This is a genomic window from Mesorhizobium sp. YR577 (assembly GCF_900116595.1).
In the GTDB taxonomy this organism is placed as follows: Bacteria; Pseudomonadota; Alphaproteobacteria; order Rhizobiales; family Rhizobiaceae; genus Mesorhizobium_M.
The window spans coordinates 1-56,233 of record NZ_FPBI01000027.1; the positions used below are offsets into that span (position 1 = coordinate 1).

At 58.9% G+C, this 56,233-nt stretch carries 55 protein-coding genes and 5 pseudogenes (1 of these 60 cut by a window edge); 31 read left to right on the forward strand and 29 right to left on the reverse strand.

Annotation, left to right across the window (positions count from 1 at the left end):
• The first annotated feature begins 84 nt into the window (after positions 1-84).
• Positions 85-831 (forward strand): universal stress protein, encoded by a 747-nt coding sequence (locus BM413_RS27260; protein ID WP_175544464.1) that lies wholly within the window; start codon positions 85-87, stop codon positions 829-831.
• A 173-nt stretch (positions 832-1,004) separates the two neighbouring features.
• Positions 1,005-1,394, forward strand: coding sequence for a phasin family protein (locus tag BM413_RS27265; RefSeq protein WP_210188987.1), 390 nt, complete (start codon positions 1,005-1,007; stop codon positions 1,392-1,394).
• Positions 1,395-1,623: 229 nt separating this feature from the next.
• Here BM413_RS27265 and BM413_RS27270 read toward each other — a convergent pair whose 3' ends face one another.
• The 5 genes from BM413_RS27270 to BM413_RS27285 all read right to left on the reverse strand — a co-directional run bounded on the left by BM413_RS27270 (position 1,624) and on the right by BM413_RS27285 (position 4,345).
• Positions 1,624-2,460, reverse strand: a complete 837-nt coding sequence (locus BM413_RS27270; RefSeq protein WP_091918011.1) for a universal stress protein — start codon at positions 2,458-2,460, stop codon at positions 1,624-1,626.
• A 140-nt stretch (positions 2,461-2,600) separates the two neighbouring features.
• Entirely contained in the window at positions 2,601-3,470 is an 870-nt protein-coding gene (locus BM413_RS27275; protein ID WP_244538046.1) for a universal stress protein, read from the reverse strand.
• Positions 3,467-3,820, reverse strand: a complete 354-nt coding sequence (locus tag BM413_RS27280; RefSeq protein ID WP_091918012.1) for a c-type cytochrome — start codon at positions 3,818-3,820, stop codon at positions 3,467-3,469. The genes BM413_RS27275 and BM413_RS27280 overlap by 4 nt, the downstream gene beginning before the upstream one ends.
• A gap of 69 nt (positions 3,821-3,889) precedes the next feature.
• Positions 3,890-4,072 carry a hypothetical protein gene (locus BM413_RS32785; protein ID WP_139238671.1) on the reverse strand — a complete coding sequence of 61 codons (183 nt, stop codon included), beginning with the start codon at positions 4,070-4,072 and terminating at the stop codon, positions 3,890-3,892.
• 75 nt (positions 4,073-4,147) lie between these two features.
• Positions 4,148-4,345, reverse strand: a complete 198-nt coding sequence (locus BM413_RS27285; RefSeq protein WP_091918013.1) for a hypothetical protein — start codon at positions 4,343-4,345, stop codon at positions 4,148-4,150.
• A 324-nt stretch (positions 4,346-4,669) separates the two neighbouring features.
• Here BM413_RS27285 and BM413_RS27290 point away from each other — a divergent pair, with 324 nt between their 5' ends.
• Entirely contained in the window at positions 4,670-5,398 is a 729-nt protein-coding gene (locus tag BM413_RS27290) for a Crp/Fnr family transcriptional regulator (RefSeq protein WP_091918014.1), read from the forward strand.
• 5 nt (positions 5,399-5,403) lie between these two features.
• On the opposite strand, the gene BM413_RS27295 is transcribed toward BM413_RS27290, so the two are convergent.
• The gene (locus BM413_RS27295) at positions 5,404-5,904 is read right to left on the reverse strand and encodes a hemerythrin domain-containing protein (protein ID WP_348272941.1); all 501 of its coding nucleotides are present in this window, start codon (positions 5,902-5,904) and stop codon (positions 5,404-5,406) included.
• 161 nt (positions 5,905-6,065) lie between these two features.
• On the opposite strand from BM413_RS27295, the gene ccoN reads away from it, so the two are divergent.
• The 8 genes from ccoN (at position 6,066) to ccoS (ending at position 14,048) form a co-directional block, all read left to right on the forward strand.
• Positions 6,066-7,682, forward strand: a complete 1,617-nt coding sequence (ccoN, locus tag BM413_RS27300; protein ID WP_091918015.1) for a cytochrome-c oxidase, cbb3-type subunit I — start codon at positions 6,066-6,068, stop codon at positions 7,680-7,682.
• A gap of 9 nt (positions 7,683-7,691) precedes the next feature.
• The gene (gene ccoO, locus BM413_RS27305; RefSeq protein ID WP_091918016.1) at positions 7,692-8,423 is read left to right on the forward strand and encodes a cytochrome-c oxidase, cbb3-type subunit II; all 732 of its coding nucleotides are present in this window, start codon (positions 7,692-7,694) and stop codon (positions 8,421-8,423) included.
• Positions 8,424-8,434: 11 nt separating this feature from the next.
• Positions 8,435-8,587, forward strand: coding sequence for a cbb3-type cytochrome c oxidase subunit 3 (locus BM413_RS27310; protein WP_091918017.1), 153 nt, complete (start codon positions 8,435-8,437; stop codon positions 8,585-8,587).
• A gap of 2 nt (positions 8,588-8,589) precedes the next feature.
• On the forward strand, positions 8,590-9,453 hold the full coding sequence (gene ccoP, locus BM413_RS27315) for a cytochrome-c oxidase, cbb3-type subunit III (RefSeq protein WP_091918018.1): 864 nt from the start codon (positions 8,590-8,592) through the stop codon (positions 9,451-9,453).
• A gap of 122 nt (positions 9,454-9,575) precedes the next feature.
• Entirely contained in the window at positions 9,576-11,135 is a 1,560-nt protein-coding gene (gene ccoG / locus BM413_RS27320; RefSeq protein ID WP_091918064.1) for a cytochrome c oxidase accessory protein CcoG, read from the forward strand.
• The gene (locus BM413_RS27325) at positions 11,132-11,629 is read left to right on the forward strand and encodes a FixH family protein (RefSeq protein WP_091918019.1); all 498 of its coding nucleotides are present in this window, start codon (positions 11,132-11,134) and stop codon (positions 11,627-11,629) included. Before ccoG ends, BM413_RS27325 begins: the two co-directional genes overlap by 4 nt.
• Positions 11,626-13,908 (forward strand): cation-translocating P-type ATPase, encoded by a 2,283-nt coding sequence (locus tag BM413_RS27330; RefSeq protein ID WP_091918020.1) that lies wholly within the window; start codon positions 11,626-11,628, stop codon positions 13,906-13,908. The genes BM413_RS27325 and BM413_RS27330 overlap by 4 nt, the downstream gene beginning before the upstream one ends.
• Entirely contained in the window at positions 13,905-14,048 is a 144-nt protein-coding gene (gene ccoS, locus BM413_RS27335; protein WP_091918021.1) for a cbb3-type cytochrome oxidase assembly protein CcoS, read from the forward strand. Before BM413_RS27330 ends, ccoS begins: the two co-directional genes overlap by 4 nt.
• Positions 14,049-14,132: 84 nt before the next feature.
• Here ccoS and BM413_RS27340 read toward each other — a convergent pair whose 3' ends face one another.
• Positions 14,133-14,384: a DUF6894 family protein gene (locus tag BM413_RS27340; RefSeq protein ID WP_091918022.1), complete on the reverse strand. Its 252-nt coding sequence runs from the start codon at positions 14,382-14,384 to the stop codon at positions 14,133-14,135.
• A gap of 273 nt (positions 14,385-14,657) precedes the next feature.
• Positions 14,658-14,993: an ArsR/SmtB family transcription factor gene (locus BM413_RS27345; protein WP_091918023.1), complete on the reverse strand. Its 336-nt coding sequence runs from the start codon at positions 14,991-14,993 to the stop codon at positions 14,658-14,660.
• 219 nt (positions 14,994-15,212) lie between these two features.
• Between BM413_RS27345 and BM413_RS27350 the strand changes: the two genes are divergently transcribed.
• The 4 genes from BM413_RS27350 (at position 15,213) to BM413_RS27365 (ending at position 21,025) form a co-directional block, all read left to right on the forward strand.
• A complete protein-coding gene (locus BM413_RS27350) occupies positions 15,213-16,511 on the forward strand; it encodes an NAD(P)/FAD-dependent oxidoreductase (protein WP_091918024.1) in 1,299 nt (432 codons plus the stop codon).
• 146 nt (positions 16,512-16,657) lie between these two features.
• The gene (locus BM413_RS27355; protein WP_091918065.1) at positions 16,658-16,858 is read left to right on the forward strand and encodes a YgaP family membrane protein; all 201 of its coding nucleotides are present in this window, start codon (positions 16,658-16,660) and stop codon (positions 16,856-16,858) included.
• Positions 16,859-16,868: 10 nt separating this feature from the next.
• On the forward strand, positions 16,869-17,831 hold the full coding sequence (locus tag BM413_RS27360) for an efflux RND transporter periplasmic adaptor subunit (protein ID WP_091918025.1): 963 nt from the start codon (positions 16,869-16,871) through the stop codon (positions 17,829-17,831).
• On the forward strand, positions 17,828-21,025 hold the full coding sequence (locus BM413_RS27365) for an efflux RND transporter permease subunit (protein ID WP_091918026.1): 3,198 nt from the start codon (positions 17,828-17,830) through the stop codon (positions 21,023-21,025). Before BM413_RS27360 ends, BM413_RS27365 begins: the two co-directional genes overlap by 4 nt.
• A gap of 135 nt (positions 21,026-21,160) precedes the next feature.
• Here the strand turns inward: BM413_RS27365 and BM413_RS27370 are convergent, their stop codons facing one another.
• Positions 21,161-21,559 carry a c-type cytochrome gene (locus BM413_RS27370; protein ID WP_091918027.1) on the reverse strand — a complete coding sequence of 133 codons (399 nt, stop codon included), beginning with the start codon at positions 21,557-21,559 and terminating at the stop codon, positions 21,161-21,163.
• A 176-nt stretch (positions 21,560-21,735) separates the two neighbouring features.
• Between BM413_RS27370 and BM413_RS27375 the strand changes: the two genes are divergently transcribed.
• Positions 21,736-22,572, forward strand: a complete 837-nt coding sequence (locus BM413_RS27375) for a universal stress protein (protein WP_091918028.1) — start codon at positions 21,736-21,738, stop codon at positions 22,570-22,572.
• A gap of 250 nt (positions 22,573-22,822) precedes the next feature.
• Here the strand turns inward: BM413_RS27375 and BM413_RS27380 are convergent, their stop codons facing one another.
• From BM413_RS27380 to BM413_RS27415, 8 genes are all read right to left on the reverse strand, one after another.
• The gene (locus tag BM413_RS27380) at positions 22,823-24,415 is read right to left on the reverse strand and encodes an MBL fold metallo-hydrolase (protein ID WP_091918029.1); all 1,593 of its coding nucleotides are present in this window, start codon (positions 24,413-24,415) and stop codon (positions 22,823-22,825) included.
• A 191-nt stretch (positions 24,416-24,606) separates the two neighbouring features.
• Positions 24,607-25,860, reverse strand: coding sequence for an MgtC/SapB family protein (locus BM413_RS27385; RefSeq protein ID WP_091918030.1), 1,254 nt, complete (start codon positions 25,858-25,860; stop codon positions 24,607-24,609).
• Between the two features lie 6 nt (positions 25,861-25,866).
• Positions 25,867-26,313 (reverse strand): thioredoxin TrxC, encoded by a 447-nt coding sequence (trxC, locus tag BM413_RS27390; protein ID WP_091918066.1) that lies wholly within the window; start codon positions 26,311-26,313, stop codon positions 25,867-25,869.
• Positions 26,314-26,320: 7 nt separating this feature from the next.
• The gene (locus BM413_RS27395; protein WP_091918031.1) at positions 26,321-28,231 is read right to left on the reverse strand and encodes a heavy metal translocating P-type ATPase; all 1,911 of its coding nucleotides are present in this window, start codon (positions 28,229-28,231) and stop codon (positions 26,321-26,323) included.
• Between the two features lie 245 nt (positions 28,232-28,476).
• On the reverse strand, positions 28,477-30,000 hold the full coding sequence (locus BM413_RS27400; RefSeq protein ID WP_091918032.1) for a bifunctional aminoglycoside phosphotransferase/ATP-binding protein: 1,524 nt from the start codon (positions 29,998-30,000) through the stop codon (positions 28,477-28,479).
• 149 nt (positions 30,001-30,149) lie between these two features.
• Positions 30,150-30,596, reverse strand: a complete 447-nt coding sequence (locus BM413_RS27405; RefSeq protein WP_091918033.1) for a pyridoxamine 5'-phosphate oxidase family protein — start codon at positions 30,594-30,596, stop codon at positions 30,150-30,152.
• Between the two features lie 128 nt (positions 30,597-30,724).
• A complete protein-coding gene (locus tag BM413_RS27410) occupies positions 30,725-31,261 on the reverse strand; it encodes an Hsp20/alpha crystallin family protein (RefSeq protein WP_091918034.1) in 537 nt (178 codons plus the stop codon).
• 232 nt (positions 31,262-31,493) lie between these two features.
• On the reverse strand, positions 31,494-32,690 hold the full coding sequence (locus BM413_RS27415; protein ID WP_091918067.1) for an acetate/propionate family kinase: 1,197 nt from the start codon (positions 32,688-32,690) through the stop codon (positions 31,494-31,496).
• 185 nt (positions 32,691-32,875) lie between these two features.
• On the opposite strand from BM413_RS27415, the gene BM413_RS27420 reads away from it, so the two are divergent.
• From BM413_RS27420 to BM413_RS27430, 3 genes and pseudogenes are all read left to right on the forward strand, one after another.
• Entirely contained in the window at positions 32,876-35,269 is a 2,394-nt protein-coding gene (locus tag BM413_RS27420) for a phosphoketolase family protein (protein ID WP_091918035.1), read from the forward strand.
• 39 nt (positions 35,270-35,308) lie between these two features.
• Positions 35,309-35,713 carry a baeRF12 domain-containing protein gene (locus BM413_RS27425; RefSeq protein ID WP_091918036.1) on the forward strand — a complete coding sequence of 135 codons (405 nt, stop codon included), beginning with the start codon at positions 35,309-35,311 and terminating at the stop codon, positions 35,711-35,713.
• An 81-nt stretch (positions 35,714-35,794) separates the two neighbouring features.
• A pseudogene (locus BM413_RS27430) lies at positions 35,795-35,899 on the forward strand (transposase domain-containing protein); the annotation flags it as partial.
• A gap of 54 nt (positions 35,900-35,953) precedes the next feature.
• Here BM413_RS27430 and BM413_RS27435 read toward each other — a convergent pair.
• Positions 35,954-36,958 (reverse strand): NADP-dependent oxidoreductase, encoded by a 1,005-nt coding sequence (locus tag BM413_RS27435; RefSeq protein ID WP_091918037.1) that lies wholly within the window; start codon positions 36,956-36,958, stop codon positions 35,954-35,956.
• A 106-nt stretch (positions 36,959-37,064) separates the two neighbouring features.
• Between BM413_RS27435 and BM413_RS27440 the strand changes: the two genes are divergently transcribed.
• Positions 37,065-37,961, forward strand: coding sequence for a LysR family transcriptional regulator (locus BM413_RS27440; RefSeq protein WP_091918038.1), 897 nt, complete (start codon positions 37,065-37,067; stop codon positions 37,959-37,961).
• A gap of 380 nt (positions 37,962-38,341) precedes the next feature.
• On the opposite strand, the pseudogene BM413_RS27445 reads toward BM413_RS27440, so the two are convergent.
• Positions 38,342-39,431 (reverse strand): annotated as a pseudogene (locus BM413_RS27445) (IS110 family transposase).
• Positions 39,432-39,660: 229 nt separating this feature from the next.
• Here BM413_RS27445 and BM413_RS34055 point away from each other — a divergent pair.
• The gene (locus BM413_RS34055; protein ID WP_280141863.1) at positions 39,661-39,783 is read left to right on the forward strand and encodes a hypothetical protein; all 123 of its coding nucleotides are present in this window, start codon (positions 39,661-39,663) and stop codon (positions 39,781-39,783) included.
• A gap of 186 nt (positions 39,784-39,969) precedes the next feature.
• On the opposite strand, the gene BM413_RS27450 is transcribed toward BM413_RS34055, so the two are convergent.
• The 6 genes from BM413_RS27450 to BM413_RS27470 all read right to left on the reverse strand — a co-directional run bounded on the left by BM413_RS27450 (position 39,970) and on the right by BM413_RS27470 (position 45,069).
• Entirely contained in the window at positions 39,970-40,626 is a 657-nt protein-coding gene (locus BM413_RS27450) for a helix-turn-helix domain-containing protein (RefSeq protein WP_091918039.1), read from the reverse strand.
• Between the two features lie 63 nt (positions 40,627-40,689).
• Positions 40,690-41,073 (reverse strand): response regulator transcription factor, encoded by a 384-nt coding sequence (locus tag BM413_RS32790; protein ID WP_139238672.1) that lies wholly within the window; start codon positions 41,071-41,073, stop codon positions 40,690-40,692.
• A gap of 100 nt (positions 41,074-41,173) precedes the next feature.
• Entirely contained in the window at positions 41,174-41,788 is a 615-nt protein-coding gene (fixJ, locus tag BM413_RS27455; RefSeq protein WP_175544467.1) for a response regulator FixJ, read from the reverse strand.
• Complete coding sequence (locus tag BM413_RS27460) at positions 41,784-43,268, reverse strand: PAS domain S-box protein (protein WP_244538047.1); 1,485 nt, start codon at positions 43,266-43,268, stop codon at positions 41,784-41,786. Before BM413_RS27460 ends, fixJ begins: the two co-directional genes overlap by 5 nt.
• A gap of 235 nt (positions 43,269-43,503) precedes the next feature.
• Positions 43,504-44,187 carry an ABC transporter ATP-binding protein gene (locus BM413_RS27465; RefSeq protein ID WP_091918042.1) on the reverse strand — a complete coding sequence of 228 codons (684 nt, stop codon included), beginning with the start codon at positions 44,185-44,187 and terminating at the stop codon, positions 43,504-43,506.
• A 486-nt stretch (positions 44,188-44,673) separates the two neighbouring features.
• On the reverse strand, positions 44,674-45,069 hold the full coding sequence (locus BM413_RS27470; protein WP_175544465.1) for a cation-transporting P-type ATPase: 396 nt from the start codon (positions 45,067-45,069) through the stop codon (positions 44,674-44,676).
• 150 nt (positions 45,070-45,219) lie between these two features.
• Here BM413_RS27470 and BM413_RS33790 point away from each other — a divergent pair.
• A pseudogene (locus tag BM413_RS33790) lies at positions 45,220-45,405 on the forward strand (hypothetical protein); the annotation flags it as partial.
• Positions 45,402-45,854 (forward strand): GNAT family N-acetyltransferase, encoded by a 453-nt coding sequence (locus BM413_RS27480; protein WP_091918045.1) that lies wholly within the window; start codon positions 45,402-45,404, stop codon positions 45,852-45,854. The pseudogene BM413_RS33790 and the gene BM413_RS27480, both read left to right, overlap by 4 nt.
• Before the next feature lie 81 nt (positions 45,855-45,935).
• Here BM413_RS27480 and BM413_RS27485 read toward each other — a convergent pair.
• The 4 genes and pseudogenes from BM413_RS27485 to BM413_RS32795 form a co-directional block, all read right to left on the reverse strand.
• Positions 45,936-46,580: pseudogene (locus BM413_RS27485) on the reverse strand (ABC transporter permease); the annotation flags it as partial.
• Positions 46,580-47,515: pseudogene (locus tag BM413_RS27490) on the reverse strand (ABC transporter permease); the annotation flags it as partial. The pseudogenes BM413_RS27485 and BM413_RS27490, both read right to left, overlap by 1 nt.
• A 72-nt stretch (positions 47,516-47,587) precedes the next feature.
• Entirely contained in the window at positions 47,588-47,968 is a 381-nt protein-coding gene (locus tag BM413_RS27495; protein ID WP_244538048.1) for a Spy/CpxP family protein refolding chaperone, read from the reverse strand.
• 217 nt (positions 47,969-48,185) lie between these two features.
• A complete protein-coding gene (locus tag BM413_RS32795; protein ID WP_175544463.1) occupies positions 48,186-48,515 on the reverse strand; it encodes a hypothetical protein in 330 nt (109 codons plus the stop codon).
• Between BM413_RS32795 and BM413_RS27500 the strand changes: the two genes are divergently transcribed.
• The 8 genes from BM413_RS27500 to BM413_RS27535 all read left to right on the forward strand — a co-directional run.
• The gene (locus BM413_RS27500; RefSeq protein WP_091918046.1) at positions 48,427-49,464 is read left to right on the forward strand and encodes an ABC transporter substrate-binding protein; all 1,038 of its coding nucleotides are present in this window, start codon (positions 48,427-48,429) and stop codon (positions 49,462-49,464) included. The two genes, BM413_RS32795 and BM413_RS27500, sit on opposite strands and share 89 nt — an antisense overlap.
• 5 nt (positions 49,465-49,469) lie before the next feature.
• Positions 49,470-50,285: an ABC transporter ATP-binding protein gene (locus BM413_RS27505; RefSeq protein WP_091918047.1), complete on the forward strand. Its 816-nt coding sequence runs from the start codon at positions 49,470-49,472 to the stop codon at positions 50,283-50,285.
• The gene (locus BM413_RS27510; RefSeq protein WP_091918068.1) at positions 50,285-51,121 is read left to right on the forward strand and encodes an ABC transporter permease; all 837 of its coding nucleotides are present in this window, start codon (positions 50,285-50,287) and stop codon (positions 51,119-51,121) included. The genes BM413_RS27505 and BM413_RS27510 overlap by 1 nt, the downstream gene beginning before the upstream one ends.
• A gap of 79 nt (positions 51,122-51,200) precedes the next feature.
• Entirely contained in the window at positions 51,201-52,559 is a 1,359-nt protein-coding gene (locus tag BM413_RS27515; RefSeq protein WP_091918048.1) for an FAD-dependent oxidoreductase, read from the forward strand.
• On the forward strand, positions 52,556-53,713 hold the full coding sequence (locus tag BM413_RS27520) for a CaiB/BaiF CoA transferase family protein (RefSeq protein WP_091918049.1): 1,158 nt from the start codon (positions 52,556-52,558) through the stop codon (positions 53,711-53,713). The genes BM413_RS27515 and BM413_RS27520 overlap by 4 nt, the downstream gene beginning before the upstream one ends.
• On the forward strand, positions 53,710-54,483 hold the full coding sequence (locus BM413_RS27525) for an enoyl-CoA hydratase-related protein (protein ID WP_091918050.1): 774 nt from the start codon (positions 53,710-53,712) through the stop codon (positions 54,481-54,483). The genes BM413_RS27520 and BM413_RS27525 overlap by 4 nt, the downstream gene beginning before the upstream one ends.
• 36 nt (positions 54,484-54,519) lie before the next feature.
• Complete coding sequence (locus BM413_RS27530) at positions 54,520-55,443, forward strand: LysR family transcriptional regulator (RefSeq protein WP_091918051.1); 924 nt, start codon at positions 54,520-54,522, stop codon at positions 55,441-55,443.
• Positions 55,424-56,233, forward strand: partial view of an amidohydrolase family protein gene (locus BM413_RS27535; RefSeq protein ID WP_091918052.1) — the 5' portion only. 591 nt of this gene lie beyond the right edge of the window; 810 of the gene's 1,401 nt are visible here — the first part of the coding sequence; its start codon is at positions 55,424-55,426; the stop codon falls past the right edge of the window. The genes BM413_RS27530 and BM413_RS27535 overlap by 20 nt, the downstream gene beginning before the upstream one ends.

A 56,233-nucleotide genomic window follows, 5' to 3' on the forward strand; every position in this document is an offset into this window, starting at 1 on the left:
ACAACCGACCCATCCAAGCCTCCAATCCGTTGATCGGAAATCCTGAATCTGATTTGCTACGCCAAATCAACGCGATAAATGGGTTTGAACCCTAGTGTCCTGGTGGTCGCCTTGGTCCCGCCAGTTCCAATCGGCGGCTATGCAGCAGTACTGTCAGCGCCATGGCTCCAGGAACGGCAGCATGACATCGCGGCGCTCAAAGCGAGGGTCAAGACGGTGAATGTGCGGACATCCGGCGCATCGTTATCGAGCGATGTGGACAGTGAATATTCGGAGATGGCCTGGGTCGATGAGGTGATCGGAGAGCGCGCGCGTTATGCAGACCTGACGATAATCGGCCCGGCGCTCCTGAACGATGGTGAACTTAAGAAGCGTGCCATAGACGGCGCACTTTTCGAGTCAGGCAAGCCGCTGCTGCTCCTTCCCGCGGAAGCAAAGCCGACATTGCGGCCGAAGACCATTCTGCTCGCCTGGGATTCCGGCTTTGAAGCCATGCGCGCTGCCCGCGAGGCGCTGGAATTGATGGTGGCAGCGGATAGTGTCCACATCACACTGATCGATCCGGAGGCAACGCTGGGGCGCAATGGTCCGGAGCCGGGTGCTGACATAGCAACCTATCTGGTGCGCCATGGCATCAAGGTAACGGTCGATCGGCTTCCCAGCGCCGGCGCACAAGTCGCGGACGTCTTGCGCCAACATGCCAACGATATCTCCGCGGATATGATTGTGATGGGTGCTTATGGCCATTCGCGCATGAGAGAGAGGATTTTCGGTGGCGTCACGAGATCGCTGATCGACGAGCCCAGCCTGCCCGTGCTTCTCGCGCATTAGATTGATGCCACGCATCGCTGCGAATTGCTCCCCTATCGCCTGCACCAGGTCTGCCCGCGCGGAATGATGTGTTGATCCAGATCAAGGAACCCATGCTCATCGCCCCATACGGTTTTTGGAGGTTAGGGGTTTTACGATCCGATTTGCAATTCTGCGAAGAAAGGAATCACTTCATGCCGAACCAGACCGCAACGCCTCTCAATAACTTGCTCGGGCCCGCCGCGCCGTCGATCGCGACAAGCCAGAAAGCGCTTCTCGCAATGGGTCGCCTTCATGCGCAGAACGTGAAGACGATGTTACACTTTCAATCCGAAGGCCTTGCTTTCCTTAAGCATCGCTATGAGGAGGAGATGAAACTGGTCGACGACCTGATGACAACGGATGGATTGATCGATGCGTTCGTTGTTTACGCCGGGTTCTTCCAGAATGCGGTAGCGGAATACTCCAGGGAGGCCGCCAAGCTGAACACGATCGGATCGCGCGCAGCATCCGAGACCGCAAAGCGGGTTCGCAGAGAAGCCGAGATCGTCACCGAAGACATGGCGGCAAGAACGGCGGCTTGACTGGCAGCAAACCGATACGTCAGGATTTCTCTACAAAGTGCGAACCTCGCCAACAATGTCAACTATCGCAGACATGCCATAGAATTTCCGCGGAAGTTTCGTCGCATCAGCTTTTTTCGATAGTTGAACATCGAGGGCGAGTTCGCCGGTCCGGTTGCCAACGCCGATTCCTAAGCTTCCGACCAGCCCCTTCTTGCTGCAGAACTGGCCTTCAAACGCTTTCTGAATCTCAATGCGACAGAAGCACGGGCAACCGGAGATCATTGAGGATGCCCTCAGTGGCCCCGCCGAGAACGAAATCGCGGATACGAGAATGGCCATAGCCACCCATGACGAGAAGGGCGGCTCCCGATTCGATCGCGTGATCCTGCAAGGTCACGCCAATCGGGCAATCTGCTGTTCGAATTGCCACCGCCTCCGCCGGCAATCCGCGCTTCCGCAGACCTTCAGCCAGTCGTTCTCCCATTTCTCCTTCATCGAGTGGCTTTTCGTCTACCACTGTCAGAACTGAAATCCTGGTGGCGCGTTCAAGCAGCAGGCGAGAGTCTGCGACAGCGCGGGCGGCAACCCGGCTACCGTCCCATGCAATTGCGATGTGGTCGAGAGCGCCTATCGTTGAAAGTTCCGGAAGCAGGATCGTCGGGCGACCTGACCCGAAGATGACCGCTTCAGCCGTCATTTGCGATGTCGCATTGTTCGCTTCCCAACCGACAAGCGCGAAGTCGAAGTAGCGCGCTTGCTTTGCCGCGACGTCTCCGAGCAATGCGGGGGCTGCGACAAGCGTTTTTGTCGTCACATCCATGTCGAACTGCTTGGCCTGTTTGGCTACGGCCGTGAGCATTTCCATTCCGCGCTTTCCGCTCTTGATTTCCGCTTGGCGAATAAGCTCCGGGGTGTTTAGGAGAAAGCGTGACAGCGCATTCGAAACGGGTGGAATGTCGACATTGACTGCCAGCGCATGCAAGTCGGCGTCAAGTTTGGCAGCCATTGCGACAGCGTTTATCGTAACGGCGTCGGTGACCGCCTCGGGATAGGTGACAAAGGGAACAAGCGCCTGGCGTCTCATGTTGGTTTCCTTTCATTAGAATCCGCGCTGTTCGTCGATGAGAAGCGCTTGAAGCACTCGATCATACATTGCCTTTCTGCGCCTTGATTTGCCTCAAAGTTGATCAGCTCCCAACGTGACGATTACAAAGGTAATTGCCGCTAGTGCGCCAGGAGCAGGGGTACGGGGCTTGCATCGAGCAGGGAACGTGTAACGCCGCCAAGGATGGCCTCACGGAATCGCGAATGAACGAAAGCGCCCATCACAATCATTTGAATGTCTTCTTCCGCTACAAACAGGCGGATGCATGTGGCAACATCTCCGCCTGCGCCGGCGAGCGTGGCAAGTTTACAGTCCTTCACACCATGCCTTACCAGATAGGCGGCAAGTTCAGCTCCCGGCGCCATGCGTGAGAGGTCCTTTTCGCCGGTGATCGTGACAAGGACAACGAGCTCGGAGGTTGCAAGAAATGGCAACCCCTCTTTGACCGCGCGCGCTGCCCGCGCGCTTCCGTCCCATGCTACTGCGATACGGTGTGGCACGGCGGTTCCACCATTTCGTGGAACCACGACCACCGCCCGACCGCTGTCAAACAACGTATCTTCGATCAAAGCGTGGCCTTCTAGGTCTGTGTCGAGAGCTGCATCCAGAATCGCGAGGTCGTGGGTTCTCGCTAGATGAACAAATCGCTCGCCGCGCGGTTCGAAGGGTGAGTTGGCTTGTTCCGTGATAAGGTCAATTCGCTCCCCCGATACAAGTTCGCTTGCGGCAAGTGTGGTGGCAGACGTTGCGCGCCGGCATTTTTCTATCTCGTGCTCAGCCCAGGCCGAAGGCGCTACAGTGGCGCCTAGCCATGCAATTGAACGTGGGGCAAACACGTAAAGCGTCAAGCTCGCACCGCAATTGGCCGCGAGGTCGATGGCGTATTTCAGCGCCGGCGTTTCCGTGAAATCGGCCCTAGCTGTAACGCCCACCAGAACGGATCGCACGTAGCCGGCCTCCAGGACTATCTTGTTGGCCTTTTTGCTCATGGTTTCTGCAAGCTCCCGATATAATCGAGGATAGCCGAGATCTGGTCTGGAGTTGCGGTGAATTCGGGCATATCCGGATGTCCGGTCGAGATACCCTCTGCCAGCGCTTCTTCCAGTGAATCGAGCGGGTAACGTTGCGAAAGGGTGCGAAAGGGTGGTGCGTCAGGATGCGTGCTTTTGCCGGTTCTTCCGATCGCATGGCAGCGGGCGCAATTGTCCTCCACCAGTGCCTTGCCACGGTTTGTCAGGTTGGCGGCTGTCGCTGGGGCGAAGGCGATAGCCCACGCCGCCGCAACGCAAACAATCCACAGCGGTTGGGGGTATAGAGGCTTCAGGGCGCTGGCGGTCATCAGGGAAATATACGCCTCTGCCCGCCATCGGCTTTGATCCTTGTCAATTCCAGGCCGAGGTGAAGATCTTCATTCGTCAGGGCCGGAAAGAAGGAATTCTCTTCGATCGGCATTCCAGACCGCATTGAAGGTTGCTTCTGGATTTTGTTTCCAGATTTCAACGGCTTTCCGGTCTATTCTCACCTTTCGCCCGTCAACCATGACGTACCGTGCCACTTTGGTGTTCCCCACATCGTCGTGTGTGACTTTCATTGCTCCCTCACTTATCGATAGCTGGCAGCTTTGCGCCCTCCCGATTGCAAAGGACAGGCATTTCACTGATTGCGGTCAATCTATTGCCTTCTGGCGAGACAAGGCTTCCGTAAGCGAGATCGCGGAACCGCTTGATGACTTGGCATGCGCGCAACTTTTCGAGAAATTGCTTATCGCTGCGATCAGATCGCCGTCACTGCCGAAATATCGTCTGATTTCCGCATCCGACATTCCCAGGTCATCGAGTACCTTGATCACGATCTGCAAATCCAACTGGAGCGAAGTTCCTCTTGGTTCTCGTTCATTCTTGCGATGGTTTCTTTTAACCACAGCGTCACTCCCAAGGTTCCAGAACTCCGATCTCCCGACCTTTCACTCAAAAACAAATCAAGTTGGGGAGTCCCGTTGCACAAGCAATTGCCCACCGGCTCCTAAAAAAAGCGCTCTGAACGCTGCCCACATTGATCTTGGTCAAACAGTTTTCTGAAAACTGAGCGTCGCGATGAATAAACACACGGCGCGAGACAAACTGACGCGAGATTTGCTTCTCGTGATCAGGTAAAACCAAGGGATTGCAAGGATCGCTCGGTGTTCGCCATGAACTTGCGGCAAGATATTCACAATTCGGATATTCCAGCACTCTGCCAGGCTTGCGAAGCCCGCCATCGAGGCGTGTGCGGCGCATTGGATACCGACCAATTGACTTTGCTCGCCAAGTCATCGTCGAGACACCAGGTCGATGCCGGAAAGGAGCTCATCGGCGATGCGGAAGCGATCAGCGGCTATTCCAACATTCTTTCGGGCGTGGTGAAGCTCACCAAGACGCTCTCCGACGGTCGCCAGCAGATTGTCGGGTTGCAGTTCGCCCCTGATTTCCTTGGGCGTCCGTTCAAAACGGAGAGTGCGATCAATGCCGAGGCAGCGACCGGGGTGACGCTTTGTTCCTTTCCCAAGACGGCCATCGAACGGATGATGAAGGACTCCGCCGGTCTCGAAAGTCGGCTTCTGCGCCAGACGCTGAAGGAACTCGATGAGGCTAGGGACTGGATGGTTATGCTCGGACGCAAGACTGCTTCGGAAAAGGTGGCGAGCTTTCTTGTGATGATCGCCAGATTCATCGATCCCGCCACAGATCCGAAAGCCGGTCCGGTAACTTTCGATCTACCGCTCACGCGAGCTGATATCGCGGATTTCCTCGGCCTCACAATCGAGACGGTCAGCCGCCAACTCACCAAGCTCCGGTCGGATGGTGTCATCCGCATAGAGAACCATCGACATGTCACAGTCGAGCGGTTCAGCCGGCTTGAGGCTCGTTCCGGTTCCTAGGAAATCTACAAGACGCTGATCGCTGGCAGGACATGCTCGCATTCGAACGCGACATGCCGCCTTATGGTTTCGAACAATCCGCGCAGCATAAAGCCCAGGGCTTCGGGATTTTCTATCGCTTCCCCATGGCCAATCGCCAGGAGGATTTCCGTTACATCATCTGCAAAGCATTCATCTTCCACATGTTCGGCGCGCAGGCGCTGTATCGTCTGGGCTTTACCAACCCTGCCAAGCGCTGTTTCGAAAGCCGGAAAGACAACGGTTTCCTCATAGCGGTGGACACTACGTAGAAGCGGTATCAGTGCATTTGCAACACTCAGGCATTGCAACCGGTCGATATGCCCCGGCAGTGAGTCGGCGATATCTTCCAGGCTCGTGCAAAGCCGCAGTTTTTCGAGATGTGCTCGCTTCATCATCGCGGCGGGAAGAAGTTCCATGGCATGCCGGGCATCGCCGTTCCACTGCATATCGAACGCATACGGCTGCACCGCTTTATGATCTGACATCCGGCAACCTCCGAACCTGTGCCGGAACGAGAATCTCCAAGGATAGATCGCAAGGCTTTGATCTGGATCAAGGCACAGCTGCGCGCATCGCGGAATTGATGATCGCGCGGGCCGCTTCGCAAGGACGATCGGCGCCGGGTCAGTGCAGACGGGGACAATCAATGAAGTACGGAGCGGAAATTGTGGGGCTGGGGTTTGCAACCTTCCTTGCCTTGCTTGCAGCCGCATTTGCGGCAGACGAACCGTTTGCAAAGCACATGTGGGTTCTCTTCTTCGTGCTGGGCGTTGCAACCATCGTGCTCATGCGCAACACAACTTTCACGCCAGCGCCGGTCCGGAGCGACCGCAGTTCAGCGTATATGGACGAGCCAATCCGCTACGGATCGATCGCAACCATGTTCTGGGCGGTTGTTGGGCTGTTGGTTGGTGTGGTGATCGCCCTTCAACTGGCTTACCCCGATCTCAATATCGAACCCTGGTTCAATTTTGGCAGGCTGCGGCCGCTGCACACCTCGGCCGTCGTCTTCGCCTTTGGTGGCAATGCACTCATCGCCACGTCTTTCTATGTCGTGCAGCGCACGTGCCATGCGCGGCTTTTCGGCGGCAATCTCGTATGGTTCGTCTTCTGGGGCTATCAGCTCTTTATCGTCATGGCCGCGACGGGATACCTGCTCGGCATCACCCAGAGCCGCGAATACGCGGAACCCGAATGGTACGTCGATCTATGGCTGACGGTCGTCTGGGTCGCCTATCTCATCGTATTCCTCGGCACGATCCTGAAGCGTAAAGAACCTCATATCTACGTCGCCAACTGGTTCTACCTGTCCTTCATCGTGACGATCGCGATGCTGCATGTGGTGAACAATCTGGCGATGCCGGTGTCCTTCCTCGGATCGAAAAGCTACTCGGTCTTCTCCGGCGTGCAGGATGCCCTGACGCAGTGGTGGTACGGCCACAATGCAGTCGGCTTCTTCCTGACTGCCGGCTTTCTGGGCATGATGTATTACTTCATCCCCAAGCAGGCCAATCGGCCGGTCTATTCCTACCGCCTGTCGATCATCCATTTTTGGGCGCTGATCTTCCTCTACATTTGGGCCGGTCCGCATCATCTTCACTACACCGCCTTGCCTGATTGGGCGCAGACGCTAGGCATGGTCTTTTCCATCATGCTGTGGATGCCTTCCTGGGGCGGGATGATCAACGGGCTGATGACACTGTCGGGGGCTTGGGACAAGCTGCGTACGGATCCCATCATTCGCATGATGGTCATGGCCGTCGCCTTCTACGGGATGTCGACCTTCGAAGGGCCGATGATGTCGATCAAGGCGGTCAATTCGCTATCGCACTACACCGACTGGACCATCGGGCACGTCCATTCCGGCGCGCTCGGCTGGGTTGGCATGATCTCCTTTGGCGCGCTCTACTTCATGGTGCCGCGATTGTGGAACCGCGAGCGGCTTTATTCCCTGCGTCTCGTCACCTGGCATTTCTGGCTCGCGACGCTCGGCATAGTCGTCTACGCAGCCGTGATGTGGGTATCCGGCATACAGCAGGGGCTGATGTGGCGTGAGTACGACGAGCAGGGCTTCCTGGTCTATTCCTTCGCAGAAACCGTCGCGGCCATGCACCCCTATTACGTCATGCGCGCCATCGGCGGCGCCCTCTATCTCGCCGGTGCGCTGATCATGGCCTGGAACGTCACCATGACCATCCTTGGCTACCAGCGCGAGGAGGAACCGATGTCGGGCTCCGTCCCCGTTCTCCAGCCTGCCGAATAGGAGACCCAAATGGCCTTGATGGATAAACACGCGATCATCGAGAAGAACGCCACACTTCTTCTCGTCGGGTCTTTTCTGGTGGTCACGATCGGCGGCATCGTCGAGATCGCTCCGTTATTCTACCTGCAGAACACGATCGAGAAAGTGGAGGGGATGCGTCCCTATTCGCCGCTCGAACTGGTCGGGCGCAATATCTATATCCGCGAAGGTTGCTACACCTGCCATAGCCAGATGATCCGGCCTTTCCGCGACGAGGTCGAACGCTACGGCCATTACAGCCTTGCTGCGGAGTCGATGTACGATCATCCGTTCCAGTGGGGGTCGAAGAGGACAGGCCCCGATCTCGCGCGCGTCGGTGACCGCTATTCGAACGAATGGCATGTGCAGCATCTGAGTGCGCCGCGCTCCGTGGTACCCGAGACGGTCATGCCGAGCTATGCCTTCCTCAAAAGCGAATTGCTGCCAGTCAAAGGGTTCTCGACTCAACTCGCGGCCAATGCCGATGTGGGCGTGCCGTATACGCCTGAGATGATCGCGAGTGCGGAGGCGGATCTTGCGGCGCAGGCAAATCCTAATGCCGATACGTCGGGTCTACTGGCGCGGTATCCGAAAGCGAAGATCGGCGACTTCGATGGCAATCCACAGGCATTGACTGAGATGGATGCGCTGGTCGCCTATCTGCAGATGCTGGGCACCTTGGTCGATTTCTCGACCTATGACGAAGCTGCCGGCTACCGGTAACGGGGGAAGACATGGAAACCTACACCGCCATGCGTCATTTCGCGGACAGTTGGGGATTGCTGTTCATGACCCTGTTCTTTGTCGGGGCCGTTATTTTCGCGCTTCGTCCTGGCAGCCGAAAACAAGCCGAAGAGGCCGCCAAGATTCCGCTTAAGGACGACTGACCATGAGTGAAAAACACATAGACCATGCGTCGGGAGTCGAGACAACCGGTCATGACTGGGATGGCATCAGGGAACTCAACAATCCGCTGCCGCGGTGGTGGGTATGGACGTTCTACGCGACGATCGTCTGGGCACTCGGCTATACGATCGCTTATCCCGCATGGCCGATGCTGCGTTCGGCCACGACCGGCCTGCTTGGCTATTCGAGCCGGGACGCACTGAAGAATGAGCTCACAGTCGCCGAGACGGCAAAGGCCCAGTATGTGACTGCAGTACAGTCCAAAACCGTAGCCGAAATAGCATCTGACGACGCCTTGCGGGAATTTGCCGTGGCCGCCGGCGGTGCTGCCTTCAAGGTCAATTGCGTGCAGTGTCACGGTTCTGGCGCACAAGGTTCACCCGGGTTTCCCAATCTCAACGACGATGAGTGGCTGTGGGGCGGAAGCGTCGACCAAGTCTATCAGACGATTACGCACGGCGTGCGTTTCTCGGCCGACCCCAATACGCGGTTTTCCGAGATGCCGGCATTTCGCGACATCCTCGACCGCGAACAGATCGCTCAGGTCAGCGCTTTTGTAGCGAGCCTGTCGGGGAAGGGTGAGGCTGCAGCTCTGGTAGAACCCGGCCGCAAGGTCTTTGCTGAAAACTGCGCCGCCTGCCATGGCGACAGCGCCAAGGGCAATCCCGAACTTGGTGCACCAGATCTGACGGACGCCATCTGGCTATACGGTTCGAGCCAAAGTGCGATTGCGGCTCAGGTAGGCTCCCCAAAGCATGGCGCGATGCCGGCCTGGGGTGCCCGTCTGGGGGATGCGAAGGTCAAGGAACTTGCCGTCTACATCCATTCGCTCGGTGGTGGGGAATAGAGCTGTCTTGCAGAGTTTGCGCCCGGTCATGACGGTTTCATTTTCGGTGGCTTGACCTGGATCAACGCGCCTTTTGCGGGCGTGGCGCATCGAGAACAGTGATGGCTACGCGGGAATTCAAAATGCTGGACAGGGTGGAACGGGAAAAGCTGCACGCAGAGGTGGTTGAAGCTGGCCAGGTCAGCCAGCCGCTTTATGCGCCGCGCAAGAAGATATTTCCCAAGCGCGCCTCGGGGCGGTTCCGCCGCTTCAAGTGGATCGTCATGGCGATCACGCTTGGCATATATTACCTGACCCCGTGGATTCGCTGGGATCGCGGTCCCTACGCGCCGGACCAGGCCGTGTTGGTCGATCTCGCCGGCCGGCGCTTCTATTTCTTCTTCATCGAGATATGGCCGCAGGAATTTTTCTTTGTCGCCGGCCTGCTGATGATGGCCGGCATCGGCCTGTTTCTTGTCACCTCGACGGTCGGGCGTGCCTGGTGCGGCTATACCTGTCCGCAGACCGTATGGGTGGACCTTTTCCTTGTTGTAGAGCGTGCGATCGAAGGCGACCGCAACGCGCGGATGAAGCTCGACGCCGGTCCCTGGAATGCACGCAAGCTGGTGCTCCGGATATCCAAGCATGCCATCTGGCTGGTCATAGCAGCGGCGACAGGCGGTGCATGGATCTTCTACTTTGCCGATGCGCCGACCCTGCTGTTCAGCGTGTCTGCCGGTACAGCCGCGCCTGTCGCCTATATCACCATCGCGATCCTGACCGCGACCACTTACGTCTTCGGCGGCCTCATGCGCGAGCAGGTCTGCACCTATATGTGCCCCTGGCCGCGTATTCAGGGGGCGATGCTCGATGAGAACTCGCTGACGGTCACCTATAATGACTGGCGCGGCGAGCCGCGTTCGCGTCATGCCAAGAAGATGGCGGCCGCAGGCCAAAGCGTTGGAGATTGCGTGGATTGCGATGCCTGCGTCACGGTCTGCCCGATGGGCATCGACATTCGCGACGGCCAGCAACTCGAATGCATCACCTGCGCGCTTTGCATCGACGCCTGCGACGGTGTCATGGAAAAGATCGGCAAGGAACGCGGTCTGATCTCCTATGCCACGCTTAGCGATTACAACGCCAATATGATGCTCGCCACTTCAGGCGGCAGCCAAACCATCAGCCCAGCACTGGTGCGAGGAACCGACGGCAGGCTCGTGGACAAAGTCGCGCATTTTCGCCTCGGCAACATCTTTCGCCTACGAACATTCATATACATGGGCGCGTGGTCGTTCGTCGGGATAGCATTGCTTTATGCCCTGCTTGTCAGGGATCGGCTTGAGGTGAACGTACTGCATGACCGCAATCCGCAGTTTGTCACATTGTCCGATGGTTCGATAAGAAATGGCTACACGGTCAAACTGCTGAATATGGTCCCGCGGCCGCGGACGGTTCTTCTGACCATCGATGGACTGCCGGGCGCGACCTTGTCAGTTGTCGGCATCGATCACCCGCAAGACGGACCGTTGGAGATATCCCTGGAGCCGGACAGGCTCAAGGCCATCAAGGTCTATGTCCGTCAGCCCCGCGATCTTGTTCAGGACGTAAGCCGGAATTTCCGCATTACCATTCAGGACGCGGCGGGCTCAGAGGCAGCAAACTATGTCGCCAGCTTCAACGCTCCGGAGTTGTCAAGATGAACGTGCCTATCCGCAAATCTTCAGAATTCACCGGCAGGCACATGCTCTATGTGATGCTAACCTTTTTCGGCACTGTCATCGCCGTGAATCTGACTATGGCGAGGTTTGCGCGAACCAGCTGGACCGGGCTCGTCGTCGAAAACACCTATGTCGCCAGCCAGGAATTCAATCGCAAGGCGGAGGAGGGCAGGGAACAGGCAGCCCTTGGCTGGACGGGAACACTCACGATTGCAGGCGGCGCTGTCCACTACAGCCTTTCCGATGCCTCCGGTGGGTTACTCGCTCTGCGCTCGGTTACGGCAACGTTCCGCCACCCTGCCTATGAACAGGAAGACCGGGTGATTTCGTTGGCGCGGATGGCGGACGGGACTTTCGGAAGCAAAAAGACCGTTGTTGACGGGGTCTGGATCGTCGAGATCGACGCCGATGTGGGCAGGCAAAAGCCTTATCGGCAGGTACGCCGCGTCGTCGTCGCGGATGGGGCGATCCGATGAGCTGTTGTGCCCCGGGAGCTGAACTGGCGCTCGACCTTGAGCCTTCACGCCGCGATCTGCCGTCGACGGACGAAATCAGGCTGGCAAGCCGCCAGCTCGGGAACGGCCTCGTTCAGGTCGAATTGTCAGTTCCCGGCGTGCACTGTGCCGCGTGCATTCACGCGATAGAATCCTCGTTGAAGAACCTCACGGGCGTGGCGAGCGCGCGGGTCAATCTTTCGACCAGGCGCCTGTCGGTGTGCTGGCGCGAGGGCGAGACACCGCCGGTCATGACCGTGCTGGATCAACTCGGCTACGAGGCGCATCTCTTCGATGTCGACAATGAACCGGGCAGGGACGAAACGCTTGCCGAACTCATCCGTGCCGTCGCGGTGGCAGGTTTCGCCGCCGGCAACATCATGCTGCTGTCCGTCTCGATCTGGTCGGGCGCGGAAGATGCCACGCGGGACCTGTTTCACTGGATTTCAGCCCTGATCGCCATCCCGGCACTGGCATTTGCCGGCCGCATCTATTTCCGCTCTGCGTGGAATGCGCTCAGCCATGGCCGCATGAACATGGACGTTCCGATCGCTCTGGGCGTCAGTCTTGCCTATGGCATGAGCCTCTACGAAACGATCAATCACGGCGAGCACGCTTATTTCGACGCTTCCGTGTCGTTGCTCTTCTTCTTGTTGATCGGCCGTACGCTCGATCATGTCATGCGCGAACGCGCCCGTGTTGCCGTCCGCGGCTTGAGGCGTCTTGCCGCGCGCGGCGCCACCGTGATCCGGCAGGACGGTTCTCGCGATTACATTCCGCTGGAGGAAATCGCAGCCGGCAGCACCCTGTTGCTTGCCGCCGGCGATCGCGTACCGGTCGACGCACGTGTCCGCGACGGAACCTCCGATGTCGATTGCTCGCTTGTCAGTGGCGAGAGCGAGCCGCAGCGGGTGGCCCCCGGCGGCATGTTGCGCGCCGGCACGATGAACCTGACCGGCGCTCTGACCATCGAAGCCGTGGCAGCTGCCAAGGATTCATTTTTGGCCGAGATGGTCAGGCTCATGGAAGCTGCCGAAGGTGGGCGGGCACGCTATCGCCGCATCGCGGACCGCGCCTCGGCGTTGTATTCCCCCGTCGTCCATCTTACTGCGCTCCTCACCTTCGCAGGCTGGATGGCCGCCACCGGCGATTGGCATCGCGCCATTACAATCGCGATCGCCGTGCTGATCATCACCTGTCCTTGCGCGTTGGGCCTTGCGGTGCCGATCGTGCAGGTGGTCGCGGCCCGGAGGCTGTTCGAGAACGGCATCATGGTCAAAGATGGTTCGGCCATGGAACGGCTGGCCGAGATCGACACGGTCGTCTTCGACAAGACAGGAACCCTGACGCTGGGCACGCCTCGGCTGACAAATGGCGATCTGATCGACCGCACGGCAATGGCGATTGCTGCGGATCTGGCCATGTATTCGCACCATCCGGTTGCGCGCGCCATCGCGCAGGCGGGTACTTCCGCCGACCCGTCGCCGTTCCGGTTCACCGACATCTGCGAAGTGCCTGGCTGCGGCCTGGAGGCAAAGGCAGACGGTTCGGTCTGGCGGCTCGGCAGGGAGGGTTGGGCTCTCCGCTCTCAGAATCATGACATATCGGCTCCAGGCACAATTTTGAGCCGAGATGGGGTCGCCGTGGCAAAGCTGATTTGCGAAGACCAGATACGTCCCGATGCCGCAAAGGCAATATCCGGCCTCGTTTCCGAAGGGCTTTCGATCGAAATGCTCTCCGGCGATCACCGCGAAGCTGCATGTGCGATAGCGGACAGGATCAGTATTGCCAATGTTCGCGCCGGTGTATTGCCAGGTGAAAAGTCCGCGCACATTGCGGAACTGGCCGCCACAGGCCGAAAGGTACTCATGGTCGGCGACGGGCTCAATGACGCGCCAGCGCTCGTGGCGGCGCACGTCTCGATGGCGCCGGCGACTGCTGCGGATGTTGGCCGCAACGCTGCCGATTTTGTATTCCTTCGCGACAGTCTCTCGGCGATCCCAATGGCGCTGTCCGTCTCCCGCAGGGCTCGCAGGCTCATTCTCCAGAACCTTGCCTTTGCAGTTGCCTACAATGCAGTTGCGGTTCCAATAGCCATTCTCGGATTTGTTACGCCGCTGATTGCTGCCATCGCCATGTCTCTGTCGTCTGTCATGGTCATAGCCAACGCCTTGCGGCTCGGAGGCGGAATGACTGTGCCGGCAAAGGACTATGGATCGGCGTCGGGCTCGCGAAGCTTTGGAACGAGGTCAGCCGCATGACCAATCTCATCGTCCTGATACCCGTAGCGCTGTTCCTTGGAGGCGTGGGGCTGGCGGCGTTTCTCTGGGCACTGCGCAGTGGCCAATATCAGGACATGGATGGAAGCGCTGAACGCATTTTGTTGGATGATTGCGACTGACCAGCGAGAGCCGGAGACGATCGCCAATAGTTGTGATTGATCTTCAGCGGTTGATGTTCCTATACCTCAACCCTGCACGAATGCTCACAATCTTCGAAAAGGCATCAACGGTGATTTGTTTCGCAGTATTAGCGTGACCGTCATTGCAACAGTTCCGAAAGCATCCCGGATTTCTACCGATAGCTCTTTCTGCAGAACTCCCGAAAACATATCGTCGGCCTTTTCCGCAAGCACGCTGGCAGCTTCGACGGCCGCAGCCTTCAGATCGACTAATTCCAAACCGATGCTATCAATTGCAAGGCTTCCATCGCTACGAACATCAAAAAAGTATCGCATGACATGCCGGCTTCCAAAATTGCGGAGGGGACATGCGGCTACAGCACACCCCGTCCTGATCTGTGGCAGCTTGAGCTTCTACAACGGACGGCGCCGGTTAATATTGACCAGGATCAAGCTTGCTGAAGTGATCGCTTTGGTGCGGCACCGGACAACCGTGCAGAATATCCGACGTGTCGATGAAGTCATGCGGCAGGGCATGTGATTGTATGTTGTGCCGCCCGTCCGTTGCTCCAGCAGATCAGTAATCTCGCATGATCGTACCGTGCGAAGCTACAGGGGCCTGCTCTTTGCCGTCCTGGTTTGCGGGTCGCAATAGATACCGTAGAGTGTTTGCAGGATGCGCTCGACCTCGACCGAAGCAAGCCGATAATAAACCTGCTGGGCATCGCGGCGGGTGTCGACCAGTTTCAGGGCTCGCAGCTTTGCCAGTTGCTGCGAAAGCGCAGACTGGTTCATCGAGACCAGTTCGGCCAATTCGTTCACGCTCGCCTCACCATCCAACAGGTGGCACAGGATCATCAGGCGCTTCTCGTTGGCCATTGCCGCGAGCAGCTCGGACGCCTCCCGAGCCATTTTGTCCAAGTCTGTAATTTTTATATTGCGCATATGAACACATTATCATATTAAGAGTTACAAATAATAATAGTTCGATGCTGTTTCCTGTCAAGCCGACACGTCGATACCGCATCGTCGATTAAGCCGGCATGCCTGATTTGACCCGCATCAAGTCACAACTCGCCGCAATAGTGCAGAATGTCTGATATCGCCCGCTGAGGCGGGGCCGCATCGCGCTGCAAGGCAACGATGCGAAGGAGGAGACAAGGTATGGCGCATGTTGTCGTCTTGGGTGCCGGACTGGGAGGCACCATCGCGGCCTATGAACTTCGCGATGAACTGGCGAAGGAACACAAGGTTTCGGTCATCAACAATGGCAGTCATTATTCATTCGTGCCGTCCAATCCCTGGATTGCCGTCGGCTGGCGCGACAGGGACGCAATCGAAGTCGACTTGGCTCCAGTCCTGTCGCGTCGGAATATCGGATTTCATCCGCAAGGGGCTAGGCGCATTCATCCGGGCGATCGGTCCGTTGAACTCAATGATGGGAGTATAGTTCCCTACGACTATCTGGTTATCGCCACAGGCCCTGAACTCGCCTTCGATGAGATCGAAGGTCTCGGGCCGGAGCACAACACGCAGTCCGTCTGCCACATCGATCATGCTCTCAAGGCAAAGGCCGCCTTCGATGCGCTCGTCGCCAGCCCGGGTCCCGTCGTCATCGGCGCGGCCCAGGGTGCCTCCTGCTTCGGACCGGCCTACGAATTCGCCTTCATCCTCGACAAGGCGCTGCGCGACGCAAGAGTGCGCGATCGCGTGCCGATGACGTTCGTCACTGCCGAGCCCTATATCGGCCATCTCGGCCTCGACGGTGTCGGCGACACGAAGGGTCTGCTCGAGAGCGAGATGCGCCAGCATCACATCAAGTGGATCTGCAATGCCAAAATCGACAAAGTCGAACCTGGCAAGATGTCCATCTCGGAGATTGCCGACGACGGGTCGGTCAGGCAGACGCATGAACTGCCATATATCTATGCAATGATGCTGCCGGCATTCCGGGGCGTGGCTGCAGTGCACGGCACCGAGGGCCTCACCAATCCTCGCGGCTTCGTCGTCGTCGACAAGCACCAGCGCAACCCGGCTTTCCCTGAAATATTCGCGGTCGGCGTTTGCGTTGCCATCCCGCCCATCGGCAAGACGCCTGTCCCGGTCGGCGTGCCGAAGACCGGCTTCATGATCGAATCCATGGTCACGGCGACGGTCCGCAATATCGGGCGGTTGGTGAACGGGATGGAACCTGACGCCCAGGGAACATGGAACGCAGTCTGCCTCGCCGATTTCGGCGACTCCGGGATCGCATTCGTAGCGCAACCGCAAATCCCGCCTCGGAACGTTAACTGGTCGTCCTCCGGCAAATGGGTGCATACGGCCAAAGTCGGCTTCGAGAAGTATTTCCTGCACAAGATCAGGACCGGCAAGTCCGAACCCTTCTACGAGCACCTTGCGCTCCAGATGCTGGGCATCGACAAGCTCAAGCAGATCAAGGTCGAAGCGCCCGTGGATTCCTGACCAGGTCAAGCTGGAGATACTGGCGGCTGTCGTTGCTGGCAGGCGTAGCGATGGCGCTCAGCCGCGGCGATAAAGTCGGTTCCGCCCTTGTGGTAGGAAATAAAATTAATATATTTATATATTATCATATACAAGTGGAGATGAAGATGTCACTCGATCGTTCCGTCCTCGCATTTGCGGGCACAATGGTGCTGCTGTCGGTTGCTCTTACAGTCTGGGTTTCGCCCTTGTTCGTCTGGTTCACGGTCTTCATCGGGCTGAACCTGGTGCAGTCGGCGTTCACCGGCTTCTGCCCGGCAGCCGTCATTTTCAAAAAGCTCGGCGTCAAGCCGGGATGCGCCTTCTAGGAGCCCCAAAATGCGCAGGTCCCTCTTGCTCGGCGCGCTGCTCGTCAGCGCGCCGGTCCTCGCCGATACGCTTACGCTCGCCCCGACGACAGTGATCGAATGGAAGGCGGTCTATGGCCGTGTAGAGGCGCGCAATACCATTCCTGCGCGCGCTCGCATTGGCGGCATCATCATCGATCTGGCGGTTACCGAGGGAGAACAGGTCAAGGCAGGGCAGAAGATCGCCACCGTCCAGGACGACAAGATCGCCTTCCAGGTCGCAGCACTGGGCGCTCAACTTCGCGCCCTGCAGGCGCAGCTTACGACTGCCCAGTCTGAACTGGCCCGCGGTCAGACGCTAGTGGACAGGGGAGTCATGACCTTGCAGCGCCTCGATCAACTCCGCACGGAAGTCGACGTCGCGCGCAACCAGCTTGCCGCGACGGAGGCGCAGCGTTCCGTAATCGTGCAGCAGGGTGCCGAAGGCGATGTCTTTGCGCCGGGCGACGGTCGCGTGCTGACCGTGCCGGTCACGCGCGGCGCGGTGATCATGGCTGGTGAAGAAGTGGCGACCATCGGCGGCGGTGGCGTGTTCCTGCGGCTGGCCATTCCGGAGCGTTATGCAGCAACGCTGAAGCAGGGTGCGACCATCCGCATCAATGCCAGTGGTGAGGAGGCCGCAGGCCATCTCGCCAAGATCTATCCGCAGATCAACAACGGTCGGGTCATCGCCGACGTTGAGGTCGACAATCTCGATACCGATTTCATCGACGCCCGGGTGCTGGTGGAGCTGCCAGTCGCCGAGCGTTCGGCCCTTCTGGTGCCGTCTGAGGCGATCGAGACGCGCTCTGGGATCGATTTCGTGCGCGTCTCTGCTTCCGGCAGCGAGGCCGAGAGGGCTGTGGTCATCGGGGGGCGGATAACGCGCGCCGACGGCGACTATGTCGAGATACTGACCGGCCTTGCGTCCGGCGATGTCGTGGTCACGCCATGAAAGGTCCCGTAGCGCTCGGTATTGCCGGGGGACTGACGCGGGCGTTCATCGCATCGCCTCTGACGCCGCTGTTCCTGATTGCCGCCTTTGCGTTCGGGCTGGTCGCGCTGCTCACGCTGCCGCGCGAGGAGGAACCGCAGATTTCGGTGCCGATGGTCGACATCTTTGTGCGCGCCGACGGTCTGAAGGCCGACGATGCCGTCAAGTTGATGACCGAGCCGCTGGAAACGATCGTCAAGGGCATAGACGGCGTCGAGCACGTCTATTCGCAAAGCCGCGACGATCAGGTGATGGTCACCGCGCGCTTTGTCGTTGGCACGTCGTCGGACGCAGCGGTGCTGCGCGTCCACGATAAGATCCGCGCCAATATGGACCGCATTCCCGTCGGCGTGCCCGAACCGCTCATCGTCGGTCGCGGCATCGACGATGTCGCCATCGTCACGCTGACGCTGTCGCCGAAGCCGGAAATCGCCAGGCGCGTGACAGCGAATGATCTCACCCGCATCGCGCGCGAACTGCGCACGGAAATCGCCAAGATTGAAAATGTCGGGCTGACCTATCTGGTCGGCGACACCGGGGAGATAATCCGCGTCGCGCCGAACCCGGAAAAGCTTGCGCTCTACGGCGTGACCCTGCAGCAGCTCGCAGCCAAGGTCACGGGAGCGAACAAGGCCTTTCCGTCCGGACGCCTGCGCGATCAAGGCGAGCAGATCGAGATCGTAGCCGGCGAGACGCTCGCCTCGCCGGACCAGATCGGCAATCTGCTGCTGACCTCGCGCGACAACCGTCCTGTCTACGTCCGCGACGTTGCCGACGTCGCCTTTGCGACCGACTCCGGCGACGTGCTGGTCTCGACCCTGACAAAAGACACAACCGGGGTGACGCGCGTGCCATCGGTGACCGTCGCCATTGCCAAGCGGGCAGGCGCCAATGCGGTGTCGGTCGCCGAGGCGATCCTGCATAGGGTAGATATGTTGAAGGGCGGCCTGATTCCCGCCGACTTCTCGGTCGAGATCACGCGGGATTATGGCGAGACCGCCAATGAGAAAGCAAACGAGCTGCTCTATCATCTTGGTCTGGCGACCATCTCGATCATAGCCTTGGTCTGGATCGCGATCGGCCGGCGAGAGGCGATGGTGGTGGCGATCGTCATCCCCGTCACAATCCTGCTCACCCTGTTTGCCTCGCGCGTCATGGGCTACACGCTGAACCGCGTTTCGCTGTTCGCGCTGATCTTTTCTATTGGTATCCTTGTCGATGACGCCATCGTGGTCATCGAGAACATCTCCCGCCACTGGGCGATGGGCGATGGACGAGGCCGCCGGCAGGCAGCGATCGAGGCGGTGGCCGAAGTCGGCAACCCGACCATCGTCGCCACCTTGACTGTGGTTGCGGCGCTGTTGCCGATGCTGTTCGTCTCAGGAATGATGGGCCCCTATATGAGCCCGATCCCGGCCAATGCCTCGGCGGCGATGATTTTCTCCTTTTTTGTCGCTGTGATGGTGACGCCGTGGCTGATGCTGAAATTTGCCGGCCAGGCGCCGGTGCATGTTTCTTCGGACCATGCCGGAGGCGGTTTGCTTGGCCGAATTTACACCGCTGTCGCTCGACCGATCCTGGTTTCAAAGAAGACGAGCTGGGTTTTCCTGCTTGCCGTTGGCGTGCTGACACTTGGTTCACTCGCGCTGTTCTATACCAAGGATGTCACCGTCAAACTGCTGCCCTTCGACAACAAGTCCGAACTCGCCGTGACAATTGACTTGCCAGAAGGATCGTCCGTCGAGGCGACCGATGCGGTGGCGCAAGCCGTTACCGATAAGGTTCTCGAATTGAGCGAGGTCCGTTCGGTCCAGACGCATGCCGCAACCGCGGCGCCTTTCAACTTCAACGGCCTTGTCCGGCACGCCTTCCTGCGCAATGAGCCTCAGCAGGGCGATGTCGCGATTAATCTTTTCCCGAAATCGGAACGCAGCCGCTCGAGCCACGATATCGCGCTGGATATTCGCCGCCGCATTGCGTCGATTGCCGTTCCTGCCGGCACCAGCCTCAAGGTCGTAGAGCCCCCTCCGGGGCCGCCGGTGATGGCGACATTGCTGACAGAGATCTACGGACCCGACGGTGAGACGCGCCGCAAGGTGGCGGCCAGGGTTGAGGCGGCGTTCCGCTCGGTGCCGTTCATCGTCGATGTCGACAATTCCTGGGGACAACCGGCACGCCGGCTGCGTGCCACGATCTCCACCGACGATGCCGAGTTCTTCCATGTCGAGGAAAGCGACGTGTTCGACACCATCGCCATACTCAACGGCGGCCAGACCGTCGGCTATTCACATCGCGGCGGTGGCCGTCAGCCGATTCCGATCCGCATCGAGCGGCCCAAGAGCGAGCGCATGCTTGACGAGCGCTTCCTGACCACGCCCATCCCGGCAAATGTTCTGCCCGGCGACCGCGGCGTGGTCGAACTGGGCGATGTCATCCGGGTTGCCTCGGAGCGCGCTTCCTTTCCGGTGTTCAGGCACAACGGTCGCGCTGCTGAAATGGTGACGGCCGAGCTTGCCGGCAGCTTCGAGGCGCCGCTCTACGGCATGCTAGCTGTCGGCGAGGCGATCGATGCGCAGGCCTGGACGGACCTGCCCAAGCCCACAGTATCCCTGCATGGCCAGCCGGAGGATGAAAGCAAGCCCACGCTGCTATGGGACGGCGAATGGGAAGTCACATGGGTGACCTTCCGCGACATGGGGGCTGCCTTCGGTGTCGCACTGCTCGGTATCTACATCCTTGTTGTCGCCCAGTTCGGCTCGTTCAAGGTACCGCTGGTGATCCTGACGCCGATCCCATTGACCTTCATCGGCATCCTCGGCGGGCATTGGCTGTTCGGCGCGCCGTTCACCGCCACCTCGATGATCGGCTTTATCGCGCTCGCCGGCATCATCGTGCGCAATTCGATCCTGCTGGTCGACTTCATCCGCCACGCCTCGTCCCCTGAAAGGCCGCTGAGCGAGGTTCTGATCGAGGCCGGCGCAATACGGTTCAAGCCGATCTTGCTGACGGCTCTTGCCGCGATGATCGGCGCGGCGGTGATCCTGACCGATCCGATCTTTCAGGGGCTGGCGATTTCGCTTCTATTCGGCCTCGCTTCATCAACCTTGCTGACCGTGCTGGTAATCCCGGCGATCTATCGGGTTTTGAGGACGTGATTACGATGGATCGCGCGCCGCAGCCAAAAGATGACAGACAAGACCTGATCCCGGCCAATCTGTGCAAGCTTCGGGACCGTTGAGTGCAGGCGCTCAATTATGAAAGAACCACGCGTAGCTTGCGGCCCCAGCAGTTCAATGCTGCAGCGTTTCAATGTAACCCGCCAGATTGTGGATACGTTCTGTCGTGACAATCTCGCCGGCACCGGGACCATACATTTTGGCATCCTCCTCAAGGAACTGGCGACCCCAGACGGGCATCTCGCGGTCGCCATGGCTCGGCACCGCATAACGACCGTCGATGGTGGCGAAGACCCTGGGGTAGGGAAAAACACCGCCGTTTTTGTCGGACAGCTGCGTCAGGTTAGCCGGACGCTTCATGAGCACATCGCCAAGGGGACCGTCGCCCTTGCCGTCAGGACCGTGGCAGACCGCGCAGGAGTTCAGATACTCAGCCTCGCCATAACTCATCTCCTGCGCCCAGGACGCGTTGCAGGGCAGACTGACGAGAACGACGGCAATCAGGCGCTTCATGTGAACCTCCACCACTCGAAAGCCTGAAGCTTACCAAATTCGGCAGGCGCATGAGTTGATCCGGGTCAACTGGATCCTCGCCTTAGTCTTTGATTCAGCGCAATGAACGCATCGGGCGGTCCCGTTAAGGTTGTCACCGAAGATTGAATCCTCGCTCAAATTCATGGAGCATTACAATGGCTTTCAAAACGCTGCTTTCTGTTACGGGACCGAACATGGGTGATGATGATCTCAAGCCTGCAACTGACCTCTGCGATGAGATCGGCGCCCACCTTACTGTTCTTGCTGTCGTCATTGCTGCCCCGCCGCCAATCGGCGAGTACGCTGCTATCGTTTCGGACGACTGGTTGAAGGAACGCCAGGCCGATATGAAGTTGTTGGAGAAGCGGACAAACGATATTTCAGCTTTTCTTGCGGGCAGGGGGCTTTCGGCTGATGTTTCCGGCGATTACCCGGAAGCCGGCTGGGCCGATGAAAAAATTGGCCGCCGTGCACGCTATGCCGACATCACAATTATCGGGCCGGAACTGGTGACCGGCGGGGCGTTGAAGAACAAAGTGATCGACGGCGCATTGTTTTTTTCTGGAAAACCACTGCTGCTTGTTCCTCAAAGGACAAACGTCTCCCTGAAACCAAAACGGGTGCTGGTTGCCTGGGATTCGCGCCTTGAAGCGTCCAATGCTGTGCGGGACACGCTTGATATCCTTCGGGGAGCAGACGATGTGCATCTGACCCTTGTCGATCCTGTCGAAGGAGAAATGTATCATGGGGAGGAACCTGGCGCAGATGCCGGGGCTTATCTCGCGCGTCATGGCGTAAAGATAACGATCGACCGCCTGCCGAGCTCAAACCATTCAATCGCGGATGTACTTCGCAGCCACGCCATCGATATCGGCGCTGACCTGATGGTCATGGGCGCTTATGGTCATTCCCGGTTGCGTGAGCGCATCTTCGGCGGCGTTACCAAATCGATGCTTGAGAATCCACCGCTGCCGGTCTTGCTGGCGCGGTGAATCCATCATCGAGCGGCGAATCCAATAGCTATATGGTTTGAGACTTGTCCCTCCTGCACCGAATCGTTTGCCTTCTTTTGTTGATGTGTGGCTTTGTCTTCATCGTCGGTAAGTGGGGAAAGTCGAGGTGCGGAGATTTCAGGGCCTTGGTCATTTTCGACAGCGACAGAGGTCATCGATCTTTAGCCCATTCGACAGCCTGCATCCTTGAGCCGCGATACTCGGCAAGCCTCCATTTAGAATTTTAGGGTTATGCTGACGATTTAAGGGCGCGGCGTAATCGACGAATAATTGCCGCACGGCCGCGTTCGTCGGCGACAGCGTTAACACTTTCAGTGATGTCGATGAGCAGCCTGGACAGGTCATTGTGCCAATCCAGCCGGGCGACTTTTTCCGGATGAAGACGACGTGGCCTGTTGAGGTCGACCTGCCGTGACCCGGTTGGCCCGAGTTCATATGCATCGTCGATCAGGGGGAGAACCACGCTGGCGTCGCGGAACGACGCGTTCGCGAGTCGCATCCTTAGGCCAGCCAACCCAGCTTCCTCTCCATGGGTCAGGAAGATCGTTTGCCGAATTGGAGAGCACTTTTTGACCCAGGACACCAGTTCGCTGGCGTCTGCGTGACCAGAATAAAGATCAAATTGGCCGATATGCGCCTTCACATCTACCTCGTCGCCTTGAATGCGCACACGCGCGGCGCCGTCCAGCAGAATGCGACCGAGCGACCCCTGAGACTGATAGCCCGCGAGCATGACGGTCGCGTTTCTCCTCCAGAGATTGGCCTTGAGATGGTGTCGTATTCTCCCTGCATCGCACATGCCGCTCGCCGCGATGACGATGAAAAATCCAACCAAACGGTTGATCCCCTTGCTCTGCTCCACTGTTTCTGTGAAGCGGATATTTCTGGAGTTCAGCGCTTGCCTCAGGATGTCGCCGTCAACAATGTCACTTGCGTGGCGCTCGAAGATCGCGCTCGCGCGAGTGGCTAGGGGCGAGTCCACGAAGATTGGCGTGGCGGCGGGTATATCGCCGCTCTTGGCGAGCAGAAAGAGATCGACGAGCAATTCTTGCGTCCGCTCGACTGCAAAGGATGGAATGATCAGTGGCCCTGCCGCATTGGCCGCGCGTCGAACTTCCACTCCAAGCAGATTTCGGCGCGCCTCGCGCGTGACTTCGGGGCGATCCCTGTCGCCGTAGGTTGATTCACAGATCAGATAGTCAATGCCAGACGGGGCTTCGGGATCCGTCTGGAAGAGTTTATGGCCCGGGCCGATGTCTCCCGAAAATAGCATGCGCAAAGGCCCGCCTGCTTGGTCGATTTCAACTTCAACCGATGCTGATCCCAATAGGTGCCCGGCATTCCAGAAGCGTGCACGCACGCCATCCGCGATGGTCGTCCAGACAGTATACGCGACTGGACGGAACTGCGTCATGCAGGCCGTCGCATCTTGCATCGTATAGATTGGCGAAACTAGCGGCTTGCCGCGCTGTGCATTTCGACGGTTGAGATTTTCGACCTCCATTTCCTGAATGTGCGCGGAATCCGGCAGCATTACCGAACAAAGATCGATGGTGGCACTCGTCGCGTAGATGGCTCCGTCAAATCCGTGCCTGACGAGTTTCGGCAGCAATCCGCTATGGTCGATATGGGCATGTGTCAGGATAACAGCGTCGATTGAAGCGGGATCGAAGGGAAAGTCGCCATAGTTCAGCGCCTTCTCGGACTTTGATCCCTGGAACAGCCCACAATCGATAAGCAAGCGACGAGTGCCTGTTTCTAACTCGTAGCAGGATCCGGTCACGCCATGGGCAGCTCCATGGAAACGCAGAATAGGCTTCATGTCGTTTTTCCGGTACGTTGCGCCAAAATTCATGACTGGAAGCTATGAGGGGTTTTTAACTGACGCGCTTCATATGCCGAATGCCACTGCTGTAACCGTTCATCGATGATGAACTGCTTTCGTTCCTCCTCATAGACCGGCGTTACGTCGGCTGTCTTGATCCGGGTCAAAAAACGGAGGAATGGGAGCACTCAGAGAGTTGGCCAAAGAAAGAACATCGCTACCCCCAGACTGATGGCGGCTATGGTTGCACTGGCAAACGGAACGAAGAATCGGATCGGACCAGCCAGAAAGGCAATTGCGAGACGTCCAGTGGCGTTGGCGGCGAGCGCGGTGAGCATAGCCATTCCAGCCAGTTCGTGGGTGACGGACTCTCCGATCAATCGAAGCGTACTCAATACCGCCACATCAACGTCGAACATACCAGAAAGCGCTGCAGTAGCCAGCAGACCGCTGCTACCCAACCGATTTGCAACTGCTGCGCTTACCGTTGAGACAATCGCAAACAGGAGAGCGAATAACAGGAGCGGTTCCAACGCAAAGGGATTGCGCGACGGCGTTTCGCTTCCAGAAGCATCGCTGGAACGTGTCAACAAAAGTATTCCGCATGCTGTGAAGCAAAGCGCAGCGGCGAGGGCTGCTGGCGCCATGGGGACAATTGCAGCCGGATCGATGAGCATCACAATCACGCAGACGCGCAGGATCGACACCATTGCCGCCAAAGCCGCCGCGCCAGCCAACGACAAAGGACTGCCGCCGGTTTTTGCAGTCCGCGCCAGTGCAACCGTTACTGCAGTGGAGGATACAACGGCGCCTGCAAGGGCGCTGACCAGCAGTCCCCGCGTATGACCCAGAATGCGTGTCAAAATATAGCCGAGGAACGAGATGGCTGCGGTCAGGACAGTGAAGGACCAGATTTCCCAGGGGTTGAGCCCGCCCCAGGGATCTACAGTACGGTTCGGCAGCAGCGGCAGGATAATTGCGGTCATTACGGCCAGGATCAAAGCCGAGCGCAATTCTATCCAGGTCAGCCGTAGCAGCAGTCCGTGCAGAATCTCCCGGCTTGCAAGTACAGCTGCGAGTGCCGAGCCGCCCGCCGCCGCAGCGCGATAGTCGCCGACAACTGCAAGTGCACCGAGCGCGAAGACAGCAAGCCCGGCCAATACGCTGGTGACGCTGAAGTCCTGATCGTAAGCTGCTTCGCGCGCCTTGTACCACGCGAAGATAGCGGCAAATCCGAGGAAGCCGACTGTGAGCACGGATATTGCGTCGGCGGCCTCGGCGAGCGCGGCGAGGATGCCACCCAGCAGACCGGAAATCCCGTAGGTGCGGATTCCTGCGGTGCGGCTGTGATCCGGTGCATTGCGCTCACGCCATCCGCGTTCAAGCCCGACCAGGAGCCCAATCGCCAGAGCCAACCCGAGGCGAGCAATCAGCGGGTCCATCGGCGTTCAGACTGCAACTGACGGTAGGCGATCGCGTACCCACTTTACGATCTGTCCAGTGACCATCGCTCCTGAAGTGCGTGCTATTTCCTTGCCGCCCTCAAATAGAACCATGGTTGGAATGCTGCGAATGCCAAGTTTCGCCGAGGTGGCCTGTTCGGCATCTGCATCAAGCTTGAGCAAGACGACATAAGGCTCAAGCTGCCGTGCCGCCGCCTGGTAGGCCGGCGCCATCGACAGGCACGGTCCGCACCATGAGGCCCAGACGTCCACCAGCACTGGAAGTGTGCAATGTTCGATCTGGCGGTCAAACATCTTCCCGTCGACCTCGCGCGGATATCCGGAAAAGATCTTATGTCCGCACCGGCCACATTTGGCGCTATTGGCATTTCGGCCACTTGGCAGGCGGTTGGTGCTGCTGCATTTTCCGCAAACGACACGATTATCACGCATCATGATGTCACTCCCTCATCACCGATCGCGATTGCATCTCGCGTACAGTATCGTGGATCGAGGTGCCATGGGATCGTGGATACTCGCCACCCAGCGCGCGCAATGCGTTTAAGATCACCGCCACGTCGATACCTTCCTGCAGCAAAGCGCCTTCAACCGGCGTAATCCACCCAAACGCAGCAGCGAGCATCGCCGCTCCGGAAAGCGCAAGCCCGGCCACGATGCTCTGCCGGGCGATCGACCGCGTCCGCCGAGCAAGTTTGACTGCGTCCGCGACGGGCTGCAGCCGGTTTGCAAGGACAACTACATCCGCAGCCTGACTTGATGCCGTGGCACCGCGTGCGCCCATCGCAATTCCAACGGTCGCGGTCGCCAGAGCAGGCGCATCGTTGATGCCGTCGCCAACCATCATTGTCGGTGCTTGAGTCTTTTCGGCTTCCACGGTCGCAATTTTGTCGGCAGGACTCGCATCTGCAATGAGGTTATCGATATCGAGCGCCGCGGCGATCCGCGAAGCCGTGCTTGCATCGTCACCGGTAAGCATAACGATCCGCGAAAACCCGGACGATCGCAGGTCGCTCAGAGTGGTTCGGGCATCGGCCCTCAAGGCATCGCCGAAGGTGAAGATCGCGGCCAGCCGATTGTCCAACTCCACGAAGACCCGCAGAACCGGTTGCCCCTGAAAGCGCCGCTCGCCAGGTTCGGCCCAGAGCGGGAGAGGACCATCGGCCAGCACCAGGGCGCGCGACCCCGCGCGAACTGACTTGTCGCCGACGGTGCCTTCCAGGCCAGAGCCTCGATACTCCCGGACATTCTTGGGGTTGCAAAGCCCCAGTCCCTTCCTGCGCGCCGCCTGCACGATGTATTCCGCGAGAATGTGGTGCGACGCTTGTTCAAGCGATGCAAGCAGCCGCAAAGCTTCGTTTTGATCCCGTCCCGGGGCGGTCTCGACATCGATAAGGTCGGCGCCGCCATAGGTCAGCGTCCCGGTCTTGTCGAACACTGCCGTTCGTGCCTCGGCCAGCGCCTCCAGAGCTGCGCTGCCTTTCATCAATATGCCCGCCCGCGCGGCACGGGCGACGCCGCTGATGAAAGCGACCGGGGCAGCCAGGATCAAGGGGCAGGGGGTTGCGACGACAAGAACCGCTAGTGCGCGAATAGGATCGCCGGAGAAATACCAGGCCAGTCCAGCAAGAATGAGAGTCGCGGGCAGCATCGCCACAGCAAAGCGGTCGGCCATGCGGATGAATGGCGCTTTTGCAGTCTGTGCGGCAGCAACCATGCCCACGATCGCGGCATATGTGCTTTGTGCGGCAACCGCCGACGCGCGCATGATGAAGGCTTCGCCCGCATTGACGGTGCCGCTGCGAAGCCTGTCGTTTGAAACCCGCCTTTCGGGCAGAGGTTCGCCCGTCACTGCCGACTCATCGATCGAGGCATTGGCATCTACAAGAATGCCGTCGACAGGCACCAGTTCACCGGCGCGAACAAGCAATTCGTCTCCAACCTCGACTTGATCTACGCTGATCGTCTCCAATGTCTCGCCTGATCTGCGGTGGGCCAGGCGAGGCGACCTGTCGGTCAAGGCGGTGAGATCACGCTCTGCGCGGCCGCGCGCGAAATCCTCGAGAACGGTACCGCCGGCATACATGATCGCGACGACGATGCCGGCAAGTGGCTGGCCAAGGGCAAGTGCTGCCACCATCGAGACGAGTGCGATCGCATCGACGCCAAACCGACCCGCCCACAGGTCGCGAAGCATGGAAAGGGCCAGGACGATAACGACCGGTATCGTCGCTGCCGTCCAAATGAGGGATGGCCGCATGACGCTGAAGCCAGCGTATTGAACTACCAGCCCCGCCGCGAGTCCCGCGGTCGCGATGGTCAGCAATATTCTTCGTAGCGCCGTTTCGTTCACGCCGTGCCTCGCCTGCGCCCAGGTGACCACTGGGCGAACAAATCCAGCGTCAGGATCGAGGCTGGAAATTGAGGCGTAGTAGATTGCGAGAGGAAGCGCTTTGATTCACCGCAAGGATCGACGTGGAACTCCAGTGAGATCGAAGTCTTAGCGGATGGCGCTACTCCGCCGCAGGCCTTCCGATCCCCTCAACGCTCGACCTTGGCCGAGTCCGATCTCGTCGAAAAACTTTGCGTCGTGGGAATTCACCTGACTGCCAAATCCAGTATGCTCGTAACGACGTCTTTAGGTTTCCGCGCCGCATTGAGCCTGTGCCAGTCGATCCCCTCCACATGCCTTTGAAGCTGTTTTGACAGAATGTCGATGGTCGCGTCTGAAGGTCCGCCCTTGCGCTCCTCCACCCGTTGCCAGAGAACGGCCGGATCGGCCTCAAGCCAGATGCCGAGAAATGGCAGCGCGCGGTCGTTGGCTTCTTTCTCGATGCTTTCCCTATGCGCTCTCTTGTTGAAGACGGCATCGGCGATGACGACTCCAGCCTGCGATAGGATGAGCCCGGCGCGCCATGCCATCTCGCGATAAACCTTTTCGGAAATCTCCGTTCGGTAGGCCTTATCGGGGAGACGGGTTTCGGGCGACACGCCGTGCAGGGTCTTGCGAATGCGGTCGCTCTCCACAATCCGTGCTCCGGGCGGTGCGCCGACATGCGCGGCCAGCGCTTCGGCAATGGTTGTCTTTCCTGTGCCGCTCAGGCCGCCGATCGCTATGAGGCGGGAAGGGTGCTTGCGAAGCAGCAGCTTTGCAAGATCGAAATAGGATCTGGCTTCCGCGGCGAGACGCTCGGATGCGCCGTCTGCCTCCTCGACCTGTGTCGCGATGACGTGTGCCCGCACCGCTGCCCGCAGTGCCATGAAAAAGGGCAGCAGCGCGAAACCGTCTTCGTCGTCGGCCTCGTCGAGATAACGGTTCATGGCCAGATTGGCGAGTTCGAACAGGCCGCGATGCCACAGGTCCATGAGCAGGAAGGCAAGATCGTACAGCACATCGATTGTCGCGATCTGATCGTTGAATTCGATGCAGTCGAACAGGCGCGGTTCGCCGCCGAGAAGACAGATATTGCGCAGATGCAGATCGCCGTGGCCGCGGCGAACCTTTCCTGCGATCTCGCGTCTGTCGAGCAACGCTGCATGGTGAGCCAAGGCTTCGCGGAAGGATCCGTCGAAAGCGGCAACCTCCTCGACATTGAACACATGGCTGGTCGCAAACCCTGCCTTGTTGATGTCGAGCACACCTGCCAGGTTCACGGCACCGCTGCTGGCATGGACAATCGGAGCAGTGCGATGGAACTGCGCAACCATGCGGGCCGTGTCTGTGATCAGATGGGGCGTAAGCGTGCGGTCGAGAGCCATTCGGTCGAGCAGGGCGGATTGGTCAAACCGGCTCATCTCGACAACGGCGTCGATCAACCTGCCTCCTCCGTCAAGGATGGGCCGGCCGTCAGCCTCCCGCGTGATGCGGCGGACGCCAAGATAGAGCCCCGGCGCAGTTCCCGAATTGAGCTCGACTTCTTTAAGGCAGGCCGAAAGGCGCAATTCCGGCGTCGAAAAATCTGCATATGGCAGCTTTACCGCGCGTTTCATTTTGTAGGCGCGGTTGCCTGCAAGGAAAATCCGCGAGATATGTGTTTCGATCACCTCGATCGAGCCAGGGACTCGATGGGTGGCAGGGGTTGCCAACAGGTCAATCGTGGCCTGCTGGTCTTCGACCATCATGGCACACCGAGGGCCAGCATTGGCAGCGTGCTTGCGAACGCCAGTTTTCATATGAACGCCAACCGATAAGTCATTTATAAATGTTACTCTGCCCGGCAGCAGAATCGTTGATCGGGATCAATCCTAAGCGAGATTCAGAGGTATTCCGCCTAATCCTGGGCCTCGCGCCCGGAAAGAGACTCGATGATAATGCGATAGAAAAGATGGTCGGAGTGATCTGACACAGGGCGCGGCGCGGGTTTCAGAGCACCAGGCTCCCACCAGTTCGCATATTTGCTCAGGAGCGTCCATGCGTGGTCGCGTTCGACCTTGTGGCCTATCCGGTCAGGCAACTCTTCGAAGCGTCCGTCAACAACGACACTTTTCCACTCCCTTGCCTGCCCTTGCTGCTCGACCACCGCTGAAACCAGCGGATTGGCCCGCATCCAATCGATCTTTTTGCCGGGCATGGAAAAGGCATAGAGGTGATTGTCCGCATATGCGAAGTGGATCGGCACAACATAGGGTCGACCATCTTTTACGCAAGCGATGCGGGCAAGGCGGTTTGCGATCAACAACTTTATGCACTCGGAGTTGCTCAGCGGTCGGATTTGCATTGTTTTGCTTCCCATTCACACTTGCAGTAGTTGCCAATCGTTGCAGGCCATCTTGCGAGTGGCGGGCAGTTCAACCCGCCTGACCCGCCAGCGCAGACTTGCTGCGTCGGCGGGGCACAGAGATACGCTTAGGCTGCCTTAACGGTTATCTTTTTTTCAGACTGCTGCGCTGCTGGCGACTTAGGCAGTTTTACCTTAAGCACGCCCTTAGCAAAGTTTGCTTCGATCTTGTCGGCGTCCACGCCTTCGGGCACTTGGAAGGAACGCTGGAAAGAGCCGTAGTGGCGCTCAGACAGATAGTAGTCCTTCTCCTTTTCTTCAGACTCCTCCTTCTTTTCCCCCTTGATCGTCAAGGTGTGATTGGCGAGCTTGATTTCGACATCTTTCTCGTCGATGCCCGGCAATTCGGCCGTGATCTCGTATTCCTTTTCCTTTTCCACAAGGTCCATAGCCGGCGCGACCGGCCAAACGGCGTGTGTCAGCCCGGGCAATTCCACACCGAATAGCGAACGCGTCGACGGAATGCGCCGTTCAAGCGGATGCAAGTTATCAAACAGGCGATCGATCTCGCGGCGCAGACTTTCGAATGGCGACCAGTCGCCAGATCGTGCGAGCATAGTATCTTTCGCTGTCTTCACAGGAAGTTTGGTGGCGGATTCGGCCATGACGTATCTCCCCTTGCGGAACGTTGTTGAACATTGATAGGTGCCAGTCGCTTAAGTCTATCGCCGGTATTCCTGGCTTGGCTCGATGCGGCACGTGCAATCATTCATCATCGGCCGCGCGGTTCCTTGATGCGGATCAAAGTTCGTTCATTTTGTAGCTGGCAGGTGCTGTGAACTGAACAGCTGTAGACTGGAGAGGGCGGCCGCCCGGTTGATCGGACCGCGCAAATGGTCAGCATGGATGCGCTGGCCGAACCGTCGCCAGAGTGTGCCGCGCAATCATCGTTTCCTCGTCGGTCGCAATGACACGGACCGCGACGCGGCTTGCGGGCGTGCTGATAACCGCTGCACCGCGCTCGTTTGCGTCCTGATCGAGCATGACACCAAGCCATCCCAGGTTTGCACAGATGGCAGCTCTGACCGGAGGCGCGTGTTCTCCTATGCCGCCGGTGAAGACGATGCCGTCCAGCCCGCCAAGCGAACTCGTCAGTGCGCCCGCCTCACGCGCGATACGGTAAGCGAAAAGTTCGACGGCTTCGGCGGCGCGCGGATCGTGGCTTTCGAGCAGCGTGCGCATGTCGCTGGCAATGCCGCCCGAAACACCGAGCAGGCCGGAGCGCCGGTAGAGCAGATCTTCCACCGCGCCGACGGTCATGCCGCGCTCCTGCAGCAGGTAGAGGATAACACCCGGATCGAGATTGCCGGGCCGCGTGCCCATCATCAATCCATCCAGCGCGCTGAAACCCATGGTGGTATCTATGCTCTTTCCCTGGCTGAGCGCACAAAGGCTGGCTCCATTGCCGAGATGGGCGACGATGACACGGCCGCCGGCGAGGCCGGGAGCGATCTCATGCAGATGGCCGGCGATATACTCATAGGACAATCCATGAAAGCCGTAGCGACGAACGCCCATGGCTTCATACTCGCGAGGCAGGGCAAAGCGGCTGGCTACCGTCGGCATGGTGTGATGAAAGGCCGTATCGAAACAGGCGACCTGCGGCAGGTTAGGTCGTGCAGCAGCGATTGCCCGGATGGGAGCCACATTCTGCGGCTCGTGGAGCGGGGCCAACGGTGTTAGCCGGTCGAGCGCGGCGAGGAGACTCGGTGTGACCAGTTCGGGCGCTGCATAGTCGGCGCCGCCATGCACCACCCGGTGGCCCACTGCCATCAGTTTGTCCTGGCCGAGACGGGCCTCGGTCCAGTCGATGACCTCTTTGAGCAGGGTTTGGAAATCGCCTGCGGCTTCCGGCCAACGCGTGTCGGCGAGCAGGACGCCCTTTGCGTCCCGTGCCGTGAAATGCGAATGCGTGGCGATCTCCTCGATCTCGCCGCGCAGGGCAAGGTCGAGCCGGGTTGCGGTGCTTGTTTCAAACAGCGCAAGCTTCAGGCTCGAGGAACCGGCATTCAGCGTCAGGATCGCATCGGCCATCGCCTTGATCTCCACGAACTCTTTTTTGCACATCCAGTTGATGCACCGACTTGATGGAAATCAAGGCGAGAACAATCGGTTTGACCGATTCAATCCAGAAGGGAGCGGTGATTTTCCCGTCCGCTGTCCTATTTCTCCAGGACAGCCCAAGCAGGTAGCTCACCGCCTCGCAACGGAGTACGCCTATGACTACCGCCGAGAAGCACGCACCCGCCAAGGTTTCGCAGCCATTGTCTACCGAGGAGGCGCGACTGATCAACGCCTGGTGGCGAGCGGCGAACTATCTCTCCGTCGGCCAGATTTATCTGCTCGACAATCCGCTTTTGCGCGAGCCGCTGATCAAACAGCATGTCAAGCCGCGCCTGCTCGGCCATTGGGGCACCACGCCCGGTCTCAATTTCATCTACGTTCATCTCAACCGCATCATCCGTGAACAGGACGCCAGCGTGCTGTTCATCGCCGGGCCCGGACATGGTGCGCCGGGTGTCGTCGCGAGCACCTGGCTCGAAGGCACCTATAGCGAGCTATACCCGGATATTTCGCGCGACGGTGCCGGGATGTGCCGGCTGTTCCGTCAATTTTCGTTCCCGGGAGGCATCCCCAGTCACGCGGCGCCGGAAACACCCGGTTCCATTCACGAGGGTGGAGAGCTCGGTTATTCCTTGAGCCACGCCTTCGGCGCGGTGTTCGACAATCCGGACCTCATTGCCGCCTGCGTGGTCGGCGACGGTGAGGCCGAAACCGGTCCGCTGGCCACCTCCTGGCACGGCAACAAGTTCCTGAACCCGGTGAGCGATGGCGCCGTCCTGCCATTCCTGCATCTCAACGGCTATAAGATCGCCAATCCCACGGTGCTTGCCCGCATTCCGCATGAAGAGTTGGAGGCACTGTTTCGCGGCTATGGCTACGCACCGATCTTCGTTGAAGGGGATGAGCCTTATGCGATGCATCAGAAGATGGCGGCAGCCTTGGATACCGCCTTTGCCTCGATCCGCGCTATTCAGCATAAGGCTCGCAATGGTGGCAAAGTCGAGCGCCCGATCTGGCCGATGATCGTGCTGAGATCGCCCAAGGGCTGGACCGGACCCAAAACCGTGGACGGCAAGAAGGCCGAAGGGTTCTGGCGCTCGCATCAGGTGCCGTTCACCATGGACAAGCCGGAGCACCTCGGTCTGCTTGAAGAATGGCTGCACAGCTATAAGCCGGAAGAACTGTTCGACGAGGTCGGCCGGGTGAAACGCGAAATTGCCGCGCTGGCACCCATTGGCAACAAGCGAATGAGCGCCACCCCCCACGCAAATGGCGGCACGCTGATGCGGCCGTTGAGATTGCCGGATTTCAAGGACTACGCTGTCGCGGTGAAGCAGCCGGGCGGCGCAGACGCTGAATCGACCCAGGTTGCGGGCAAATTCCTGCGCGATGTCATGCGCCATAACGCAGAGGCTCGTAATTTTAGGGTATTCGGCCCTGATGAGACCGCATCCAACCGTCTCCAGAACCTTTTCGAAGTCACTAACCGGGCCTGGGATGCCGAAACGCTGTCTTATGACGATCATCTCGCGCCGGATGGCAGAGTGATGGAGATTCTCAGCGAACATACCTGCCAAGGCTGGTTGGAAGGCTATCTGCTTACCGGCCGGCACGGCTTCTTCTCCTGCTACGAAGCGTTCATCCATATCGTGGACTCAATGTTCAACCAGCATGCCAAATGGTTGAAGACCTCGAAGGAGGTCGCCTGGCGGCGGCCTATCGCCTCTCTGAACTATCTGCTTACTTCTCATGTCTGGCGGCAGGACCACAACGGTTTCAGCCATCAGGATCCGGGCTTCGTAGACCATGTCGTCAACAAGAAGGCCGATATTGTCCGCGTCTATTTCCCGCCGGACGCCAACACCTTGCTCTATGTCACCGATCACTGCCTGCGCAGCTGGAACCGCGTCAACGTCATCGTCGCCGGCAAGCAGCCGCAGCCGCAATGGCTGACGATGGACGAGGCGGTCAAACATTGCTCGGCAGGTATCGGCATATGGGAATGGGCGAGCAACGATCGCGGCGGCGAACCGGATGTCGTGATGGCCTGTTGCGGCGACGTGCCCACGCTGGAGACCTTGGCCGCTGTCGACCTCATCCATCAGTACATTCCAGACCTCAAGGTCCGCGTCATCAACATTGTGGATCTGATGACGCTGCAAACGAAGACCGAGCACCCGCACGGTCTTTCCGACAAGGATTTCGATGCGTTGTTCACCACGGACAAACCCGTGATCTTCGCCTATCACGGCTATCCCTGGTTGATCCATCGGCTCGCCTACAAACGCACGAACCACGAAAACATACACGTGCGCGGCTTCAAGGAAGAAGGTTCGACCACGACGCCATTCGACATGGTGGTGCGCAACGATCTTGACCGTTTCCATCTAGTGACTGACGTCATCGACAGGGTGCCCCGGCTGGGCCCGGCAGCCGTTTATGTGAAGCAGGCCATGCGCGACAGGCTGACGGAGCACTATCACTATATCCGCGCGAATGGAGCGGACATGCCAATGGTGGCTGACTGGCGCTGGCCCGGCAGGCAATGAAATGGCATTCCGCCGCTATCGTCATGGAAAGGGAAAGATATGATTCTGGAAAATGGTACCATTGTTGCCGTCATTGACGGCGAAGCGATGCGGCTTTTTCGCAATCGCGGGCACGAGCCGCATGTCGATCTGATTGGCCTGCCGGACCCCGACCTTGGCGTGGGCAATACGGGATCGGGATCGCGTCATCGCAGCAGTTCCGCAAATCCTGACACTCGACGTATCAAGGAAGACGATTTTGCAGCAGCCGCAGCCGGCTATCTGAACAAAGAAGCGCTCGCAGGTAGAATCGAACGGCTCCTCATCGTTGCCGATCCGCGTACACTGGGTGAGTTGCGCAAGCATTTTCACGATACGCTTGCTGCGAAGCTGACTGGTGAGATCGCCAAGGATCTGACGGCGCATTCCGCCGAGGCAATACAGGCGGCGATAGCAGATGCTTGAAATTTCTCGAGGCTGCGCGTGCCGAGCAGCCAACAGTTCGTCAATGCTAAAGGTTCACCGTAACCGCTGTTTTGTCCCCTCGTTGACCCGCAGGCCTACCTGACCGCCACGCTCTCCGCCATCGTCAACGGCTACAAGCAGAGCCGGATCGATGAGCTTCTGCCTTGGAATTATCTGCTTGAGTAACGCGTGCACAAAAATCGCAGTTTTGCCGAAGCAGACAAATCTTCGTTCAGAGCATCAAAGCTTGACCAGTTGCTTGCCAAAGTTCTCTCCCTTCAACATCCGAACGAAAGCGTGGGGCGCGGTCTCAATCCCTTCCGCAACATCTTCCCGTGTCTGCAGCAGTCCCTGTCTGTACCATAACAGCAGATCGGCAATCGCGGTTTCGTATTCTCCCTCGTGGTCGTCGAGCAAGAACCCTTCTATCCGCGCACGGGTGATCAGCGTCCTTCTGAGATGCCTGAGACCGATATCGGGCTGGTCAAACCGGTCGGCCAAGGCAATAGTCCCGACGACCACCACCCTGCCAAAGGTGTTGAGGTTCAGCATGGCTGCATCGTGAATTGGCCCGGCGGTGTTATCGATAAAGACATCGACGCCGTTAGGGCATGCGGTGGCGACATCTGCCACGAGATCAGCCGAGCTCCGATGATTGACGCCGGTCCGGTAGCCAAGCTCCCTGCACCACTCCAGCTTCTCGTCCGAACCCACGACAGCGACCGGGTCGAACCCCTTGATCCGCGCGATCTGGCCCGCAATCTGTCCCACCGCTCCTGAAGCGGCAGAGATCAACACCGTATCCCCCACCTTCGGAGTTGCGGTCTTGAGGAGAGCAAAGTAGGCGGTGAGACCAGGCATGCCGAGATAGCTCAGCGCGGATTGAATCGGAGCGTCCGTAGTTGTCACTGGCTTGGCTGATGCGGCCGGGATAACGCTAAACGGTTGCCAACCAAAATAGTCGCTCATCACGACGTCCCCTGGCTTGAAGTCTGGAGACTGAGACGCAACGACCTCGCCGATTCCGCCCCCGCGCATCAGATCGCCAAGCTTAAAGCCAGTCGCGTAATTCTTCGCTGGACTGATCCGACCCCGCATATAGGGATCGACGGAGAGCCACAAAGTTTTCACCAGCAGCTCACCATCCGCCGCCTCAGGAATTGAACGGTCCTCTTGGCTCCAGTTCTCCACGGAAGGCATTGCGGAAGGGTAGCTCCGAAGTATCCAGCTAGGATTCGTGGACATGTCCATCTCCTCAAATTGAGCGTTCGCCGTATTGATGCATGAATCCGATTTCCGTGTTAATGGCGCTGGGTGAGAGACATTATTTTGAATTTTGGAAGAATGCCGAATGGATATGATTGAGGCCATGAAGGTGGCCGTGGCAGTCGCACGGCATAATAGCTTCTCTTCTGCGAGCCGGGATTTGCGCCTTTCCCCTGCCTCGGTGAGCCGCATTGTAGCGGACCTGGAGGCCGATCTCGGCGTACGTCTCTTCAACCGCACCACCAGGCAGATCAATCTGACGGATGCCGGGATGGAGTTCGTGCAAAAGAGCACCTGCCTCCTGGAGGAGCTTGATCTGATGCGGAGCGCGGTACGCGAACGCCACGAAACCCCTCGCGGCCAGCTCCACGTCTCCTGCGTAACGGCCTTTGGCAATGAGTGCCTAGCACCAGCGGTTTCTGAGTTCGTGCGACGGTTCCCGCAGCTCAATGTCTCAATCGATCTTGGCAATCGGTTGGTCGATCTCATTGGAGAGCACTTCGATGTCGCCATCCGGGTAGGGCCGTTGAACGATTCATCCCTGATTGCGCAGAGGATCTTCGGGCAGAGGATCGTGTTCGTCGCCACGCCCCAGTTTTGCGAGCAATATGGGACACCCAGGACCTTGGACGAGATCAAAGCTTGCCCATCCGTTACTCAGGTCAGCGGGGAATGGGGGCGCGTTCATAGGTTTTCGCATCAAGGAAAGGTCATTGACTTCGAAGTGCCGCAGCATCTGACAATGAACTCAGCGCGAGCGGTGAGAAACGCCTGCCTAGCGGGAGGGGGCTACTCTCTTTTGGGCGATTTCATGGTCGCCAAGGATATAGCGGAGAACCGCCTCGTGCGGCTGCTGCCGGAATATGAACCTATCGAGCAACCGATCTTCGCCTTCTATGCTCAGCGACGTCACACCCCACGTAAAGTCAGGGTGTTTATCGACTATTTGGCCGAGGTATTCAGTGGCAAGAATATCACGTGAGATCTCGTGACATCTCTTTTCGGGGACACAATCGCCATTCCTAGCAGGCTGCTTTTCTCCGCACCCAGTCAAAAGGATTCTTGTCTAGGTGCCGATGGCACACCGCTCTGATGTCCGTTGTCAATGCTTTAGGCATGGGGAAGCTACCGCTCTCGCGAACGGGCCTGCCGTGATGATCGCGCATGGGTGGAGGCGGAACTCAAGGACGTCGGTGATCAAGCTCTGATGCGCGGGTTGGCTACCGCATTCCCGATTGTGCGTCCGGGGCTGTTCCTATCTTACTGCGGGCGTCGGTCGATGCCGGCCACAAAGCGGTGACGGATATTCCCCTGCCGTTGTCCCGCCTCCGCCCATGCGCGAGGTGCTTTCGCTGCAGCGACCTATGTTCTGATCGCCTGTGCCTCCCTTGCAACAGCCCACATGAAGCCGGCCAGTTCACGGGCAATTGCAGTGCAAACCACCGTCGTTCGTTTTCCCCGTGCAGCCAGCAAGCGATATCGAGCCGTCAATCGGCTCTGAGCTTTCCACGCGATTTCTCGCACTCTCGGCGGGGCTTCCTCCAAGCGGTACAGCTTCCTTACGCCCAGCTTCGGCGGATGGCGATACGTCCACGCACTCTCAACAAGCATGTGTCGAACTCGACCATTGCCAGCCTTCGTTATTGCGCCTCGTCTTACGGTCTCGCCCGTGGATCTCTCGCCAGGAACGAGACCGAGATAGCCCATCAATTGGCGTGGGCTTTCAAATCGGGTCACGTCACCGATTTCCGTGGCGAAGGTGACGGAGACAATTAGATCGACACCTCGCAGGGTCTGCAGCGCTCGAACGACCGGGGCGAGAGACCAGTTCGGCACGAACTCCTCGATCACTTTCTCCAGTCGTTCGGCACGCTCCTTCGAAGTGCGCACGGCCTCGACCATTTCCTGCAGTGCGATCTGATGTGCCGGATGATCAAACTGCTGCTCCTGCAGCCAGCGTAGATACCGCATCGTCCAGCCTTTCGAGCATGAAGGCGCTTACCTGTTGCCGATGGACCCGCAATGTCTCAACGGCGGCAGAGCGGGCGCGAACGAGATCTCGCATAGCTTCATGACCTTCGTCGGGAACCCACACCGGCGTGAGCTCGCCGGCCCTCAATAGCCGGGCGAGCGCAAGCGCGTCTCGACGGTTCGTCTTCACCCGGTCGCCAGGCTTCCTCGGGATCAGCGACGGAGCGACAACCATGCAGTCATGGCCAAGCGACTTGATGAGCCGGTGAAGGCCGTAACCGGTGGGGCCGGCCTCGTAGCAGAAATGCACGTGATCAAACTTCGCGACTATTCGCTGAATAATGCGGCGCGTGCTGGCATCCGATGCATCAACCTCGCCGAAATAGCGGATATCTCCGTCCCGGCCGGATTCAGCAATCGCAATCGCATTCTTCAGCTTGGCAACATCGATTCCGACAAAAGCTTCTCTATAATCTGCCACGGCTCGTCCTCCTGTCGTGAGGATCGGCTCGGCCTATCCGAGCAACCCTCGGAAGACCAGTGTAGGGCGAGCCACCTCAGGCACGAAGAAGGACATACGGTCTTACGGTTCACCGATCGATCTCTGCCAGTTCAAATGGCGGCCGCATTAAGCAGCCTTGATCCACATCAACGTCGGCAGCGTGCAGTCACGGTATACGGGCGAAAAATGTTCAACGGAGAGAAACAATATGCCCGTCGAGAGTCTTCTGACCGTTCTTGCTGTCATGGCAGCCTTTGGGGTCTTCATGATCGTACTCGCTTATGCGAGCTACATGGAGAATCGTTTCATCGGCGGTCGACCGTCTCTTTGAAAGGAGGAAATGTGAATCTCCCGCCGGTATTCGGACAAGGGAAACCTTATCGTTCTGATATCGACTATCGGCATCGTCCTGGCTCGCTGAAGCAAAGGTGTCCGCTCGGACGATCATATCTTTCAAATACGGAAACAGGTGGCGATCCAGATCGCCACCTGTCAATCAAACCATTCGGAGCTTGAGCTAGGCCGCCATGTTGCGGAGTGCGTGCAGCTTCAAGATTTCGACACTGCGCAGGCTCGCCAACTTAACGACGCCTGTTTGCTTGAGCTTCGAGAAGACGCGTGACACCGTTTCGACAGTCAGCCCCAGATAGTCGCCGATATCGGCGCGCGACATCGGCAGTTCCACCTGCTTCAATCCTCCCTGGCGCTCGGCCATGTCGGTGAGGAAGGCGGCGATACGTTCGATTGCATTCTGCCGCCCCAGCACAAGGAGATGTTCCTGCGCCCTCACCAGACCCTTAAGCGCCATCGGCAACAGTTCGCCGGACAGATCATTGCCAATGGAGGTGCGCAAAGCGCGGACGCCTGTGGAGCAGATGGCTTCGGCAAAGAAATGATGTGTGTCATCGGCTTCGAAACCAAACGTCTCGTCCGCCAGATGGAAAGCGGAAATCTGGCGACGCCCGTCAGCGAGCAGGCGGTACACCCGCACCGCGCCGAATTCGACTCGGTAGAGGCCGCCGCATTTCTCGCCCTGTGCGTAGATTTCAGCGCCGGCAGGAAAGAAGCTTAGCGGCTGTCCGCTCGGAATTGGCCGGACCGGCAAGTCAACGGAGTCTGGCAGCCACGCATTTGGTGAGTGAAAGGAAGTCTCCGACGTTTCAAGAAAGGCCATGACCATCTCCAATTCATGCTGATGAGATAGTAATCGCGCATTTTTATGTGGCCCGAAATTCGGTTATGTCCGTAAGGGAAAACACGTAGCTTGAGATCGTCCACCACCAATAGAGATACCGCGAATAGCTTCGATCAGGGGATTTCCGAGGAAGGGTTTGGTCAGGACGATCGTCAGGGGTAGGCTTGGCACCGCTTGAATCCTGCCCTGGAGGAGAACCACAGGCTTTCCGAAATGGAGGAAGTCCTGCGCGACCATCCGCCAATCCTCGACCGCAGCATCATCGATGACCGCGCAATCAGCCTCCTCCGCTCGCGGTGATGCAAGGGCTTTGGAAATGCTGGCGTGTGACTCAACAGCGAAGCCTTCTGATTCGAGCGAAAATTCCAGAGAGCGCCGGAAATCCTTGTCCGGAGCGACAACGATAACAAGAACGCCTGCGGTCAAGAGGGTGCTCCCTGGCAACCCAATCCGGTTTCGGAACGAGGTGTTGGAATAACTGCCATTTGTGCAGATTTTCAGCATTGCGCCAGATCAATGCTGCTTGTCAGGCGTCTACGATTCCAGCAGCCAGTGTCATGCGGACCAACTCAGGCAGGTTTTTGGCCTGCATTTTGGCCATAACATTCGCGCGATGGACCTCGACCGTGCGCGGACTGATGTCGAGATCATAGGCGATTGTTTTGTTAGGCAGGCCTGCGACAACAGCGGACAGCACCTGTCGCTCCCGTTCCGTTAGCTGATCCAGGCGCGATCGGATGGCTGCCGTGTCATCCGGCGCTGACGGCGTTCCGACGATCCGCTCGGCAGCGCGTTTGATCGCATCGATCAGGAGTTCGTCCTCAAACGGTTTCTCGATGAAGTCGAGGGCGCCAGCCTTCATCGCAGCGACCGCCATGGGGACATCGCCATGTCCGGTAATAACAATGGCCGGCATCATCGCGTTCGCGGCGTTGAGTTTGATCAGCAGATCGACGCCGCTCATATCCGGCATCCTGAGATCCGTTATCAGGATGCCGGGTTTCAGGCCGGGCGCTGCAGCCTGAAAACTGGACGCGGACCCGTGCACCCGCACCGTAAACCCCGCCATTGTCAGCAGGAACGCAAGTGACTTGCGGACAGGCTCCTCGTCATCGACAATGTGAACGACATAGTCATCAATCTGCATGCATGGTCTCTTTCGTGGCGGTGTGCTGTGCTTCCGGTTCCAGTGAGGGCAGGGAGAACCGGAATGTTGCACCGTGTTCTGAATTGCGGCTAGCAGACAATTCGCCGCCATGCGCTTCCACTATGCGACGGGAGATAGATAATCCTATCCCCATGCCGCCTGGCTTGCTGGTTACGAAAGGCTGGAATAGCCGCGCGGCGATTTCCTCGGAGATGCCCGGCCCCGTGTCCGAAACTTCGATGATCACCGAGCTATCGTCCGAAGAGGTGCGTATGACCAATTCGCGGCGTTCGCTGTCGCGCATAGCCTCCATGGCGTTGCGCATGAGATTGATCAGCACCTGTTGAATCTGCACGCTGTCCACCATGACGGTGGCTGCTCCGGGCGAAAAGTCAAAGATGGAGCGCACGCCCCGTTCGCGCGAACCAACGAGTGCCAGTGCGCCAGCCTCCTCTATCAGCTTTCGGATATCTACCGGCCCTTTTTCGGTTTCCCCTCGTGTCACGAACTCCCGAAGGTGCCGGATGATGCCGCCGGCACGCAAGGACTGTTGGGCGGTTTCCTCGAGCGCTTCTTTCATGCGAACCGCAACTGCATCGTCCATATCACGCAGCAGTCGAACGCAGCCTTGCGAGTAGTTGGCGATGGCAGCGAGTGGCTGGTTGAGTTCATGGGCGAGGGTAGAAGCCATTTCGCCCAGTTCGTTGAGGCGCGCCAAACGGGCCAACTCGGCCTGGATCTCCTGCAGGCGAGCTGCCGATTCCTCGCGCTCCGTGAGATCGCGGATAAATCCCGTAAAGAACGTCTTGCCACCGGATTTCATCTCGCCAACGGCGAGCTTCATGGGAAAGGTGGAGCCATCCTTTCTACGCCCGACCACCACGCGATCCACACCGATTATTCGCTTCTCGCCGGTTGTGAGGTATCTTTGGATGTAGCCGTCATGTTCGCGGTGATAGGGTTCGGGCATAAGAATGTGGACGTTTTTGCCCACGACCTCAGCTTCCGTATACCCAAACTGGCGGACAGCGGCAGCATTAAAGGAGACGATCGATCCGCTAGGCTCAATCACCACCGTGGCATCTATCACCGTATCGAGTATGGAGCTTAGATGCGCCTCGCGCGCGTTCAGCGCTTCCTCCGTCCTGTCGATCGCGCGGCGCGCGTGATGCAGCATTTCGCCCATCCAGGCGATGGCTAGTCCGACGATGGCGAAGATTACTGGCTGTGTCCACGCGGTGGGCTCGATCCCCCCAGTATAGATTGCGGCCGGAACGGATAGTGCAGCCGCAAAAATGCCGGGGCCAATGCCTCCAACTATCGATGCAACGAGAATAGCCGGGACGAACAGGATGAAGATGGCAGTGCCTTCAAGCACGTCCTGCAATGCCAGTCGAATGGCGAAAACCAGTGCAACCACAACGAAAGCGATGAAATAGCCGGCGAATCCCTCGAAGCGACGGGAAACGGCCATCTGGAGCAAACGTCCCTGAAGTCCCGCTATGTCTCTGGCTGGCATCGGGATTCCTCAAGTCTGCAAAGCAACGTGGCGCATCTCGCCGACCACCCGAAACATCAGCCACGAGCCTGATTGGCGGAAACAGCCCAAGAATTCCTGATCGAAATAAAGGTTACATCAGCGAACAAGCAAAAGGAAGTAGCGCGATTTTTGGGAGAACGGTTGAGATCATAGGCGCATTTTTGCATCGTCAGCGCGAAATTATTGCTCTGCCTGCAGCGGGCATCTCGCCTGGATCAGCTAGTCCTCCAGTCCCGCCGGCCCATTCCAGAATCCTCGCATACTGGATCTCTGTCTGCGAATAGGTTCGGTAGAAGTCCAGCATATCCCCCATCGGATCCGATAGACGCTGAAACCCAGAAATAAAGGCGACGACAGTTCCGATCGTCGTCTGGTCTCTAATAACAAGGTATCCGCCCACGATCAGGACTGCCAGCGAGCCGAGCGAGTTCGCAATGTTGAGAAGTATCTTCAATCCGAACTTCAGCAGATATGCTTCCATGCGGTTCCGGAAAATTGTCGCAATCGTCTGCGAAGCAGCATGCAGCATTTCCGACGAGCTGGAGGAATTATCGACGGCCTGGTCGCCGAGCTTCCTTACCAGCTTCACCTGCCGCTCCACCAGAGCATTGAGCCTCCTTTGCAGATACCTCGCCATAACAAATTGTGGGATCAGCGTGATGGCGCTGAAGAACGCAATGGTGGACTGCACATAGACGATGTAAGAAAAGACGACGATCATCATGCTGGCATTGACGACGAACCCAGAAATGCTAGTGCCGACAAATCCGCCGATTCCGTCGATCTCATTGCCTATGACGTTGGCGGTCTGACCGCTCGTGGCGTCCGAGTGTCCAAGCTTTCCGGCAGCCACGACAGCAAGCTGTCACGTGCGGCTTTGACGGCGCTTTCTCCGACCCAGCCCTGATAGATCATCAGGACGTATTTCACCCCGGAATACAGGATCAATACGCTCAGATAGAGTGCGCCGAGCAGCAAGAGCGTCCTGACATCCCTGTTGGCAACCGCCACGTCGATTATACGGCGCTGCAGCTCTATCGGAACGAAGTTGAGTAGCGTCACGCAGATGGCAACGCCCCGACATACAGTTGGTGCATGCCGCTGGAGGCCCATATGAACCGATGAAACGTATCGCCGGTGCGAAGGGCTCCATCGGACACCAGAGGTTTGATTTTTTGTGCGACCAGCGTGAGGAGATGCATTTCAGGGACTCATCCAAGGTAGCTTCTGGCCAGCCGAAGAGCGTCTCATGTGCCGGGCTAATGCCGATAGAGCGGCGGGGGCATGGCGCGCCACGTCATCGACTTCTAGGCGGGTACGGTCAGCGCCTTGATCGGGGTCAAATATTTCGGCGTTTCCTTGCGTGGCGGCGCTCGCGGGCAAAGAACCAATATTTGGTTGCCATGCGCCTGTCGCCGCGCGCCAGTATCACGCTCATGATGGCAGGCAGCGGCTCTGGCGTGTGCCTGACCGCAAGCGCCAGCGAGAACGGCAGGGAGTCGATAAGCGGCCGATGAAATAGAAGCTTGGCGGCCAATTCGAGAATGACGATCAGGATGAGGATCAGCACAAGCGGGCTGCGGAGCTGCCGTGCGAATGCGCTTATCGCGGAGGCGCTGGCCTTTTGGCCAATCAAATTCGGACCTACTCCCTTAAGCCTGCCGGCAGCTTCGGCGGAGAAAAGGCCGGTTTTTCGAGACTGCAGGTCCGACAAAAGCTTGTCTGCGGGAACCAATACACCGATCCAGCAGTTGGGAATTGCTGTGACGCCGATTCCGACTGCATCGGCTTCTCATCGGCGCGGATTTCTTCCAGATATTTCTTGCGGTAAGCTCGAATACCCATTGGGCCGAATAGCAATCGTTAGCTTGACATAAAGCGGTTAAGTCCGAAGCTACGGCTTGCCCGAGCTGCGATGGGGCAGCCAGAGACAAAGGTGGCCGATCTTTGCGCCGAACTCGGGATCACCCGACAGACGCTCTACCGTTTTGTCAGCCCGAAAGGCGAGCTTCGCAGTGATGGGGAACGATTGCTCCAGCGCCGTGCCCAAACCCGTAAGGAAACCCTATGAGAGTGCGCATTGCCGACCGGGAAGACATTCCACAGCTACTGCAACTCTATCGTCACCTCGATCCTGACGACAAAGAAATTTTACCTGGCGAGGCGCAGGAAAGATGGGAACTGCTGAAGCGCTATCCGGGAAGCAACGTCTTCGTCGGCTGCTTGGACAATATCCTTGTCGCGACTTGCACGCTCGTCGTAATCCCCAATCTCACACGCGGCGGAGCTCCCTATGCTTTGATCGAAAACGTTGTGACCAGTGCGACCTACCGGAAGCGGGGATATGGAAGAGCAGTTCTGAGCGAAGCGATCGACGCAGCATGGCGCGCAGGATGCTACAAGGTCATGTTGCTCACGGGTTCAAAGCAGCCTGCCACACTGAAGTTCTATCACGATGTAGGCTTCGAGCAGAACAAGACAGGCTTCCAGATTCGGCGCATTCCACCTCGGGCCTCGTAACGCCACATATAAATCGCCCGTGAATGCCCCAATATCAGCCTACCGTATATCTGTGCCCGTTTAATGTTCAGGGGCCAAGGCGGTCACCGACATTACCAGCAAATGCTCGATCGTTCCATGCTCGCGTTCGCGAATCAGCGCAGCACCTGTCAGAATGACGGAGAGCATCGTAATTGCCTCGATTAGCTCATTGATGGCGCCGAACCATCCCTTGTTTAGCTCTGGATTGAAGCGGGCGCGCAAGTCGATCTCGACCGGCAGCCGCGTTTCCGTTCTGTGGTGAGCAAGGAATTCGCCAACCTCTCCCGAGACGATCGATTGTACGTAGCCTCCACCCGTGAAGGCCTGCGACATCCGCGTCGCATCGATGTTGAGCTGAATGGTGGGGGAGTGGCCGGCGAACAGGTCGCGCTGGAAACCCAGGGGAATGTCGAGCGCGAAAGTATCGATGCCGGCATCCATGCGGCTGTCTATTTCGGATTGAGAAATGAGCTTGGGCGCAACGAAATGGGGTGGATAGAAGGCGCTCACGATGCGCGACGAAACTGCCGATTGGTCCTCATCGACGATCGCGATCGGCGCCCGATTGAGCGTTACCGGCATCGCCTTGGACGCCGTATAGATCTGGATCGTGAAAGCAAAGACGATCAACGCAAGTAGCATGGTATTTCGCAGCAGGCCGCGCAGCTCCTTGACGCCCAATTGAAGGATGTTGGCGAATCCCATCACCGCGCCTGCTTCCTGAGGAAAGTCGCGCTGAGGCCGATGAGAACAGGAATAGCAACCAGCAAAGGGACAAAGGCCTCCCACAGCTCACTGAAGCCGGCGGACTTTGAAAAGACTCCGCGCGAGATCGTCATGAAATAGGTTGCCGGGTAAATCTGACCGATGAATGCACCCGTTCCCTGTAACGATGAAACGGGGTCAATCATTCCCGAATATTGCGCCGCCGGAATCATCGTAATCAATACGGTGCCGAAAATCGCCGCAATCTGGCTGCGCATGAAGGTTGACACAAAGAGCCCATCGCGGTCGCGACGACGACATAGAGGAACGCCGCCGCGGCGAAGGTCGTGAAACTGCCGGTGGATGGAACACGGAAGCCATAGATAGCGAACGCGGTGAGCAGCAAAAAATTCATCATCGCCAGCGTGACATAGGGGATTTGTTTGCCAAGCAGGAATTCGAGCCTGGTCACCGGCGTGACATAGAAGTTGATGATCGAGCCGAGCTCCTTCTCGCGCACCACGCTCAGCACCGCCAGCATTGACGGTATCATCAGAAGCAAGCATCGGGATTACCGCCGGAGCGATGGCGTCGAGGCTGCGAACATCTGGATTGTAGCGGTAACGAATCTCCATCTGGAAATCGCTTTGCGCAGCGGCTTTGCCATGGATCTCGCGCGCCTTCTGCGCAAGCCAGGTCATGTGCATTCCCTCGACATAGCCCTGGACGGTCTCCGCACGAGCCGGTATCACGCCATCGATCCAAGCGCCGACGGCAACGTTGCGCCCCGAAGCCCGGCGGGATTTCCAATGCCAGGCTGATCTCGCCGTTTTCCATGCGCCGGTCCATGTCGCATAGCTGGTCAGCAGCGGCATCTCGGTAAAGAAGCGCGAGCCGGAAAGCTGGAGCTAGTGAAGTCCGTCCCGCGCGAATGACCGAATCCACCCAGGACCAGCAGATTGCCGCCGGTTCAATCAGCGCATTGCGCGAGAAGGTCGCAATGGAGGCTATCTGAACATTATTCTAGGACCGGAGCCGCCGGAGCGCCCCATACCCATACCCATCATAGGCAGGACAATCTCGTCAGCCGCCTGCTTCTGCTCATCGCTTAGCTTTGCGTATAGTTTTTCAACTGCAGCGCTGACAGCCTTTACCTGTTCCAGACGCGCTTCGAGATGGGTCTTTTGGTAGGCCAGTCGCTTGGGCAGGGGCTTCTTTAGGAACTCACCGTCCTCGAATTCCTTGAGCATACCCTGCATCAGCGCGTTGTGCGACTCGGCCATGCTACGGATGACGCCGGCAAGTTCATCCCAGGAGGGCGTCTGCTCGTCGGTGATTTTCAGTTCCGTCTTGAGGAAGGCGAGGCGTCCGTCGATCCGATCGAGCATCTAGTCTGCGCCATAGGCACCCATTGGGCCGCCCATACCCCATTGGCCCATCATCATTCGGCCCATTCCCAAACGGGGCCACCAACCGGAATCGTTGTCTTCAGCTCCAGCCACAACAGGTATCGCGACAACACTCAGCATCAACCCTGCCGCGAAGATATTGCGTAAATTGACCATCGATCGTCTCCTTCAAAGCGAGTTCCGAATGCTAAGGAAATCACAGAGTGGCGTTGGCGGCCTTGACCTGCATCAACGAGGTTGTTTTCAACGCTACTAACAACCGCGCTGGCGTCATCAAGCCTGCTGAACCTGGTGTTGCCAAATCGGCAATCAACATCGCGAAAAATTGTTCTTTTATCGAACGCGAAACCGGGACATCATCTCCCACAGTCCGGTGACGGCTCCCCCAGGCAGACAAGAAGCCGCACCGATCGAAGCCAACGACAAAGGGGAACACGATGTCGAACTTCACCACCATGAACCGTCGGGATTTCTTGACCAACGCTGCTTTAATGGGTGGCTTGGCCGCAAGCTGCAATATGCTCACCGTTTTCGGCGCCAATGCCCAGGGACTCGCTAAGGTCCGCATGCAACTTGGCTGGCTGGCCTCCAACGGGCTGCTGGGCGAAGTCGTTGCTATCGAGAAGGGCTTTTATGCCGAACAGGGCATCGAACTCGAGATCGTGCCCGGCGGTCCCAATGTCGACGGGGTTGCCGGTGTTGCGTCCGGCCAATCCAATGTTGGCCAGATCTCGTCGAGCCCTTCGGTGATGCTGGCCCGCTCGGCGGGCGTTCCGATCAAGGCGATCGCCGCCGGCTACCAGAAGCACCCTTACGCCTACTTCTCCAAGAAATCGAAGCCGATCGCAAAGCCTGAGGACATGGTAGGCAAGACCGTGGCGATCCAGCCGACAGGCGCCATCCTGCTGCGCGCGCTCCTGGCCAAGAACGGCATCGCCGAGGACCAGGTCACCGTGGTCAATATGGGCGCCGACATGAACCAGCTTGTCACCGGCCAGGCCGATGCCGTCGTAGGCTGGTTGACCAACACCAATGCGTTGAAAGTGCTGGGCACCGACCGCGTCGACATGATGCTGTGGGATACTGGCATCCAGCTCTACGCCAACGTCTACTATACAACCGACGACCAGCTCGCGAACAACGCCGAGAAACTGACCGGCTTCATGGCCGGAACTGCTAAGGGTTGGGGCTATGCCCGCGACAACAAGGAAGAGGCAGTCGATATCCTGGTGAAAGCTTATCCGAACCTCGACAAGGCAAGCGAACTGGAAGCCATCGGCCCGCTGATGAAATTCGCTTTCAACGAGACTACCGCAGTCAATGGCTGGGGCGCAATGAGCAAGGAAAACTGGGAAGCCCAGATCAAGACCTATGCCGATCTCGATCAGTTCAAGGGCACAGTACCGACCGTGGACGAGGTCATGAGCCTGACTCTGCTCGACGCCACCGCCGACATCCGCAAGCAGGTCGGGTGAGCGCGATGCTTGGGGCCGCCCGGATGATGCCGCAGCCTGTGCAACCGGCCGAAGCGACACGTTCGGCGGTGTCCGTAAAGAACCTGGACATCCGCTTCGGCGGCAAAGGGGCCGAGTTCACCGCCCTGTCCGACGTCTCGGTCGAGATTCCCGAAGGCGCGCTGGTCACCATGCTGGGGCCTTCGGGCTGCGGCAAGTCCACACTGCTGCGCGCCGTGGCCGATCTGGTCCATGTCTCGGACGGTTCCATCTCGGTGCTGGGACAGCCGCCGAAGAAGGCGCGCGAGGGCCGGGATTTTGCCTTCGTGTTTCAGGAAGCGACGCTTTTGCCGTGGCGGAACGCCATCGACAATGTCAGCCTGCCGTTGGAAGTCGGCAAGCACGACGGTTCGCTGCTGACGGCGGATCCGCAGGAAATGCTTGCGCTGGTAGGCCTCAAGGGTCGGGAAAAAGCGTTGCCGCACGAGCTTTCGGGCGGAATGCGCCAGCGTGTGGCGATTGCGCGTGCTTTGGTCACGCGGCCGCGTATCCTCCTGATGGACGAGCCCTTCGGCGCGCTGGACGAAATCACGCGCGACAAGCTCAACGAAGAGCTGCTGCGGCTGTGGCAGGAAACGGGGACGACGATCCTGTTCGTCACCCACTCCATTCCGGAAGCCGTGTTCCTGGGCGAATATGTCTTGATGCTGGAATCGCTTCCGGGCCGGGTGAAGGAGTTCATGGCAGTGGACCTGCCGCATCCGCGCAAGCTCGCCGTCCGCGACACCGTGGAGTTCATTCGCATCACCGCCAAGCTTCGCGCACTGCTGGAAGAATGCTGATGACCGATTTCGCGCACGGTTCCAAACAGGGCGTTGCCATGCCATTGGAAAAACGCAACGGCGTGGCGGAGGCAGTGATGGGCTTCTTCGCCAACCATTATCCCGCAATCCTTGCCGTCACCGGCTGCATCGCGCTGTGGCAGTTCGTGGTCTGGTTTTTCGCGGTCCCGACCTTCATGGCGCCGAGCCCGGTCGACGTGTTCTATGCCTTCGGCGAGAATGGCGCGATCCTGTGGGCCAATCTGCTGCCGACACTGCTGGAAGCCTTTCTCGGCTTCATCTTCGGCAACCTCATCGCCATTCTTCTGGCGGTCTGGTTCGTCTACAGCTCGACCGCTGAAAAGGCCTTCTATCCGATTGCGGTGATCATCAAGTCTATCCCGATCATCGCGCTCGCGCCGATCCTGGTGCTGATCTTCGGCAATGGTATCGCGCCCAAGGTCATCATCGCCGGTCTGATCTGCTTCTTCCCGACTCTGGTCAACATGGTGCAGGGACTGAAGGCTGCGAGCCCCGCCATGCTCGACCTGATGCGGGTGCTGTCGGCCAGCAACGCGGAAGTTTTCTGGAAGGTCCGCCTGCCGGCATCGCTGCCTTTCCTGTTCGCGGCGCTGAAGATTGCGGCGACAAGCAGTGTGATGGGCGCGATCGTGGCCGAGTGGATCGGTTCGAGCTATGGGCTCGGCGCGCTGATCATCGAGGCGACCTACAATTTCCGCTCACCGCTGCTCTACGCAACCGTGGTCATCGCCGCGGGATTGGCCGTGGCACTGTTCTTCGTCGTCTCCTTCATCGAATCCAGGGTGATCCGCTGGAAGCCTGACGCTCAACACTGAAACCGAACTTTTCGCGAGATTTTGGCGCCATCATTGCTGACGCCGGGTTTTCTGCGGCCTCAAACGGGAGGAACTGGACATGACAGTAACCATCAGAGAGCCCGGCGGAGATGTCCGCATCGTCGACCGGTCCGACGTCGTGGTGGTGGGCGGCGGACCGGCCGGCATCTCGGCTGCGGTATCGGCGGCCCGCAACGGCGCGAGCGTGACGCTTCTCGAACGCTATCCTTATGTCGGTGGCCTGGCCGCCGGGGGCATGGTGCTGGTGCTCGACGACATGACCAACAAGCTCGAAATCACCGTGCAGGGCATCTGCATGGAGATGATCGAGCGCATGAAGAAATGGGACCTGTGCGTGACGCCGACTGACCGCGACCGGCAGCTCGACATTTGCGACACGCCAGAAGCCTGGCGGCGCTGGGCGCGTTGGGGCCTGTTCGACTTCCACACACAATCGATGCCGCATCCGGTGTGCTATTCCGCTGCCTTCGATCCCGACGGCTTCAAGCGCGCGGCCTATGACGTCATCCGCGAATCTGGCGTGAAGCTCAGAACCCACAGCTGGTTCTCTTCGGCCATCATGGACGGCAACACCATCAAGGGCGTCATCTGCCAGACCAAGTCGGGCCGTGAGGCTATCGTTGGCGATGTGGTGATCGACACCACTGGTGATCTGGACGTGGCGGCAAATGCGGGCGCACAGCACACCGAAGGTTCCTTCATCCTGACCACAGTGTCGCGCTGGGGTGGCATCGATACAGAAGCTGCCGAACGCTTTGAGTTCGAGGAGCCGGAACGCTTCAAGCGGCTCGATCATGAGGCCAAGCGGATGATCGGCGGCTGTTGGTCGTTCTGGTGGCTGAAGACGCCGCTACCGGGTGTGGTCTGGCTGAACTGCCCGCACATCCCCAAGCTGAACGGGTTGAAGGTTGAGGACCTGACCCATGCCGAGCTGGAAGGCCGCAACCGCATCCAGAACCTGCTGGATTTCGCGCGCGCAAACTTCCCAGGTTTCGAAAAGGCCTACATCGTCGATTTCGCGCCGCAGACCGGTGTACGCCAGACCCGCCTGCTCGAAGGCGCTTATGTCGTGAGCAAAGACGACGTGATTAACCGCCGTCACTTCGCCGACACCGTTTGCCGCGGCCGCGACTACTACACGCCCTACCGTGCCATGCTGCCGCGCGAAATCGACCAGCTCATCGTCGCCGGCCGGCACTATTCCGCGACGCCGCAGGCGCAGAAATCGAGCCGCGAGATCCCGCCCTGCATGGCGATGGGCGAGGCTGCCGGTGTGGCCGCCACCGTCGCGCTGAATGCGGGCGTGGTCGTGCGGCAGGCCAATATCGCCAAGATTCAAAAAAAGATGCGGGCGCAGGGAGCCGATCCTGGCGACATGCCCTCGGAAAACGCTACTTACCTGGAGGCCGCAGAATGAGCATTTTACCCCTCGATGGCATTCGCGTCGTCGACTTCACCCAAGTCATGCTCGGACCCTGCTGCACCCAGATGCTGGCGGATTATGGGGCCGAGGTCATCAAAATCGAAAAGAACGGCATCGGCGACCTGTCGCGCTGGTCGCTCGGCTCCGATCCGGACGGTCTCAACAATCCGGTCTTCTGCTCGCTCAACCGCAACAAGAAGAGCCTTGCGCTCGACCTCAAACAGAAGGATGCCCGGCAGGCCGTGCTTGCGCTGCTGGAAACCGCCGACGTGGTGGTCAACAACTTCCGCCCCGGCGTTATGGAACGCATGGGTTTCGGCTACGAGGATCTGAAGAAGCTCAATCGCGGCATCATCTTTGCCGTTGGCACCGGCTTCGGCCTCGAAGGCCCGTACCAGCACAAGGGCGGGCAGGACATCCTGGCGCAGGCGCTGACCGGCGTGATGCGCAGAAAGTCCGACAGTTCGCATCCGACGTCGATCTATGCCACGCCGCTGGCAGACTACTCGGCGGGCATGCATCTGGTGCAGGGCATCCTTCTGGCGCTGCTGCACCGCCAGAAGACGGGCGAGGGCCAGCAGGTGGCGGTCAGCCTTTATAGCTCCATGCTTGCCATGCAGATGCAGGAAAGTGCTACCCATATGATGCGCGGCAAGGATTTGAACTGGGGTGCCTTCCCGCTGACAGGCGTATTCGATACTACGGACGGCGCACTCGTCATGGTCGGTGCCTTCAAGCAGAATCCGCTCCAGGATATCTGCAACGCGTTGGAGATCGAGGATCTCTCGGCGATGCCCGAATACGAGGATTTCGACCAGCAGATGCTGCGCCGGTCGGCACTTCAGACGGTGTTCCGCGAGAACTTCGCCAAGAACACGACGGCACATTGGCTGAGGAGGCTCGAAGAGGTCGATATCCTCTGCGCGCCCGTCCGTTCGCTGCCGGAGGCGCTGCAGGACGAGCAGACCTTCATCAACAAGATGATCCTCGAGGCCGGCGAAACCGCTGCCGGTCCTGTCAGGCTCATCGGCTCGCCCATCGACATGTCGGCGGCGCCCGTTTCGGTTCGGCTGGCGCCGCCCACGCTCGGCCAGCATAATGAGGAAATCCTCGCCGAGAAGCGGCTGGTGCGGGGCAACGCGGCATGAGCGTCGAGTTCTCGGTCGAAGGGCGGATCGCCCGTGTCACGCTCAATCGACCCGAGCGGCTGAATGCCGTCAATGCCGAGGTGGAACGTCAGCTCGACGCGATCTGGAGAGAGATCGAAAGCCGCGACGACATAAGCTGCGTGGTGCTGACCGGCGTTGGCGAAAAGGCGTTCTGCGCGGGAGCCGACATGAAGGGCGTCGACAAGTCCGGTCTGGAATACTGGGCGGAAAGCCGGCCGAACGGTTTTGCCGGGCTTTCCTTTCGCCGCAGCCTGGACGTGCCGGTGATCGCCCGCGTCAACGGCTATGCCTTGGGTGGCGGGTTCGAGATGGTGCTGGGCTGCGATATCGTGGTGGCGGCCAGAACGGCCAAATTCGGGCTTCCGGAAGCGCGCGTGGGCCGCATGCCGCTCGACGGCGGCATGGTGCTCCTGCAGCGCAAGATCCCCTTCAATCGTGCGATGGGGATGATGCTGACGGGCCGTCAATTCACCGCGGAGGAGATGTTCGACTTCGGCATCGTCAATGAGGTGGCTGACGCCGCCGACCTCGACACCGTGGTTGACCGTTGGGCTGCCGATGTCGTCGCCTGCGCGCCGCTGTCGCTGCGGGCGATCAAGCAGACGGTCAACCGCACCGGGCATCTGAGCCCCGCCGAAGCGCAGTCGCTGCGCACGCCGGCGCTGGTCAGGGCGCTGACAAGCGAAGATGCGCTGGAGGGGGTCGCGGCGTTCCAGGAGAAGCGGGCGCCTGTTTGGCGTGGCCGGTGAGCATGGTATAGCCGGACAGTTATCCGGGGGCCGCTGATGCACGCCAGCATTCTCAAATACTTCGTCGCCGTAGCCCGGTCGGGCTCGATCCGCAGGGCGTCGGAGGATCTGCATGTGGCGACTTCGGCCGTCAGCCGGCAGATCAAGAAGCTGGAGGACGAGCTCGGCACGCCCTTGTTCGACCGTTTTTCCGACGGTCTGCGGCTGACCACTACGGGCAAGATCGTGCTGCGCCACGCCAGGGAGACGCTGCAGCAATACGAGGTCATGAAAAGCGACCTCGGCGACCTGCAGGGCAAGAAGACGGGGCGTGTGCATATTGCCTGCCTCGACAGCCTGGCGATCCACTTCATGCCGACGCAGATCATGGCGTTTCACAAGAAGCATTCAGCCGTCGATTTCCGCATCCGCACCGACAACTACAACAATATCTTCCGTTTTGTCGCCGAAGGCGATGTCGACATCGGCATCACTTTCGATCTGGCGCGGCCACAGGATATCAAGCTCGTCCATGGCGTGCCGATGCCGCTGATGGCGATTGTGGCGCGCAACCATCCGATCGCCAAACTCAAGGCCGTCACATTGCAGGAATGCGCCCAGTTCAAGCTGTTGCTGCAACTGGACAATGAGGTGATGAGTTCGATGATCGCCTTCGAACTCGCCGCGCTCGACCGCTTCGGCCGCACGCTTGTGGCGACCAACAACCAGATGATGCTCAAGCCGCTGATCCTGTCGGGCATGGGAGTCGCGTTCTTCACGCCTCTCGGACTGCTCGACGAATTGCGTGCCGGCGACATGGTCGCGGTGTCGATCGCGGGGTCGCATCTGCAGAACATGCAAGTCGGCATCGTCGCGCCGCGCGACCGGCAGCTGACCCATGCAACGGAATCGGTGATCGAGTTCCTCAGCCAGGAACTGGACAAATTAAGCCGGGAAATCCATGACATCATCCGCAAGTGAAGCCGTGCCGGGCAGGGTCCTGAGCCTGCCCGGACGCCGAAAGGCCGCTCGCGTCGACGATCTGACCGCGCTGCTGCCGCAAGGGGCCTCCACGCCGGGAATCGGCGATCTGCTGATGTCTGCACCGTTCAATGCCCACGATCACGGTTATGGCTTGCGCACGCTGGATTTCGGCAGTGTAGACGATGCGCTCGAAGCCTGGATTCCCAGCCTCCGGCTGAGGCCCCGCACCGATCCCTATCTCGAAACGCTGGTCGCTTTCAGCCGCATGGCAAAGGGCGGTATCGCCGGCACGATCCATTGCCACAATTCGCTGAACGCCGACCGGCTGGTGGACGAAGCGCAGGCGGTGGTCCGGGCTGCGGGTGATGTCGGTATCCTGCTGGGCCTGTCCTGCCCCTTGCTCGACTTCGATGCTTGGGCCTATGATGGCGGGTCGGAACGGCTCAAGCCGTATCTTTCCGAAGCCGATTGGAACGACCTCTCTCGAACCATCCCGCGTTACGCTCCTGTCGAGGCGCAGATCGCGGCGGTAGAGGCCCTAGCGGCGGCCAATGCCAATCCGCTGGTGAGCGTGCAATACGGACCGATCGGGCCGCAATGGTGCTCGAACGCGCTGCTCGAGGGCATCGCGGAAGCATCAGCGCTGAACGACCGGCGAATCCACATGCACCTGCTCGAAAGCCCTCGCCAACGGCAATGGCTCGACCGACGTTTCCCGCAAGGCATCGTCACCTATCTCGACGACATCGGTTTCCTGTCACCGCGGCTGGCGGTCGCGCACGGCGTC

Excerpts from the sequence above, each read along its gene's own strand:
- BM413_RS27265 (WP_210188987.1), top strand. The coding sequence starts at position 1,005 with ATGCCGAACCAGACCGCAACGCCTCTCAATAACTTGCTCGGGCCCGCC.
- BM413_RS27270 (WP_091918011.1), bottom strand. The coding sequence starts at position 2,460 with ATGAGACGCCAGGCGCTTGTTCCCTTTGTCACCTATCCCGAGGCGGTC.
- BM413_RS27275 (WP_244538046.1), bottom strand. The coding sequence starts at position 3,470 with ATGAGCAAAAAGGCCAACAAGATAGTCCTGGAGGCCGGCTACGTGCGA.
- BM413_RS27280 (WP_091918012.1), bottom strand. The coding sequence starts at position 3,820 with ATGACCGCCAGCGCCCTGAAGCCTCTATACCCCCAACCGCTGTGGATT.
- BM413_RS32785 (WP_139238671.1), bottom strand. The coding sequence starts at position 4,072 with ATGAAAGTCACACACGACGATGTGGGGAACACCAAAGTGGCACGGTAC.
- BM413_RS27290 (WP_091918014.1), top strand. The coding sequence starts at position 4,670 with ATGAACTTGCGGCAAGATATTCACAATTCGGATATTCCAGCACTCTGC.
- BM413_RS27295 (WP_348272941.1), bottom strand. The coding sequence starts at position 5,904 with ATGTCAGATCATAAAGCGGTGCAGCCGTATGCGTTCGATATGCAGTGG.
- ccoN (WP_091918015.1), top strand. The coding sequence starts at position 6,066 with ATGAAGTACGGAGCGGAAATTGTGGGGCTGGGGTTTGCAACCTTCCTT.
- ccoO (WP_091918016.1), top strand. The coding sequence starts at position 7,692 with ATGGCCTTGATGGATAAACACGCGATCATCGAGAAGAACGCCACACTT.
- BM413_RS27310 (WP_091918017.1), top strand. The coding sequence starts at position 8,435 with ATGGAAACCTACACCGCCATGCGTCATTTCGCGGACAGTTGGGGATTG.
- ccoP (WP_091918018.1), top strand. The coding sequence starts at position 8,590 with ATGAGTGAAAAACACATAGACCATGCGTCGGGAGTCGAGACAACCGGT.
- ccoG (WP_091918064.1), top strand. The coding sequence starts at position 9,576 with ATGCTGGACAGGGTGGAACGGGAAAAGCTGCACGCAGAGGTGGTTGAA.
- BM413_RS27325 (WP_091918019.1), top strand. The coding sequence starts at position 11,132 with ATGAACGTGCCTATCCGCAAATCTTCAGAATTCACCGGCAGGCACATG.
- BM413_RS27330 (WP_091918020.1), top strand. The coding sequence starts at position 11,626 with ATGAGCTGTTGTGCCCCGGGAGCTGAACTGGCGCTCGACCTTGAGCCT.
- ccoS (WP_091918021.1), top strand. The coding sequence starts at position 13,905 with ATGACCAATCTCATCGTCCTGATACCCGTAGCGCTGTTCCTTGGAGGC.
- BM413_RS27340 (WP_091918022.1), bottom strand. The coding sequence starts at position 14,384 with ATGCGATACTTTTTTGATGTTCGTAGCGATGGAAGCCTTGCAATTGAT.
- BM413_RS27345 (WP_091918023.1), bottom strand. The coding sequence starts at position 14,993 with ATGCGCAATATAAAAATTACAGACTTGGACAAAATGGCTCGGGAGGCG.
- BM413_RS27350 (WP_091918024.1), top strand. The coding sequence starts at position 15,213 with ATGGCGCATGTTGTCGTCTTGGGTGCCGGACTGGGAGGCACCATCGCG.
- BM413_RS27355 (WP_091918065.1), top strand. The coding sequence starts at position 16,658 with ATGTCACTCGATCGTTCCGTCCTCGCATTTGCGGGCACAATGGTGCTG.
- BM413_RS27360 (WP_091918025.1), top strand. The coding sequence starts at position 16,869 with ATGCGCAGGTCCCTCTTGCTCGGCGCGCTGCTCGTCAGCGCGCCGGTC.
- BM413_RS27365 (WP_091918026.1), top strand. The coding sequence starts at position 17,828 with ATGAAAGGTCCCGTAGCGCTCGGTATTGCCGGGGGACTGACGCGGGCG.
- BM413_RS27370 (WP_091918027.1), bottom strand. The coding sequence starts at position 21,559 with ATGAAGCGCCTGATTGCCGTCGTTCTCGTCAGTCTGCCCTGCAACGCG.
- BM413_RS27375 (WP_091918028.1), top strand. The coding sequence starts at position 21,736 with ATGGCTTTCAAAACGCTGCTTTCTGTTACGGGACCGAACATGGGTGAT.
- BM413_RS27380 (WP_091918029.1), bottom strand. The coding sequence starts at position 24,415 with ATGAAGCCTATTCTGCGTTTCCATGGAGCTGCCCATGGCGTGACCGGA.
- BM413_RS27385 (WP_091918030.1), bottom strand. The coding sequence starts at position 25,860 with ATGGACCCGCTGATTGCTCGCCTCGGGTTGGCTCTGGCGATTGGGCTC.
- trxC (WP_091918066.1), bottom strand. The coding sequence starts at position 26,313 with ATGCGTGATAATCGTGTCGTTTGCGGAAAATGCAGCAGCACCAACCGC.
- BM413_RS27400 (WP_091918032.1), bottom strand. The coding sequence starts at position 30,000 with ATGATGGTCGAAGACCAGCAGGCCACGATTGACCTGTTGGCAACCCCT.
- BM413_RS27405 (WP_091918033.1), bottom strand. The coding sequence starts at position 30,596 with ATGCAAATCCGACCGCTGAGCAACTCCGAGTGCATAAAGTTGTTGATC.
- BM413_RS27410 (WP_091918034.1), bottom strand. The coding sequence starts at position 31,261 with ATGGCCGAATCCGCCACCAAACTTCCTGTGAAGACAGCGAAAGATACT.
- BM413_RS27415 (WP_091918067.1), bottom strand. The coding sequence starts at position 32,690 with ATGGCCGATGCGATCCTGACGCTGAATGCCGGTTCCTCGAGCCTGAAG.
- BM413_RS27420 (WP_091918035.1), top strand. The coding sequence starts at position 32,876 with ATGACTACCGCCGAGAAGCACGCACCCGCCAAGGTTTCGCAGCCATTG.
- BM413_RS27425 (WP_091918036.1), top strand. The coding sequence starts at position 35,309 with ATGATTCTGGAAAATGGTACCATTGTTGCCGTCATTGACGGCGAAGCG.
- BM413_RS27435 (WP_091918037.1), bottom strand. The coding sequence starts at position 36,958 with ATGTCCACGAATCCTAGCTGGATACTTCGGAGCTACCCTTCCGCAATG.
- BM413_RS27440 (WP_091918038.1), top strand. The coding sequence starts at position 37,065 with ATGGATATGATTGAGGCCATGAAGGTGGCCGTGGCAGTCGCACGGCAT.
- BM413_RS34055 (WP_280141863.1), top strand. The coding sequence starts at position 39,661 with ATGCCCGTCGAGAGTCTTCTGACCGTTCTTGCTGTCATGGCAGCCTTT.
- BM413_RS27450 (WP_091918039.1), bottom strand. The coding sequence starts at position 40,626 with ATGGCCTTTCTTGAAACGTCGGAGACTTCCTTTCACTCACCAAATGCG.
- BM413_RS27460 (WP_244538047.1), bottom strand. The coding sequence starts at position 43,268 with ATGGCCGTTTCCCGTCGCTTCGAGGGATTCGCCGGCTATTTCATCGCT.
- BM413_RS27480 (WP_091918045.1), top strand. The coding sequence starts at position 45,402 with ATGAGAGTGCGCATTGCCGACCGGGAAGACATTCCACAGCTACTGCAA.
- BM413_RS27495 (WP_244538048.1), bottom strand. The coding sequence starts at position 47,968 with ATGCTCGATCGGATCGACGGACGCCTCGCCTTCCTCAAGACGGAACTG.
- BM413_RS27500 (WP_091918046.1), top strand. The coding sequence starts at position 48,427 with ATGTCGAACTTCACCACCATGAACCGTCGGGATTTCTTGACCAACGCT.
- BM413_RS27505 (WP_091918047.1), top strand. The coding sequence starts at position 49,470 with ATGCTTGGGGCCGCCCGGATGATGCCGCAGCCTGTGCAACCGGCCGAA.
- BM413_RS27510 (WP_091918068.1), top strand. The coding sequence starts at position 50,285 with ATGACCGATTTCGCGCACGGTTCCAAACAGGGCGTTGCCATGCCATTG.
- BM413_RS27515 (WP_091918048.1), top strand. The coding sequence starts at position 51,201 with ATGACAGTAACCATCAGAGAGCCCGGCGGAGATGTCCGCATCGTCGAC.
- BM413_RS27520 (WP_091918049.1), top strand. The coding sequence starts at position 52,556 with ATGAGCATTTTACCCCTCGATGGCATTCGCGTCGTCGACTTCACCCAA.
- BM413_RS27525 (WP_091918050.1), top strand. The coding sequence starts at position 53,710 with ATGAGCGTCGAGTTCTCGGTCGAAGGGCGGATCGCCCGTGTCACGCTC.
- BM413_RS27530 (WP_091918051.1), top strand. The coding sequence starts at position 54,520 with ATGCACGCCAGCATTCTCAAATACTTCGTCGCCGTAGCCCGGTCGGGC.